General features: G+C 42.9%; 39 protein-coding genes and 2 riboswitches (2 of these 41 cut by a window edge). Of the genes, 28 read left to right on the top strand and 11 right to left on the bottom strand.

Annotation, left to right across the window (positions count from 1 at the left end; translation table 11 throughout):
- Positions 1-429, bottom strand: the start of a protein-coding gene (locus BMX50_RS05045) for an ABC transporter permease (protein ID WP_091208455.1). 1938 nt of this gene lie to the left of the window's left edge; the window shows 429 of its 2367 coding nt (coding positions 1-429); the start codon lies at positions 427-429; the stop codon falls past the left edge of the window.
- Positions 430-844: 415 nt separating this feature from the next.
- Between BMX50_RS05045 and BMX50_RS05040 the strand changes: the two genes are divergently transcribed.
- Entirely contained in the window at positions 845-1357 is a 513-nt protein-coding gene (locus BMX50_RS05040; protein ID WP_091208452.1) for a DUF892 family protein, read from the top strand.
- Between the two features lie 340 nt (positions 1358-1697).
- Here BMX50_RS05040 and BMX50_RS05035 read toward each other — a convergent pair whose 3' ends face one another.
- The 4 genes from BMX50_RS05035 to BMX50_RS05020 form a co-directional block, all read right to left on the bottom strand.
- Positions 1698-1940 (bottom strand): hypothetical protein, encoded by a 243-nt coding sequence (locus BMX50_RS05035; protein WP_091208449.1) that lies wholly within the window; start codon positions 1938-1940, stop codon positions 1698-1700.
- Between the two features lie 153 nt (positions 1941-2093).
- Positions 2094-3014, bottom strand: coding sequence for a ketopantoate reductase family protein (locus tag BMX50_RS05030; protein ID WP_091208447.1), 921 nt, complete (start codon positions 3012-3014; stop codon positions 2094-2096).
- Between the two features lie 202 nt (positions 3015-3216).
- Positions 3217-3969 (bottom strand): LytR/AlgR family response regulator transcription factor, encoded by a 753-nt coding sequence (locus BMX50_RS05025; RefSeq protein WP_091208444.1) that lies wholly within the window; start codon positions 3967-3969, stop codon positions 3217-3219.
- Entirely contained in the window at positions 3959-5023 is a 1065-nt protein-coding gene (locus tag BMX50_RS05020) for a sensor histidine kinase (protein WP_091208441.1), read from the bottom strand. The genes BMX50_RS05025 and BMX50_RS05020 overlap by 11 nt, the downstream gene beginning before the upstream one ends.
- A gap of 371 nt (positions 5024-5394) precedes the next feature.
- Between BMX50_RS05020 and BMX50_RS05015 the strand changes: the two genes are divergently transcribed.
- A complete protein-coding gene (locus tag BMX50_RS05015) occupies positions 5395-7953 on the top strand; it encodes a TonB-dependent receptor (RefSeq protein WP_167667813.1) in 2559 nt (852 codons plus the stop codon).
- Between the two features lie 185 nt (positions 7954-8138).
- Here the strand turns inward: BMX50_RS05015 and BMX50_RS05010 are convergent, their stop codons facing one another.
- The 4 genes from BMX50_RS05010 to BMX50_RS04995 are packed head-to-tail and all read right to left on the bottom strand — an operon-like array spanning position 8139 to position 13116.
- Complete coding sequence (locus tag BMX50_RS05010; RefSeq protein ID WP_091208436.1) at positions 8139-9440, bottom strand: cation:proton antiporter; 1302 nt, start codon at positions 9438-9440, stop codon at positions 8139-8141.
- Positions 9441-9450: 10 nt separating this feature from the next.
- Positions 9451-10269: a serine O-acetyltransferase gene (locus BMX50_RS05005; RefSeq protein ID WP_091208433.1), complete on the bottom strand. Its 819-nt coding sequence runs from the start codon at positions 10267-10269 to the stop codon at positions 9451-9453.
- A 17-nt stretch (positions 10270-10286) separates the two neighbouring features.
- Positions 10287-12212: a family 2A encapsulin nanocompartment cargo protein cysteine desulfurase gene (locus tag BMX50_RS05000; protein ID WP_091208431.1), complete on the bottom strand. Its 1926-nt coding sequence runs from the start codon at positions 12210-12212 to the stop codon at positions 10287-10289.
- On the bottom strand, positions 12196-13116 hold the full coding sequence (locus BMX50_RS04995; RefSeq protein ID WP_091208428.1) for a family 2A encapsulin nanocompartment shell protein: 921 nt from the start codon (positions 13114-13116) through the stop codon (positions 12196-12198). The genes BMX50_RS05000 and BMX50_RS04995 overlap by 17 nt, the downstream gene beginning before the upstream one ends.
- Positions 13117-13264: 148 nt before the next feature.
- Positions 13265-13375: riboswitch (SAM riboswitch) on the top strand.
- Between the two features lie 198 nt (positions 13376-13573).
- Here BMX50_RS04995 and BMX50_RS04990 point away from each other — a divergent pair.
- From BMX50_RS04990 to BMX50_RS04890, 21 genes are all read left to right on the top strand, one after another.
- Positions 13574-14020, top strand: a complete 447-nt coding sequence (locus tag BMX50_RS04990) for a protein-disulfide reductase DsbD domain-containing protein (RefSeq protein ID WP_091208426.1) — start codon at positions 13574-13576, stop codon at positions 14018-14020.
- A 529-nt stretch (positions 14021-14549) separates the two neighbouring features.
- Positions 14550-14661, top strand: a riboswitch (SAM riboswitch).
- Between the two features lie 223 nt (positions 14662-14884).
- The gene (locus tag BMX50_RS04985) at positions 14885-16204 is read left to right on the top strand and encodes a peroxiredoxin family protein (RefSeq protein WP_091208423.1); all 1320 of its coding nucleotides are present in this window, start codon (positions 14885-14887) and stop codon (positions 16202-16204) included.
- Between the two features lie 28 nt (positions 16205-16232).
- Positions 16233-17558: a peroxiredoxin family protein gene (locus BMX50_RS04980; RefSeq protein WP_091208657.1), complete on the top strand. Its 1326-nt coding sequence runs from the start codon at positions 16233-16235 to the stop codon at positions 17556-17558.
- 87 nt (positions 17559-17645) lie between these two features.
- Positions 17646-18314: a YceI family protein gene (locus tag BMX50_RS04975; RefSeq protein ID WP_091208420.1), complete on the top strand. Its 669-nt coding sequence runs from the start codon at positions 17646-17648 to the stop codon at positions 18312-18314.
- Between the two features lie 360 nt (positions 18315-18674).
- Entirely contained in the window at positions 18675-19637 is a 963-nt protein-coding gene (locus BMX50_RS04970; protein ID WP_091208417.1) for a cytochrome-c peroxidase, read from the top strand.
- Positions 19638-19743: 106 nt separating this feature from the next.
- Positions 19744-22512: a TonB-dependent receptor gene (locus BMX50_RS04965; protein WP_091208415.1), complete on the top strand. Its 2769-nt coding sequence runs from the start codon at positions 19744-19746 to the stop codon at positions 22510-22512.
- A gap of 10 nt (positions 22513-22522) precedes the next feature.
- The gene (locus BMX50_RS04960) at positions 22523-23365 is read left to right on the top strand and encodes a DUF4397 domain-containing protein (RefSeq protein WP_167667812.1); all 843 of its coding nucleotides are present in this window, start codon (positions 22523-22525) and stop codon (positions 23363-23365) included.
- A 94-nt stretch (positions 23366-23459) separates the two neighbouring features.
- Entirely contained in the window at positions 23460-24200 is a 741-nt protein-coding gene (locus BMX50_RS04955; RefSeq protein WP_091208408.1) for a superoxide dismutase, read from the top strand.
- Between the two features lies 1 nt (position 24201).
- Complete coding sequence (locus BMX50_RS04950; protein ID WP_091208405.1) at positions 24202-25554, top strand: hypothetical protein; 1353 nt, start codon at positions 24202-24204, stop codon at positions 25552-25554.
- Between the two features lie 215 nt (positions 25555-25769).
- Positions 25770-26345, top strand: coding sequence for a hypothetical protein (locus tag BMX50_RS04945; protein WP_143065090.1), 576 nt, complete (start codon positions 25770-25772; stop codon positions 26343-26345).
- A gap of 32 nt (positions 26346-26377) precedes the next feature.
- Positions 26378-26794 (top strand): hypothetical protein, encoded by a 417-nt coding sequence (locus BMX50_RS04940; protein ID WP_091208400.1) that lies wholly within the window; start codon positions 26378-26380, stop codon positions 26792-26794.
- Positions 26795-27145: 351 nt separating this feature from the next.
- On the top strand, positions 27146-29161 hold the full coding sequence (locus tag BMX50_RS04935) for an alpha-amylase family protein (RefSeq protein WP_091208397.1): 2016 nt from the start codon (positions 27146-27148) through the stop codon (positions 29159-29161).
- 83 nt (positions 29162-29244) lie between these two features.
- On the top strand, positions 29245-30363 hold the full coding sequence (locus tag BMX50_RS04930; protein WP_091208394.1) for a phosphotransferase enzyme family protein: 1119 nt from the start codon (positions 29245-29247) through the stop codon (positions 30361-30363).
- A 1-nt stretch (position 30364) separates the two neighbouring features.
- Positions 30365-31015, top strand: a complete 651-nt coding sequence (locus tag BMX50_RS04925; protein ID WP_091208392.1) for a carbohydrate-binding family 9-like protein — start codon at positions 30365-30367, stop codon at positions 31013-31015.
- Between the two features lie 298 nt (positions 31016-31313).
- Positions 31314-31901 (top strand): RNA polymerase sigma-70 factor, encoded by a 588-nt coding sequence (locus BMX50_RS04920; protein WP_091208389.1) that lies wholly within the window; start codon positions 31314-31316, stop codon positions 31899-31901.
- Positions 31902-32018: 117 nt separating this feature from the next.
- A complete protein-coding gene (locus tag BMX50_RS04915) occupies positions 32019-33194 on the top strand; it encodes a FecR family protein (protein WP_091208386.1) in 1176 nt (391 codons plus the stop codon).
- A 198-nt stretch (positions 33195-33392) separates the two neighbouring features.
- The gene (locus BMX50_RS04910; RefSeq protein WP_208864644.1) at positions 33393-36743 is read left to right on the top strand and encodes a TonB-dependent receptor; all 3351 of its coding nucleotides are present in this window, start codon (positions 33393-33395) and stop codon (positions 36741-36743) included.
- Positions 36744-36790: 47 nt separating this feature from the next.
- Positions 36791-38626 carry a RagB/SusD family nutrient uptake outer membrane protein gene (locus BMX50_RS04905; protein ID WP_091208654.1) on the top strand — a complete coding sequence of 612 codons (1836 nt, stop codon included), beginning with the start codon at positions 36791-36793 and terminating at the stop codon, positions 38624-38626.
- Positions 38627-38690: 64 nt separating this feature from the next.
- Positions 38691-40025, top strand: a complete 1335-nt coding sequence (locus BMX50_RS04900; RefSeq protein ID WP_208864643.1) for an IPT/TIG domain-containing protein — start codon at positions 38691-38693, stop codon at positions 40023-40025.
- A gap of 210 nt (positions 40026-40235) precedes the next feature.
- The gene (locus BMX50_RS04895) at positions 40236-41789 is read left to right on the top strand and encodes a DUF1565 domain-containing protein (protein ID WP_143065089.1); all 1554 of its coding nucleotides are present in this window, start codon (positions 40236-40238) and stop codon (positions 41787-41789) included.
- A gap of 54 nt (positions 41790-41843) precedes the next feature.
- Positions 41844-42878, top strand: a complete 1035-nt coding sequence (locus tag BMX50_RS04890) for a LacI family DNA-binding transcriptional regulator (protein WP_091208380.1) — start codon at positions 41844-41846, stop codon at positions 42876-42878.
- Positions 42879-42888: 10 nt separating this feature from the next.
- Here the strand turns inward: BMX50_RS04890 and BMX50_RS04885 are convergent, their stop codons facing one another.
- Together BMX50_RS04885 and BMX50_RS04880 are read right to left on the bottom strand one after the other, a co-directional pair.
- Positions 42889-44301 carry an alpha-L-fucosidase gene (locus BMX50_RS04885; protein WP_091208378.1) on the bottom strand — a complete coding sequence of 471 codons (1413 nt, stop codon included), beginning with the start codon at positions 44299-44301 and terminating at the stop codon, positions 42889-42891.
- A 144-nt stretch (positions 44302-44445) separates the two neighbouring features.
- Positions 44446-46578: an alpha-N-acetylglucosaminidase gene (locus BMX50_RS04880; protein WP_091208648.1), complete on the bottom strand. Its 2133-nt coding sequence runs from the start codon at positions 46576-46578 to the stop codon at positions 44446-44448.
- A 268-nt stretch (positions 46579-46846) separates the two neighbouring features.
- Between BMX50_RS04880 and BMX50_RS04875 the strand changes: the two genes are divergently transcribed.
- The 5 genes from BMX50_RS04875 to BMX50_RS04855 all read left to right on the top strand — a co-directional run.
- Positions 46847-49189: a beta-galactosidase gene (locus tag BMX50_RS04875; protein ID WP_167667811.1), complete on the top strand. Its 2343-nt coding sequence runs from the start codon at positions 46847-46849 to the stop codon at positions 49187-49189.
- Positions 49190-49502: 313 nt separating this feature from the next.
- Positions 49503-51905 carry a beta-galactosidase gene (locus BMX50_RS04870; protein WP_091208373.1) on the top strand — a complete coding sequence of 801 codons (2403 nt, stop codon included), beginning with the start codon at positions 49503-49505 and terminating at the stop codon, positions 51903-51905.
- Positions 51906-51934: 29 nt separating this feature from the next.
- Entirely contained in the window at positions 51935-54004 is a 2070-nt protein-coding gene (locus BMX50_RS04865; protein WP_143065088.1) for a penicillin acylase family protein, read from the top strand.
- 70 nt (positions 54005-54074) lie between these two features.
- Positions 54075-56648 (top strand): serine hydrolase domain-containing protein, encoded by a 2574-nt coding sequence (locus tag BMX50_RS04860; protein WP_091208368.1) that lies wholly within the window; start codon positions 54075-54077, stop codon positions 56646-56648.
- 64 nt (positions 56649-56712) lie between these two features.
- A protein-coding gene (locus BMX50_RS04855; protein ID WP_091208366.1) for a right-handed parallel beta-helix repeat-containing protein crosses the window boundary here: on the top strand, positions 56713-57671 show its 5' portion. Its footprint extends 1414 nt past the window's final position; the window shows 959 of its 2373 coding nt (coding positions 1-959); its start codon is at positions 56713-56715; its stop codon lies off the right edge, out of view.

The following is a 57671-nucleotide window of genomic DNA, read 5'->3' as shown; positions in this document are numbered from 1 at the left end:
ATTTACATCGTTCAAAGCGGTTTTCTTATCGCCGCTGATCAACGGAAAACTAAACATGGAAAGGAAATCCGGATCTGTAAAATCTCCCGAGGCTGTCAGGTGCTTATCGCCTATTGTAAATAAGAAACTGGCATCTGTAACCCTGGCTACTTTTTCCAGTTGAGGCAATTCTTCTTTCATTACCCGGCCCATTATTTTGGGCGTGGTTTCCCAGCTCCATAATTTCCCGTCAAATTTCGAACGGTTATAAACAGAATAAAGACGGTCACGCTTTTCATGGAACTGATCAAAGCTGAGCTCATTATGGATCCATAATAAGATCAGGGCGGCACTTGCCATGCCAATAGTTAGTCCCAGGATATTGATCAAAGAAAATGTTTTTTGGCGCAAAAGGTTACGCCACGTGATCTTTAAGTAGTTTTTGAGCATATGGTCAGGCTTTAATAGTTATAAGACGCCGTTATCCGGTAATAGGTTGCAGCTTTTTTAAAAAAAACAAACTTTAAGAGAGAACAGTCGTTGCTGTTTTTGACACTTCAATATTTTTGCCCTCCCGGGGCTCAAATCGGGTCGGTCATACACAGAAGGGCCGTTCTTAGCAAAAGCAAATGTCATTTATCCTTTTAAAATAATTGTTATTAATGTTATGAGATCGCAAATGCTTTATTTACAAATAATTATATTGTTGAATAGTTGCTTTTGATTAAAAAGAATGTTAAATTTATTTTAGTATTCTTAAACATTTTAGGAATGTTTGTTTGTTCATTTTAGCAGCCCGTCCGAAAGAATTCCCAATACATGAAGCTACTTGCAACTCAGGCTGTAATCAAAAAGACGAAATGTTATGGGGAATTTTTCAAAAAAGGAAGGCAAAAGTGATGAGTCGAGAGAGAGCACTGCAAAAGAGTTGTTTTTAAAGACCCTGGCAGACGTCTACTTCATTAAATCTTCCGCTGTTTCTTCTCTCGGTAGTATTGCTTCCAGGGTAGTCAATACAGATTGTAAATTACTTGTTTTACAATTGGGCACGGCCATGAACGGCCAGATATTGAGGTTGAAGCTCATTACCTCTCTTATTGCAAATAATGGCATTATTTTAGAACCGCGTTCACAACCTTATGATGAAATTGTAAATTACCTGAAGGCCAGTGACCAGGAAGGGGCGATGGCGAAGGACGCGATTATTTTATCGAGGTTCCTGGTTGTCAATAGTACCGAGATTTCGTCTTTTAAGCTATTAATTAAAGTGGCTCCGGTTTTAAAGACGAAAATGGTCAGGCATCACTTAAAGATTTGTCTGACAGAGGCGACGGTTGAAAAAACGATTTTAGAAACGAAATTATCGACATACATATGAATAGCTGATAGTTTCGTTTTTTCTATATCGTTTAATTCGTTGTATTTTGTCTCTCCGGTTCTCTCAAATATTTCTTTAGCGCTTTAATTAGTAACCACGTAACATAAATAAAAACAACCAATAAGGCAATCGCTACAAAAAAACAAAATATGGTCCAGATCAATCCTATGGTTTCTACCGACATGATGTAAATTGTTAAAATAGATTTGTAATAAAACAGTTAGGTAACTCAAATATAACTTTTACAATCGGAATTCAACAATACAAAATATTGCTTTCAAACGGGTTTGTGTTAGAGTAGGGGCTTTACCTATTGCTGAGCACAAAAGCAGTTTTCCCGCTAATTATTCCGGTGCCAATCGCCCCTTATGGTTTCAATCGATTTAATTTCATTTACGCCAACGCTGATTTGATCCGTGCCGGTCACAAAATTAAAATACAATACCCCGCTGATCTCATCATAGCTTCTGAATATTACCGTTGATATTACCATATTTATCTTAAGCCTGATAATACTGATATTCGGTAACAGCTGGCAGCTTCCCAGAAATTCTACAATTGAAGGTTGATTGGTGTGTTCCATTTGAATAGAAATTCATAATATAACACATTGCTGTTCAGTATGTTTTGAGCGGTGCTTAATTGTGGTTATTCAGAGGTTTTTATACCGGCAGATCTTCTCCACAGTCGCTGTATCGCCCTCTGGCAGTTTGAAAACGAACAACAGGCGGCGCTACTAACGGTTAAGGTCAGATTTTAGCTTAACCATTTCGCCCAGCAGTTTCGTCCGCTCAACCAAATGGGCTTTGCCAAATTGTTCTGCCACGCTCACGATAGCAAAATTCAGTGTGTCAATTTCCGTCTGTCGTTTACGGTTAATATCCTGCAGCGTAGAGATCAGCTGTCCGTCCGATGCTTTACTGATCGCCAGGAGGTTCGCTATCACCTCATCCACTTGCAGCAAAACACCTGCTTCGGCAGCGATCTGCACGCATTCACCAATCACTTCGCGGGCAAGAAGCAGCGCCTGCTTGTTCCGGTGAAATACACCGTTGTCGATGTTCAGGAGCGGGCAAACCGAATTAAAAACACTGTTGTTAATGGCTTTCTTCCAAATGACCGTTTGTATGTTTTCGTCGGCACGGAAACTGAAATGCGTAGTTGTCAAACGATCAACGATTTCTTGCAAAGACCCGACAGCTCCGCTGATACCGCCTATAGGGCATTCCGCAACCGGCTTAAAACTTACCCTGCCATCCGTATTCACCTGGCTGGTAACAAATAATACACAGCGGTAAACAGCCGGAAAGTCCTGATCGCTGAAAACCCTTTCAACCCCAAGTCCGTTTTGCAGGATCACCAGGGGCGAATTGCCAATTTTAGGTTTTAAGGTTGATGCAAGGGCTTCGTTACCAAATGATTTATTGGTTAACACTACAATGCCATCCAGCGCAGCGTACCGGCTCATGGTGGCTACTTCGATATCGGCTTCCAGAACGCTTTGATCTGCAAGCACTACTTCCATTTTTTCGTTGGTGCTGCTGCCGTCATCCACGCTGCCGCGTAACAACACCACGCTTTGGCCTTGTAATTTCAGGAATACTGCTAATGCTTTCCCAATTGCTCCGTTACCGATAATGAATATTGACCGTTCCATATTGAGTTATGAGGTAGTTATATTCTTCAAAATTAACGATTATACGTTATTAAGTTGTAGGCCGTTCATACTACCCTGATCAATGCAAGGCAGGCATCGGTTACTGTTTTAACTAAGAACAGGCAAAATACGAAGTAAAAAGATGGTTGAAAATATGGATAGATAAACTATTGGAAAATAACAATAATCTCAAAGCAAACAATCAATGCCAATCCTTCAAAAAGGCGGTAAACACATCTTTATATTGTTCCGTAACATGGATAGTAGTGTTATCTATCTGTACGGAGTTTTTGGTAATTGATTTAACAGCATCCTTTGATACTATAAATGACCGATGAATCCTGATAAACGCTGCTGATGGCAATTTTTCTTCCAGATTTTTCAAGCTGGTAAGCGTAAGCAGGGGCTTATCCTGGTTGGCAAGGAAAATCTTTACATAATCCTTCAAGCCTTCTATGTACAAAATATCTGTTATATTGACTTTTACCAACTGATAATCAACCTTAAGATAAATGTAACTTTTCTCTGCCTTTTCGGTAGGCGTTACAGGATTTAAAGCGTTGTTGCTACTCTGAAGCATAACAAAGTAGTCATAGGCTTTGGTGGCTGCTTTGGAGAAATCAACGAAGCTGAAGGGTTTCAGCAAATAATCCAGCGCGTCTACCTTAAAACCCTCCAGGGCATACTGATCGTATGCAGTAGTGAAAATTATTCGGAGGCTTTTCTTTTTCCCGGTTTGCTCAATTACCCTCGCCAATTCTACACCACTAAGATCAGCCATCCGGATATCTAAAAAGATAAGCTGAATTTCGGGCCGGTCATGAACTGCTTTCAGCGCCTCAATAGCATTGGTAAAAGTGCCGGTTAAAGTTAAGAAAGGTGTTTGTTGAATGTAAGATGTTACTAACCTTAACGCTACAGGTTCGTCATCAACAGCTATGCAGTTAATTTTCATTTAATTGGAAGGTTAAAACCACAGTAAACTCTTTAGTTGTTAAATTGCGGTTCACGTTTAGCGTATACTGCCCGGGGTATAGGAGATCGAGGCGCCTTTTTGTATTGGCAATACCTATGCCGTTGCTGTCTTCAAGGTAAGCCGCCTGCTCTTCAAATAACGAATTTTTGATTTCCAGCCTTAGTTTACCGGCCGCCTGGCTAATATCTATATAAATATAACTTGGGTGAACGGCGCTGATACCATGTTTAAAAGCATTTTCGATAAAAGGCAAAAAAAGCATGGGGGCAACTTCGCAGTTTCTTAAATTGGCTTGCTTTTCAAAAATTACCTGTACATCATCGCTCAACCTTAACTTCATGAGTTTAATGTAATCCTCGGCAAATTTAATCTCCTTGTCAAGATCGGTCAAATCGTTCTTCGTTTCGTAAATTACGTAGCGCATCATGTGCGACAGCGTATAAACGGCATCTTTTGAAGCAGAAGGGTTACTATCCGACAGGGCATAAATGGTATGTAAAATATTGAAAAAGAAATGCGGGTTGATCTGCGCCTTTAAAAAGGAAAGCTCTGAACTTATCTTTTCCTGCTCAGTTGCCTTTAAAGCATCCTGATCTGCCTTGATCTTTTTGGATACAGCGATAATGGTACTAACGCCCAGCACCACGAGGGCCGAAATGATGGTCCAGTAATTATAACTATGTCCGTCATCAGCCGATTTTTTACCCCAGCTTTTAAACAGTCTGCCTAATGCCGCCTTGCTTCCGGTTACCTCATCAAGCCAAAGGTTTAAATAAACAACAGCAAAAAGAGAGGCTATTAAAAGGAGAACAAACAAGATAGCTTTATTACGATATAATAATTTCGGTGTAAAAAACAGCAGGTTGGCGTAAAACAGCGCAGCCCAAACCAGGTGGATCAATACCTGCTTTACCCAAAATTCGCCTGGCAGTTTTACCGGCCATGATAGTGGGAACAGCATTAGCGCAAGCAAACTGATCACTATATATAAGTGAACCGAGAAAAAGATCTTCTTTAAGTCAGAAAGCGCCATAATTGGATTTTACTGTAAAAGTAGCAGAAAAATAGTGCGTTTTGTTTCTCAGGCAAAACGCACCTTACCGTATCAAATACAGTAATCAACTAAATCCCATCTCACCGGGATAATGCAAATGACAAAATATTTTATTTCATTTTTTAAGGTAATAGATGGCTTGCAGGATTTAATAGATAGAATGGCAGTTTTAATCTATGGCATGAAATAGCGCCGGGTAACCCGCAGTGTTATTCATTGTTTGCTCCGAAGAATACCTGATTTTGAAGCCATAGATTTTTGAAGCCGTTTGGTCTATTATTAACGCCAAACTGTCTATTAGGTAATTTGGGCTAAGTGGATTTATGTTGCTTTGTTCCAAAGCTCCCGATATGAAACCTAAAAACTACAAATCAAATTTTAAAAGTACTACCGTTATATGGTCGCTGTTACTGATGGCGTTTTTATTGACAGCATCAGGCGTAGTTGAGGCCCAGCAGCCGGCTGGGCCACCCTCTGGCATGGTTCAGGGTAATGGGCTTATTTCTGGCACCGTGATCGATTCGCTGACCAAAAAGCCCCTGGATTATTCGACTGTAAGCTTGTTTAAAGCCGGCGTAGCTGCCCCAATAAACGGTAATTTGACCGACGCAAAAGGTAATTTCAAAATTACGGGAATAGCACCCGGTACTTATCGCCTTCAGATTGCTTTTATAGGTTATACTACCAAAAATATTGAAGGGGTTGTGGTAACACCGGGTAAACCCGACCGTAACTTAGGGCAGTTAATTGTATCGCCGGGCGCTAAAATGCTTGCCGATGTGCAGGTTACCGGGCAACGCGCTTTGATTGAAAATAAAATTGACAAAGTGGTTTTTAACGCGGAGAAAGATGTAACCAGTGCAGGTGGTAACGCATCCGATATTTTGCGGAAAGTACCAATGGTTTCGGTTGATATGGATGGCAATGTTTCGTTGCGCGGAAACCAAAATGTACGGATCCTGATCAACGGCAAGCCTTCAGGCGCTTTGGTGACCAATGCTGCGGATGTGTTGAAATCTATGCCATCCGATCAGATTAAAAATATTGAGGTAATAACCGCTCCATCGGCTAAATATGACGCTGAAGGCTCTGCGGGTATCATCAATATCATTACAAAAAAGAAGGAAGTGGCCGGAGTAAGCGGTTCCATAAATGCGGGTGTGGGCACACGGCAGAACAACGAAAGCGGAAACATCAATTTTAACAAAAACAAACTGAGCGTTACTGCAAACCTGGGATATAATGTTGGATGGCCGCAAACTACTTATCAATCATTCAGTAGCCAGAATACCGAGCTTGGTACTTCGTCGTCCTCAAACGGGCAAAGTACTTCCAATCGCCATTTTACCAATGGCTCAGCTTCGGTTGGGTATGATTTTGATGATCAAAATACTTTTAACTCTACCTTTAGTTTGAGAGGGGGCGCATTTAAGAATAACGGAAGTTCGGTTAACAGTAATAATTCTGCATCCGAAGGAAATATCGATTACACTGCTTTAACCAGCAATGAATTTAAAGTATCCAATTTTGACTGGAACAATGACTTTACGCATAAGTTTAAAAAGGAGGGCGAAGAGCTGAGCTTTGCCTTTCAGTGGACACATGGTACATCTGATGTAAACTACCTGTCTGAATACTCTGCTTTTACTCAAAACCAGCGTGCGGTAAATAACGGTACCAATAACGAATACACCTATCAGCTTGATTATGTACTGCCAATAAGCAAAGTATTTAAGCTTGAAACAGGCGCGAAAAGTATTTTGAGAAGAATCTCCAGCGAATATGATTTCTTTAATCCCGATGCTTCCGGAGCATATGTATTTAATGCAGCAACATCCAATACTTATAGCTATGACCAGGACGTGTATTCGGGCTATGGTTTGCTTACTGTAAACCTAAAAAATGGTTTTACCGTTCAGGGAGGCGCCAGGCTGGAGAATACAAAAATTGACGGAAACTCGGGTAACACCAGCGTTGGCCTGTCGCCTTTTCATAATAGCTATACCAACTTTATCCCAAGTTTTGTGATCTCGAAAGCCTTAACGCCAACGCAAACACTGAAGCTTAGCTACAGTAAACGTATTCAACGGCCAAGTTTGCAGTACCTGAACCCATTCCTGAATACCAGTAATCCCCTTAATCAGAGCCAGGGTAATCCGGAATTATCGCCGGAAATTACCCAAACAGTCGAAATGACCTATTCTACCTTCATCAAAAGCAGTGTGATCAACGCCTCCGTTTATTATCGCAAAACGGATGATATAATTGAAAGCTATGTAAGCACAGTACCGTACACCACCATCGATAATAACGGCAACCCGGTTACCAGGGATGTTTCGCTCACCAACTATCTTAACGTTGGTAACAATAATTCGGTGGGTGTTACTTTCTTCGGATCAACAGAACTGTTTAGGATCCTGACCATAAGAGGAAACGTAAATGCGTTTACGTATAAGCCACAAGTTATAAGTAGCTTGCAGCAGGGAAGCCAGTCAACCTATGTACAATACAACGCCTTTATCAGCGGAACCGTAAAATTAAACAAAACACTTTCTGCCGAAACATTCCTGATACAGAATTCGGCAAGAAGAACCTTTCAGGGAACCAACCCCTCGTTTAATTTATGGGTTGTTGGCTTAAAGCAGGATGTATGGAAAAAGCGGGGTACTATTGGATTGAATATTACCCAGCCATTTAATGATTACAAAAATTTCACTTCAAATATTAACAGCGGTCCGCTTACTCAAACCAGCAGGTTTTCTGTGCCATTCAGATCTTTTGGAGTAAGCTTTGCCTACAATTTTGGCAAGATGAGTTTTGGCCCTCAGATGCCTAAAAAGAGACGCGGTGTAAACAATGACGATCTGAAACAAGGTGATAGCGGAAATGGGCAGGGCACCCAAAATTGATAATATACATAAACCGGCTGAAATCTTTTTTGCCCTTTTACTTTCAGAAGGATTTTGCAATTTGGCTCCCGCTCATACACAGCGTATGAGCGGGAACTGCTTTTTAATATTTACTTAGCAGGGCTTAACTTAACCGCCTCTAACCTTGGTAAAGGTATTTCATGTTTTCATCCTTTTATTTGAATTCACAGCAAATCTTGAACAGTTTTGGCGTGCATATGTTGCGCTACAGCTTCCTCATCTAATTGTATTTTCTGCTCCTTTAAAAAATAATGTTTCATGATTGGGCCTGATATGATCATGGTAGCCACGGTCATTACCACCAGGCCTTCAAACACTGGTCCGCTAATGATTTTGGCCTGTAAAGCCAGCAATCCTAAAACTATTTCCTGCGATCCTCTTGCATTCATACCAAAGGCAACGGCTATTGATTCATTTTTACTCATGCCACTCATCGCGCTACCAATCCCGGCACCAACCAACTTGGCCAAACAGGCTATGATCAGGATAATCACTACAACTTCGAGGTTGAAATTGGCAATGAAGTTTAGTCTTAAACCTACCGAGGCAAAAAACAGGGGCGCCAATACATTGATGGTAAACTGGTGTAACACGTGCTTATGTTTTTCACTAAAATATGGAGAATCATTAATGCCAATGCCCACCAGGAAAGCGCCGAATATTCCGCGCACGCCAAGTGCTTCGGTAACACAGGCACTAATAAGGCATAAGCAAACGGCCATAGTAAGTACCCGTCCGGGTTTTTCACCCTTGCCGGCTAAAGCCAATAGTTTGTGAATAAGCCAGCGCCCGCCCGTTAACATGAAAACTGCATAAAGTACAACTACACTTACAGCCCAAAAGGAGGCATCGCCTTTACCTACGTTCATCAGTTGGATAATTACAGAAAACAGGATCCAGCCCAGAAAATCATCTACCATGGCCGATGTCAATACGATATTGCCTATACGGGTGTTAAGGATATCCAGATCGAGCAATATTTTGGTTATTACCGACAAGGCTGTTATTGAAAGTGCGGTACCAAAAAATAAAGAAGTAACCAACTGGTTATTAAACCCGTTAGCAAAGTGACTTTGGTACAGAAACCATACTGATCCAAAGCCAATGGCGAAAGGGAATAAGATACCGGTAAGGCTGATACTGATGGCTTGCTTGCCGTTTTGCCTGATCTGTTTCAGATCTACTTCAAAACCCGCAATGAACATCAGTAAAATAATACCTATGTTGGCAATACCATCAAATGCCTGGAACGCATGGGGTGTTGATAGGAATACGTTGTTAAAAAGGCCCGGCGCCAACGCTCCGACAACTGTAGGCCCTACAATGATACCGGCAAATATCTCGCCTATGATGGCCGGCAGTTTATACCTTCGGCATAACTCACCCAATAATCTTGCCGGCACCAGGATGATGAGCAGGATAAGTAAAAAGTGTATTATCTCTGATGAACTAAGTTTAGAAACCATATTAAAAAAATTATTGAAGGTTTTCCTTTACCTCAATTCTTAATTGATGAGTATTGAAAACATGCGAAAACGGCTGAACACTTTTTGTTAAAAATACACTACCACCAATTACGCTATGATGGCCTATTACCGTTCGGCCACCTAAAATTGTACTACGGGCATAAATAACCACGTTATCTTCTACCGTAGGGTGCCGTTTAGTTTCTGAAAGCTCCTTACTTACCTGTGCAGCACCTAATGTTACACCCTGATAGATAGTGACGTACTTTCCTATAATACTTGTGGCACCAATTACAATCCCGGTGCCATGATCAATGCAAAAGGGTACATCGATTTCGGCTTTGGGATGTATATCTACACCGGTTTTGCCATGCGCATGCTCTGAAAGTATCCGTGGCAAAATGGGTATACCTAAACGGGTAAGCTGATGAGCTATGCGGTAAACAGCAATGGCATAAAAACCAGGGTATGAAACAATAACTTCATGCACGCTGGTGGCTGCAGGATCTTTCTCATAGATCATAGACGCATCCTTCCTGAGATTGCCATAGATCTCGTTCAGCGAATCATAAAAAGCAGCTACCGCGTTTTCGATGTCCAGGTCATTAGGGTCGAGATAGCTCAATAGGATATTTTCCAAATCTATCTGGTTCTTTTTCAGATGACCGCCGTATATGGATAGCTTATTGGCATGATTATTTGGAAACAAAAACTCAAACAGATCTGACAGCCAGCCAACGCATTGCCTGATCTTTGGTGTAGCTTCCCATTCGGCCTTATGGGTTTCATAAAGCAATTGTATAAAACTGTCAAGCTTATCGTCTTTCATGTGGTGGTTTGGGTGGTTTATCGTTTAAGGCTATGAAGCGTATTTACCAGCAGGTCAATTTCGGCACAGGTATTATAAAAGGCCAGCGAAGGCCTTACCGTGGCTTCAACACCAAACCTTCTGAGGATAGGCTGTGCACAATGATGCCCGGAACGTACCGCGATACCCTGCTGATTTAAAGCGTGACCAACTTCTTCGGTTTTGTAGCCATCCAGTACAAATGATAACACACTGGCCTTCTCGCGTGCGGTTCCAATCAGCCGGATGCCTTTTACTTCTTTAATCAGATGAGTGGCATATTCAAGCAGGTAATGCTCATATTGTGCAATAACCGGCATACCCAGGCGGGTTACATAATCAATGGCAGCACCAAGGCCAACTGCATCAGCAATATTACCTGTTCCGGCTTCAAACCTGCCGGGGGCATCATGGTATTGGGTATATTCAAATGTAACATCCTTGATCATGTTGCCGCCGCCTTGCCATGGTTGGGTTTGGTTTAACAGTTCTTCTTTACCATAAAGAACGCCTATACCCGTAGGCCCGAATACTTTGTGCCCGGAAAATACAAACCAATCGGCATTTAAAGCCTGTACATCAACCGGCATATGCGATACCGATTGTGCGCCGTCAACCAATACTTTAGCCCCTGTCAGATGTGCCAGATGAACAATTTGCGTAGCTGGTGTAACCGTGCCTAAAGCGTTTGATACCTGTGTAAATGAAACCAGTTTGGTTTTAGGGCCAAGCAGTTTCACATATTCATCAAGTATGATCTGTCCGTCGTCATCAACCGGGATAACTTTTATTTTTAAGCCCTTTTTGACTGCAAGCTGCTGCCACGGAACAATATTGGCGTGGTGTTCAAGCTGACTCACAACAATCTCATCATCTGCAACCAGATTTTGATCGCCCCAGGTTTTGGCTACAAGGTTGATGGCTTCGGTGGCACCGCGCACAAAAATGATCTCGTTAATGGATCCGGCATTCAGAAAGTTCTGCACTTTTTTGCGTGCCCCTTCATACGCGTCCGTAGCCCTTGCGGCCAGTTCGTGTGCGGCGCGGTGAATGTTTGAATTTTCGTGCTCGTAAAAATAGGTGATGCGGTCAATTACCTGTTTAGGTTTTTGGGTTGTAGCCGCGTTATCGAGCCATACAAGCTGTTTCCCGTTCACCCGTTCCTGTAATATCGGGAAGTCCCGCCTTACAAGGTTTACATCAAATGGCGGACTGATAATCCCGCTGATGCCAACCTGTTTAACCTTTTCCTGATCTGATTTTACTGCCGGCAACCTATGGTTGTCTGATAAAAAATAGAAAGGGGTTTCGGTTGCTACCGGCGCGCCGGTAAATGGTGAAGCATTTGAAGGCCCCGATGTATTAATGTTACTTAATATCTTCTTCAAGTCCGCTTCAAAGCCCTGATCCTGTTGATAAGGCAGGTGAAGCAGGTGCTCGGGCGCAGGTGAAAGCTGCTCAACCTCGAAGTTTTGCTTTAAGGCCACATCAGGTATCAGGTTGGTTTTTACCAGGTATGAATCATAGCCTATAGCAGGCTTTGACGGAACCTGGCCCCCAAATGCATTAACGGGGCTATGTTGAACCGGGGCTGAAGTATTAGGATGGGCGTTCAAATTAGGATCTGCAAAACTGGTTTGCGGATCCTTAAGATCAATAGCATTGTTCTGGTTCACAGCGGATGGCGATATACCTCCGCCACCAATGGTGCTTGACGGAACTGAAGCGGAAGGTGCTCTGGCACCTTCTGGTGCATTAAATGAACCTGCGTCAGTAATGTTGCCGGTTGGCTGAAGTGTTTCAATGGTTTGTTGAACCTGTAATTGGCTCAACAAACCACCGGGTCCGGCTTTAAAAAATTGGTTAGCCAGTTGTTCCAATTCCTGCAGGTTGGGCAGGTAATCCGGATTAATATTTGTACTCATAATAATTGCCTAAATCAACATCCTCTAAAACAGCTATGGCATCATCAACCAAAACAGCTAATGAGCAATAAAGCGATACCAGGTAAGAGGCAATAGCTTTATTATTAATGCCCATAAACCGTACCGACAAACCTAGCGACTGCTCGCCCGGCAACCCCGGTTGAAATAAACCAACCACACCCTGACGGCTTTCGCCTGTGCGTAAAAGGATGATTTTTGATTTGTTATTCACTATTGGCAATTTATCTGATGGGATGAGCGGGATGCCTCTCCAGGTAATAAATTGTGAACCAAATAAAGAAACAGTTGGCGGCGGCACACCACGGCGGGTACATTCACGACCGAAAGCGGCTATAGCCAAAGGGTGCAGCAGGAAAAATCCAGGCTCTTTCCAAACTTTAGTGATCAATTCATCCAGATCGTCGGGAGTAGGAGGGCCAACTCTCGTTTTTATTTTTTGTGATGGAGCTACGCTACTCAATAAACCGTATTCGGGATTGTTGATGAGCTCGCTTTCCTGGCGCTCTTTAACAATTTCGATAGTAAGGCGTAATTGCTCGCTGATTTGGTTATAGGGTTTGCTGTATAAATCAGATACCCTTGTGTGTACATCTAATACTGTGTTTACAGCGCTCAGGTTATACTCCCTTGGGTTTTCTTCATAATCAACATAGGTAGAAGGCAGCTCGCGCTCATCGCGGTTGGAGCAATCTACTTCTACATTGTTAGCATCAACAACTTTGTTTAAACGATAAACGCCTGATTCAACAGGGATCCAGTTTAATAAATGTGTTAACCAGCGGGGGGTGATGGTTGACAACTGCGGAACGGTACGGGTGGCTACTGCCAACTGCCTGGCGGCTACATCGCCAAGGGCTGTTTGTTTTGGTTTTTGATCGGGCATTTTAAGAGTAAATGAAATAAGTGCTTAAAGATTGATTTGGTGGTGCTTTTCAATTGTTAACACCTGCTCTGCAATGATAAAAAATAAATTATATAAAATCTATAGGAATTATAGATTTTATTGTATGTTTGCATTATCAGTTCTTTAATACTTATCCAGAAAAGACGGAGGGAAAGGCCCCATGAAGTCTTGGCAACCTGTACAATACTATATGTAAAAGGTGCTAATTCCTGCTCCTGTAAAGGGAGAAAGATAAGATGCTACAGGTTTTACAAATATCTCCACAGCTCTTTTCCTGGTAAGTTTATCTGAACTCAAAAACAAAAAGAAAAGAGATGAAAAACCTTTTACCTATGATAACCTGCAAAACCCAGGCACCTGTTTATTATGCCGGTATGTGTTGTTGTCGTTAATTACTTATTACGCGATTAAACAAACCATATCATCAGCATATCAAATGAAAAAACTAATACTTACTGCTTTCACTTCTATAATAGCTACTGTAACTTACTCACAGATCCTGGCACCGGTAAAATGGTCATATGGGGCAAAAAAAATTGATAAAGAACAAGCTGTTGTTTTTATAAAAGCTTCTATTGATAAAGGCTGGCATATTTATTCGCAGCATGTTGCAGACGGCGGTCCGGTGAAAACTTCGTTCAGGTTTAATAAAAGTGATGACTATTCGCTCAACGGCAATACATCAGAACCCAAGGCCGTAAATAAATATGAAAAAGCATTCGGTATGAATGTGCAGTACTTTGAGCAATCGGTTATATTTCAACAAAAAGTAAAACTTAAAAACGGGCAGACGTCAGTTAACGGTACCCTGAATTATATGGTATGCAATGACAAGCAGTGTTTACCGCCCAAGGATGTTGAATTCAGCATTCCGGTAAAATAGTATGAAACCGAAAGTCGCAAATCAGAAGTCATATTTTCTCTTTTTACACTTAGAACTTATGACTTTAGACGAGAATTTATCGATTACAAAAATAAAATAGTTTAACAGTTCATTAGCCACCAAATTGAACTGTTAAGTAGGGGAAAGCCGGCTGACAAGCCCGCCTGCTTTCAACTTGTTTTACATAAACAATACCATGAAACCAAAATTAAATTTTATCACTAAAGCCCGCGTACAGAATGGTGGCATCCTTTTCTGTTGTTACCAGCATTGCTAATTAGCGCAGTTCATCCCGGAAATTGATCCGGCATTAAGATCAACATCCTGGCTGTACTAAGTGCGTTGCTTTGCTATGGTGGTAAAACAGGCGTGTGCTGTACAGACCAGGATGTTGGTTGTTTACAAGATAAGAAATTAATAAAACACAAATAATTAAAAAAATATTCTATTAAATCTATAGATTTTATTGTATTTATCATATTTGTTACTATCTTTACAGCATTCTAATTAACCCCACCATTAATTAGTTGATTTATAAAGAATAAGGGAGAGGAAGTCTCGATGATCTTATAGCAACTTTTCATTGTTTGAAATAAGTGCTAAACTTTTTCCGATAGCAATATGCCGGCGGAATATAAATTAACTAAAAACCATGAACACATTAAAGTATCCGCATTTTTACGCGCAACCGGCAGCCATTAAACGATGTTGTTGTTTGGTTCAGTACGCCTTCTGGTTTTAAAAAGCCGGTTCCCTGAAATTTTATTGTCTTTTATTATTGGCCTTAACCGGGTCGGGCAGGATTTCTTGTGCCAAATTTTTAGCACGCTATGTATCAATTAACAACAATTAAAACTTATACAAATGAAAATTACAAACTACTTATCCAAAGCTAAACTGCTTTCAGTTAGTTTTTTACTTGGTGGCGTTGCTGTTGCCTCTGCTCATGATGGCCCTAAGCCCAGGTTTATAAAAGAAGGTAAATGGCGTGGCGAATTTACCGTAAGCGAATCAAAAGTGCCGTTCAATTTCGAATTGAAAGGTAAGGATGCCGAGCATGCTACATTTACCCTCATCAACGGCTCCCGCCGCGATGATTTTCATGTTAAATCCATTGGCCGGGACTCTGTATACATCAAAATGAATACCTATGATGCGGCGTTGGTAGCCAAAGTAGAGGATGATGGTTCTTTAACAGGTGAATACCGCAGCCTGGTGCCCGGTTTCAGGGGGAATTCATTGCCATTTAAAGCAGAGTATGGTAAAACTTACCGCTTTGTTGAGCCAGGCAAAGATGTAGCTCCAACTGCCGATTTGAGTGGTAAATGGGAGATCAAAACATATAGTAAAGAAGCTGTCCCCGCATCTATCGCCTTGTTAAAACAAAAAGGTAACAAGCTTACCGGTGTGGTAATGACTGTGGTGGGCGATACCCGCGAATTGGAAGGCACCGTGCAGGGTGATGAGTTTGCATTGAGCGGTTTTACCGGTCCGAGCCCTTTCATTATCAAAGGAAAGATCAATGCCGATGGTTCTCTGAGCGGCGAACAGGGCTTCGGCATCTACAAAAACCTCAAGTTTGATGCAACGAAAAAAGCCGATGTTGAACTGCCTGACCCTTATAAGCTTACTTTCCTGAAAGAAGGCTACAAAAAGCTTGATTTTTCATTCCCCGGTATTGATGGTAAGCAAGTATCGCTGAGTGATAACAAGTATAAGGGTAAAGTAGTGATCGTAGAGATTATTGGTACCTGGTGCCCAAACTGTACGGATCAAACCGTGTTCCTGTCGCCCTGGTTTAACAAAAATCATAATCGTGGGGTAGAAGCCATTGCCCTGGGCTTTGAACAAAAAGACAGCCTGGAGTATGCTAAATATACTTTAGGTAAGCTTCGCGACAAATATGCTATCAACTATGATATTGCTTTTGGTGGCTTAGCCGATAAAAAACTGGTATCGCAAAAACTACCTGCTTTGAATAAATTCATCGCCTTCCCTACAACCATCATCATAGACAGAAAAGGTGACGTAAGGGAAATCTATACAGGCTATACCGGCACCGTAACCGGTAAATACCATGAAGATTACGAAAAGAAATTCAACAAACTATTGGATGAGCTTATAGCCGAGCCTGCCCCTGAAACGGCGGCTGTTGTTGATCAGCCTGCTCATCAAGGTAAATAAAACTATTAACTATCTTATAATTTATCAAATGAAAACACTCAATTTAATTACATCGTTCAAATGCCTGACTGCAGGCTTGCTGCTGGCCGGTACTGTACATGCTGCAGATAAAAATCCGCCGGTAAAATTCATCAAAGAAGGTGTGTGGCGTGGGGTATTCACCGTGGCCGAAACCAAAGTCCCCTTTAATTTTGAATTGAAAGGTAAAGATGCGGAACATGCCACTTTTACACTGATCAATGGTACGCGCCGCGATAATTTCCATGTAAAGCAGGTAGGCAAAGATTCGGTATTTATTAAAATGAATACCTATGATGCAGCCCTGGTTGCCAAAGTGGAAGATGACGGAACCCTGAGCGGTGAATACCGTAGCCTGGTACCGGGATTTAGAGGTAACTCGCTGCCATTCACCGCTGAATACGGTAAAAGCTACCGCTTTGTTGAACCTGGTAAGGATATTGCACCTGCCGCTAATTTAACCGGTAAATGGGAACTGAAAGTTTACTCAAAAGAGCAGGTGCCTAACAAAATAGCCATCCTGAAGCAAACCGGTAATAAACTTACAGGTGTTATTATGCAGGTAACCGGCGACAGCCGCGAACTGGAAGGCACCGTTCAAGGCGACGAATTTGAGTTGAGTGGCTTTACGGGCCCAAGCCCTAAAATTTACAAAGGCAAGATCAATCCGGATGGTACGTTAAGCGGCGAAATTGGCCAGGGGATTTATGACAATACCAAGTTCGATGCTGTAAAGGATGATAAGGCAGAACTGCCTGATCCGTACAAGCTTACATTTTTAAAAGAAGGTTATAAAAAGCTTGATTTTACTTTTCCTGACCTGAATGGCCAACCTGTTTCCTTAAGTGATGCCAAGTACAAAGGCAAGGTTACCATTATTGAAATTGTGGGTACCTGGTGCCCTAACTGTACCGATCAAACTGTATTTCTTTCGCCTTGGTTCAACAAAAATCATAACCGTGGCGTTGAGGCGATAGCTATAGGCTTTGAACAAAAAGATAGCCTGAAGTACGCGCAATACACCCTGGGCAAGCTTAAGGAGAAGTACGATATCAAGTATGATATTTTATTTGGCGGTTTGGCCGATAAAAAGCTTGTATCACAAAAGCTACCCGCGCTTAACAAATTCATTGCGTTCCCAACCACCATTATCATCGATAGAAAAGGTGACGTAAGGGAGATCTACACTGGTTACACTGGCACAGTTACCGGAAAATACTACCAGGACTACGAAAAGAAGTTTAACAAACTACTTGATGAGTTGATAGCCGAACCGGCACCTGCAACCGAAGCTAACGCTGTTGAAAGCAATAACGAAACTTTAAAAGGAAAATAAAACAATAAACTAAACTAAACACCTGACCCGGTAAAGGGTAAAAGCTTTGCCGGGTTTATTAACGCAACTTAAATAAGATAACCCACCATGACAAAATTTTCAGGCGCTGTATTGTTTACAGCATTTATATCATTAACAGCATTTACCTCATCAACCATAAAAACCGTTAAGCTTACTAAAGGCAAATCAGATATTGTTAAAACAGCTGATGCCAAAAAGAAATTTAAGATTGCATCTTTTAAGGTTGATAATGAAGGCAGCAAGCTTACCTGGGCCGCTAAAAAAGCTACTGGTGATCACAATGGTGAAGTCAAGATCAGTAACGGCAACTTTTCGGTTGAAAATAACGCACTTAAAGGCGGCAGCTTTGACATCGATTTAAATACCATTACCGATGCAGACCTGACCGATCAGGCACAAAATGAAAAGTTAGTGAGCACATTAAAAAGCGAAACTTTCTTTAATACCGAAAAATTCCCCAAAGCTAACCTGGTGATCAGCTCAGCTACCAAAACCGGCGGTAACCAGTATGATGTTAAAGGTAAACTAACCATAAAAGGGATCACTAATGATGTAAGCTTCCCGGCTACGGTTGCAGTTAACGGCAAAAAACTAACCGCCAGTGCTAAAATTACCGTCGACCGTACTAAGTACGATATCAAATTCCGTTCAAAAAACTTTTTTGAAAACCTGGGCGATAAGGTGATCTACGATGATTTTGACCTGAATGTTAATCTTACAGCTAATGCGCAGTAGTCTTTAGAAGCTGTTTAAAAACATGTATAAAAGTCGTCATTGCGAGGCACGAAGCAATCCCCAAGAGGCAGAGGGACTATGCAAATCCGCCCTGTATAGTCGGGGATTGCTTCGTGCCTCGCAATGACGTGGGAGAGATATAGCAGTTTTATTTAATTGTTTTTAAGCAGCTTCTTAGCAAAATAGGATACCACTTTAGAATTTATTATGCTTAATCACCCTATACAGGGTGAAGGGCTATCTCTTTGACTAATAAAAGCATTTAAAAACTCATGTAAAGTTGGAATAGGTTCGGAGCCGGGGTATTGAATGCCCCGGCAAAGGCCTAAATTTTAAGTGGTGGTTTAAATGTGTACAGATATGAAAAAAAGAAAAATACTTCTGGTTTTGGCAGCGGGCACTGTCTTGATTAGCGCTATGAGTTTTGTAGGCTCTAAGGATGATGTTCAAACCAAAGAACAGCTTGGCGAAAAACTATTTTTCGACCCGATACTATCGGGCGATAATACCATTAGTTGTTCATCTTGCCATAAGCCGGAATTTGCTTTTGCCGATAGCGCCGTTTTCAGCAGGGGTATAAAAGGCAATCTTACAGCCCGTAATTCGCCGGGATTGACCAATCTTTCCGGCAGGCCGCACCTGTTTTGGGATGGTCGTGCCGCGTCGCTCGAAGAGCAGGCTTTAGGGCCTATCACATCGGCTACAGAAATGGGGCTTCCGATTGAGGATGCCGTAAAAAAATTAAACAACAATAAATATTACGCCGATGCTTTTCAAAAAATATTTAAATCAGCACCCTCCAAAGATAATTTGTTGAAAGCCATCGCTTCATTTGAGCGCACACTTGAAACATCAAACAGCCCTTATGACAGGTATGTTAATGGCGATGACCATGCTATATCTGAATCTGCGGCACGCGGGAGGCTATTGTTTATAGGCAAAGCCGCATGTAACAATTGCCATTCGGGCGAGGATTTTACTGCCGACAGGTTTAAAAGTATTGGCTTGTATAACGCAAAAGATTTGAATGATCCGGGTCGTTCGGCCATTACCAAAAATAAAACTGAGGATGGTGAATTTAAAATTCCAGGGTTGCGCAATGTGGCGGTTACAGCGCCTTATATGCATAACGGTAAGTTCAAGACATTGAAAAGCGTGGTTGAATATTACAACAATCCATCGCTTGTGGTTAAAGACGGCATCAACCGCGATCTGGCGCTTGATAAACCGCTTAACCTCACCAATACTGAAATTGATGATATCGTTGAGTTTTTAAAATCCCTTACCGACGACCGTTTCAAGCAAAAGCTGGCCTCAAATTAAAATCATCCCCAACAAATAATTAAATAATCATAACCGGGTAAACATTTGCCAGCAGGATAGTTTTTGCCCTGCCGTAGCCACTGCTTTGCCTTTGAACTATTGTAAAATGAAGAAAATTGTACTCTTGCTTATGCTCTTTACCCTTGTTTGGGGGCATAACTCATATGCACAAAAACGAACGGTAACCGGGGTTGTAACCTCTGCCGATGATAAAGCCCCTTTGCCGGGTGTTTCCGTAACTGTTAAAGGATTGAATGAAGGCGCCGTAACCAAAGCCGATGGTAGCTTTAGCATCGTGATCCGTAATGGTAAATACCTGGTGTTTTCATTTGTAGGTTTTGAAAGTCAGGAAGTGGAAATTGATGGGATCAGGCAATTTCAGATCAGCCTGAAACCATCCAAAAATAACGCGCTGAATGAGGTACAGATCGTTGGTTCGCGCAACGCTAACCGCACCAAGCTTAACTCGCCGGTTGCTGTGGACGTGATAGATGTAAAACCGCTATTAGAATCGGCCCCGCAGGTGAGTGTAACCCAGATATTGCAATATATTTCGCCCTCATTTCATTCTGTTAACGGAAGTAATGCAGGCGATGCCGGTTCGGCACTTAGCCTTGCCCAGTTGCGCGGTTTAGGCCCCGACCAGGTTTTGGTATTGGTTAACGGTAAACGCAGGCATAAAAGCGCTAACGTAAATTATGGCGGCTTGGGTAACGGCTCAACCGGGTATGACCTTAATGCTATACCGACAGGCGCGATAGAGCGGATAGAAATATTGAGGGACGGCGCCGCTGCGCAATATGGTTCAGACGCTATTGCGGGTGTAATCAATATTGTGCTAAAGAAAAAGACAGATGATTTTGCGATAAATACATCCGGAAGCGTGCGCAGGCGAGGGGATGGTGCCGTTACCCGTACAAGTGCCAATTACGGTGTTGGTTTAGGTAATAACGGCGGTTATGTAAACGTAACTACCGAATATGCTACCCAGGCCATTTCATTACCGGCCGGCAGAAAGGACGCAGGCCTGTATAACGGCCCAATTTACGGAGGCGGCGCTAACACCCGCGGTTACGACGCTATATACACCAAAGAAATTGACGATGCTATTTTAGCAAGCCGGGGCATCGACCGTCATTTTTTTGATCAGCGAGCCAGCGGCTCCAATGCCGGGCAAGATGCTTTGCTGTTTTTCAATGCAGGATTACCTTTAAAAAACTCGGCAGAGTTGTATGCCTTTGGCGGTATCAGCAGCCGTAACTCACAATTTACAGCTACTTACCGTTTACCCGGCTGGACATCACGTAACAACAACTTTATTTATCCCGATGGCTTTTTGCCTGCTATGGAGAATAATATAGTTGATGAATCTATAGCTGTGGGTATTAAAGGTAAAGTTGGCGATTGGAATGTAGATTTCTCAAATGTATACGGTAAAAATATATTCGGTAACCGGGTTGATAATTCATTGAATGCCAGTCTTGGTTTAAAAAGCCCTACAAGTTTTGACGCCGGCAGCTATAATGCCAGCCAAAACACAACTGCGCTTGACTTTACCCGCTATTTTGATAAAATATTGAAGGGATTGAACGTAGCCTTCGGTGCCCAGCACCGGGTGGAGGGCTTCCAGATTATCGCAGGTGAAGAGGCATCCTATTCCAAAGCAGATCAGCGTACCATTGTTGATATTGATACCACTACGGGCGGCATACCTTATTTATCAAATGCAGGCGTAACATCCCTGAACGGTCTTTCGGCGGGCTCGCAAATTCATTTAGGTTTCAGGCCGGAAAATGCAGTTAATGTGAGTCGCTCCGTAACCGCCGGTTATGCCGATGTGGAATTGAACGTTACCAAAGAGTGGCTCGTTTCTGGCGCAGGCCGTGCCGAATACTTTTCGGACTTCGGCAACGTGTTTACCTGGAAAGCTGCTACGCGTTATAGCTTTGCCAGGTGGTTAAGTGTCAGGGGATCGGCAAATACCGGTTTCCGGGCACCAGATCTGGCGCAATCTTATTACACTTCCGTATCTACAACCTTTCAGCAGGGCAGGGGAGTTGACATCCTGACGGCATCCAACCAGAGCGCTGCGGCAAGGGCATTGGGAATCCCTAAGTTATCGCCCGAAAAATCAAAAGGATATACCCTAGGTTTAACCTCTGCACCGGGCAGCAATGTGGAGTTAACCGTTGATGCATACCTGATCAATATTGATAACAGGGTAGGCAATACCGGTAACTTTACATCAACAGATACCAACCTGCCTGCTGATGTTAAAACTTTGTTTCAGCAAACCGGGGCGGCCCAGGCCAATTTTTTTTACAACGAATTCAGCACCCGGACAAAGGGTATTGAGTTTACAGGCAGCTACAAGTTGTTATTGGATAGAGGGAATATCAACTTCCTGTTTGGCGGCAACTTCGAAAAAAATGAGGTGACCAAGGTGAACACACCTAAAGGTCTCGAAAAATATAAGAATGTGATCCTGAGCCCGGGCGAAAGGGCAAGGGTAACTACCAACATTCCGGCCCAAAAAGTAAACCTGCAGGGTATTTACAGTTTGGACAGGTTTACCTTCCTGGCCCGCACGGTGTATTTTGGGAAAGTAACCACAGCATCTCAGCTAAGCGCAGCCGATCCGCTTAACCCGGTTTACTTTTATCAAAACCTTAAACCTATTTGGGTAACTGATTTATCGGTTGGTTATAAGTTTACCAGCCGCATCCAGGGCACTGCAGGCGTTAACAACGTGTTTAATGTAGTGGGTGATTATACTGACCCATCTATAGCCGGCCTGCGCAACCCCACTGTTGTAGGCATCCAAAATGGTAGCGCAGGTATCCAGCCGTTTATCAAATTATCAGCCCATTTATAATAGCTCAATCATGAAAAGTATTTTTAAATCAACATATAAGCAAGCCTTAAAAAGGAGATACCTGTCAAATTCAGGAAAGCTATGGGTGCTTGCCGGGATAACCATCCTCTTTGCTGCATCCTGCAAAAAGACCGACTATTTAAATATCAACGCTGCCGACAGGCCATCACTCGCAGCCCACATCAGCTTCGTAAATGCGCGCCCGGTAAATACAGGGATCCAGTTTTGGGTGTACACGACACAGGTAACCAAAACAGCCCTGGCCATTAACACTAAAAGCGACTACATTGACACTCAGTTTGGGGATGTGCAGATCAATTTTACTGAAGGAACCAATACATCTTACAAAGCATCCAGACAGTTTGGTAATAGCGCCACTTTTACATCTACCGGCGGGCCTAACGGACCTATAGCTAACTACTACCATACAGTTTTCGCAGTAAAAAATACCAAGGCTACGGCCGATTCATTAATTCTTTTTTATGACGACCTAAGCGCTCCGGCTGCCGGCAAGGCGAAGGTACGCTTTGTAAACCTGGCACCAGGCGCACCTAATGTTGACTTTGGCATTGCCGGGCAAACAGCGCTTTTTACCAATACAGCTTATGGCAGGGCGGGAGGTTCGGTATTGTCAGGAACCGGTTTAAGCGCGTGGTCATTAGGGCCTTTTGTTACCGTGGATGCAGGTACAGTTAATTTTTCGATAACGCAAAGCTCAGATCAGTCGGCGGTTAATATTACCGGTGATAAGCTTAAAGGCGTTACGCTTACAGCGGGGAAAATTTATACCATTTATATTAATGGTACGCCTGGTTCATCGGCCATAGGGGCAACTATTCTTACTCATAATTAATTAAAGATAAAGCACAGCATGGTGGAATAAGTTGTGCAGGAGGCTGTCCCGGTTGATGAACCGGGCAGCTTCATTATTAACACTAATAAATAAGATGAAAACTAACAGCAGAAGACAATTTATAGAAAATACACTAAAGGCAACCGCAGCAGTTGCACTAACCGGCCCATTGTTGTTGAAAACAGACCAGGCTTTGGCAGCTTACCAAAAAAATGAAGAATCTGTTCAAACAGGTGATGTTTTAAAATTTATCCAGGTGCCCTTGGGCTTTGATTATAAAGCTTTGGAACCCCATATTGACGGATTAACCAACGAGATCCACTATACCAGGCATCATGCGGCGTATATCAAAAACGTAAATGATGCTATCGTAGCTGAAAAGCTCACTTTTAGCACCGAAAAGGAGTTTTTTGATCACGCGTCACAGCTCTCGTCCAAGGCCCGCAATAACGGTGGAGGCGCCTGGAACCATAATTTTTTCTGGGAAAGTTTAACACCAAATTCGTCGGCGCCTGATGGTAAGATTAAAGACGCCATTGTGGGTGCTTTTGGATCATTTGATCAATTTAAAGATCAGTTTACGCAAGCCGCACTTAGCCGCTTTGGTTCGGGCTGGGTATGGCTCGTTAATCAGAATGGTAAACTTGTGATTACATCAACGGCCAATCAGGACAATCCGCTTTTTGATAACGCTGCTGTAAAAGGTACGCCGCTGCTGGCTTTGGATGTTTGGGAACATGCCTACTATCTTAAATATCAAAACAGGCGAAACGAGTATGTTGCAGGCTGGTGGAATGTAGTTAACTGGAACGCGGTAAATAAACGACTATCCTGATATGGCGAATACCGTTGATTTTACAGTCCCGAACCCGGGGCTTTTGCACAGGATATTGCTGCGGTCGGGTATTATATATGCTGCTGTAACCGTAATTCCATTTGTTCCCGCTTTTTATCAGCAGGATTTCGATGCCGGTTTTTCGGTTAAAGGACATCCTTACCGTTGGCTCGATGTGGTCAGCCAGAATAATCCATGGTTTTTTAGCAGCCAGGGTGGTAAAAACTATGGAGGATGGTTGATTACTTTACTGGTTTGCCTGATTATAGGCGGGGGATGGGCGTTTATAGAAAAGCAAATTAATAACGATCGGAATGCATTAACGCAAAACGACCGGGATGACCGGCTTTATAATTGGTTTTTCATATTGGTGAGGTACCAGATTGCGTTGCGCATGTCGTGGTTTGCCATCGCCAAGGTATTCCCGGTGCAAATGCCGTTCCCTACCCTGAGCCAGTTAAATACCAGTTTAGGCGATTTTGCCCCGGGTAAACTTTATTGGCTCACCACCGGTGTTTCTCCTTTTTTTGAAGTATTTGCAGGGGTATTTGAACTCATAGCAACGGTTTTAATTTTGTTCAGGCGTACTGCCACTTTAGGTGCGCTAATGATGATAGCTATTTTATTGTCTATCTGGTTTGTAAACATTGGCTATGATGCCGGGGTAGAACTGGCCAGCCTGCACCTGCTTTTCCTTTCTGCCGCACTTTTAGTAAAAGATGCTGATCAGTTTTATAACATTTTGATCAGACACCGGCAGGCTGTTATCAGCTATATTCAACCTTCTGAATTAACCAAACAGTGGAAAAGAGCTGGCCGAATTGTGTTGAAAGCCGCGTTTATCTTTCTATTCCTGTTTTACCGCGGCTATCATTACGAACAGTTATATGCCGCAGGCAAAACTTTTAAATTGCCTTTGGATGATGGAATTAAAAGTTTTACGGGCTTTTATAACGTAACTGAATTTAGGTTAAATAACAAGGTTTTGCCATATGCTCCGGATGATACCGTTCGTTGGCAAAATATGGCATTTGAAAAGTTCAATACCATCAGTATTGGTACTGCAAAGCCATTCAAGCTAAGAACCGATAATAAGATCAGGACAACAGAGTATTATGGTAATATTGGCCGGTTATATTATGGATATGAAGCGGATACTGTTAAGCATATTCTTACTTTGAAAAACCGGGCGGATACAACAGATGCACTTAATCTAAACTATACAGCGCCGTCGGCAGGTAAGTTTATACTTAAAGGCCTAAGCCCTCAAAAAGATTCGCTTTATATTGTACTTAACAAGGTTGAAAAGCAATACCCTCTCGCAATAAAAAGAAACGCCAATATAACTGATTAATGTTGGAGAACTTTTCGTTTAAAAATGATGCTGTAATTAAAGATCGCTTGTGTTTTGCGCAATAGCGATCTTTATTGCTTTAACCGGATCTATAGCTGAAACCTGAATAGAAACTTATTCATTTAAATACACTATAAAATCTATAGATTTTATAGTGTATTTATTATATTAGCAACAAATAGTTTGTAGAGTAAATAAAGCAATTAATAAACTATATGATGTGTAAACCGGTAGGGAAATATCCAGGCTTTGAAAAGATTGAGATTGTTGCGGAGTTGGAAAAACCTGCACAAAGAACACTAACCTTTAAGGATACGGCTGGAAACAATGCGCGTTTCAGGAAATTTACTTCCCCGGCTTTACCTGCTTCAAGTTTAGTGCTGACCAGGAAACTATCTGAAAACTTACTGGTTATTAGTTTTTACAGCAAGGCATGGCTTACCTACGGCTTAGAATATTTAAGGGAGGTTAATCAACTTCAATACGTTTTTGGTGCCATGGGAGCACAATTGATAGTGCTTGAGCCAAACTCATTGCAAGTAGAGTCTGCTTTGAATATCAGCGATTATGGTATGAATTTACATTTTTATTTTAATCCGGTAGATCTCGTTTCAAATGGGTTGAAAATCTTTCCAAAAGATTTTTGTGATCCGGATATCAATTTCGGCGAAAGAAGTAAGATCGCCAGGCTGGCCTGCAATATTATTGATGGTTTTTATAAAGTAGCATTTGCACACGTGGGTATTCTGAATAACTCCCGTATACTACATCCTGTATTGCAATACGCCTGAACATAACGGCATTGTTTTCTAAAAATCAAGAAATGAAAAAAATTAAACTTTTAGCAATACTGTTGTTCCTAAGTACGGTTTTATGGGGGCAAGAGAAGCCATTGACCATAGAAAACTACTATAAGATTAAATGGGGGCATGCCGAAGAATTTATCGCACTGTGGCAAAAGAATCACTACCCACTGCTAAAAAAATTACAGGAAAAAGGCGACGTGCTGAGCATTAAAGCAGAAGCACCGATATTGCATAGTGGTGAAGATACCCGCTGGGATTTTAAGGTAACGATTACTTTTAAGACAGAGCACCTTGCACTGGATTACAGCATTGTTGATCCGTACAAAAAGCAGCTTTTTCCCGATCAGGATAGCTATACAAAAGCCGAACAGCATAGGTTTGAATTGATCATAGCTCATTGGGATGTACCCGTTGAAACAATTCCCTTGCACTAAATCCTAAAATTAAAAAACGTTATATAATTTTCTTGTTTCAGGCTTATTTGCTGACCATACTGCGGTTAATGGCCAATCGTTTATTGCCAAAGTCTCTTGGTGTGGAACTCAATCTCTCCTTTAGACACTGTATATAAGAGAGATGAAACGATCTGAAGCGGCCTCAGGACAGATGGCTACCCGAAAAATTATGCAAACGATTGTTTCAGCCCGAATGATTATTTAAACTGATAAATAGGGTGTATTTAAAAGGCAGGGTAATGCCGGCGTTTTTTCAAATGCAGGTTGCCTTTTACTTTTGTTTAGGCACACACGAATATCGCTTGCCGTTTTCCTTTTAATCTGTCCTCTATGTTAAAAAAACTATTGTTCATATTTTGCCTCATTTTCGCTGGTGTTGTAAGGGCTCAAAATGTTTCCCTCAAGGGGATAGAAACTAACAAAGCACTTGCTATTGCAGATAACAACACTTTTGTTTTACAGAACAATTGTTTACATGTGAAATTCGTAGCTGAAAAAAGACGACTTTCCGCAAGCAGATTTACTTTTCGTAATAAACAGATCGAATTAAAAGGAACACCGATGTTTGAACTGGAGTTAAAGGATGATATCATACTTAACTCTGCCGATTTTGAATTGAAAGGCCCTCTAAAAATTGTTAATATAAAAGGCAATAACAAGAGTGTTAAGCTTGCCGAAAGGGAAAACGGAAAAGAAATTTCGGCCGAATTACTGAATGCAAAATATGGTATTAGCATGAAGTGGGCTGCTATTTTAAAAGATAACTCCAATTACATCAGGCAGGTTTTTACGTTTAACAGTATTACAGATTCTTTAAGGATCCGGAAATTGCAACTCATTAAGCTATCCGAAAAAAACGGAGTAGCAGCCTCGGGAATTGTTGATGGATCGCCAATTGTATCAAAAAACTTCTATTTTGCTGTCGAGAGCCCTATCAGTAAGTACGAGGCAAAAAATGGTTGGGTAAGTAGTTATATTGAAGGGCAGGAGCCAACCCCTGAGCTGACTGTATCCTCTGTTTGGGGGGGAGCTCCCGAAAATCAGTTGCGCAGAGCATTTCTCTATTACCTGGAACGTGAAAGGGCTGTGCCATACAGACAAATGCTGCATTACAATTCCTGGTACGATTTATCCTGGAATGATAGAAAACTCAATGATACCAGTTGCCTTGACCGAATTCAAACCTTTGCAGATAGTCTGACCATAAAGCGGCACGTTGCTTTAAATGCTTTTTTGTTTGATGATGGCTGGGATGATAATCAAACCTTATGGCAAATAAACAAAGCCAATTTTCCATCGGGTTTCGATAACATTAAGAGGCTGGCCAATAGATATAACGCGTCATTAGGCGTTTGGATGTCGCCATGGGGTGGGTATGAACAGGCCAAAGAGCAAAGGCTTCAATATGGCCGGAAACAAAACCCTCCGTTTGAAACAAATTCGCACGGTTTTTCCCTATCCGGTACTATTTATTCAAATCGGTTTAAAAATGTTGCGGCCAACTTTGTTAGCCGGTACGGTGTAACAATGTTTAAGTTTGACGGCGTAGGTGCAGGGGATAAATTAACCGGCGCAGGGGCTGGTTATCAAACGGATATGGAATCGCTGTTGAAACTGGTGTCAACCTTGCGCGGAGTAAAACCTGATCTTTATTTTAGCCTGACCATGGGTACCTGGCCATCTCCTTTCTGGCTAAAATATGGTGATGCTTTGTGGAGAAATGGTTGGGATACCAACACCGCCGGACAGGGCGACAACCGGCAGCAATGGCTCAATTACCGCGATGGCGAAGTATATAATAATATTGTACAGCGTGCGTCCCTCTATCCTTTAAGCTCATTAATGTATCATGGCATTTGTATTGCCGATAATGGCGCGCCTGCCAAATTTGAAATGAATGATAAAGACATTTCTGACGAAATCTGGTCGTTTTTCGGATCCGGAACAAGCTTGCAGGAGCTTTACATTAATCCTCATAAATTAAACACTGCCAATTGGAACTGCCTGGCTGCAGCCATAAAATGGGCACGGGAAAACGCTGATATTATGCCCGATACGCATTGGGTAGGGGGAGATCCATCAAAAGGGGATATTTATGGCTTCGCTTCATGGTCGCCTAAAAAAGCTATTCTTACTTTAAGAAACCCTTCAAATACAGCAAAGAAATTTGTTGTTGATACACGTAATATTTTTGAATTGCCTTTAAACAGCAAAGCAGGTTACCGGTTTTACGATGCAAAATCCGGGGGTAAACAACCAACTGCTCCCGTATTTACCGGCGATGTTTATACTGTTACGTTGCAGCCTTTTGAAGTGATGGTGTTTAACGCCAAACCTACACTTTAACATTTCGCCGGATAGAGTACCCGTCAATAAGTATCCTCCGTTGGATAACGTCCAACGAAAATATTTTTATCTAACAACAATATATGTCATATAGCATATCGGAAATAGCCACCCATTTTTCTATTCGGGGAGAAATTGAAGCAATTGTACCATTCGGTTCAGGCCATATCAATGATACGTTCCATATTAAGGTAACCGATCCGGATTTGCCGGGTTATTTACTTCAGCGCGTTAATCATTATGTGTTTGAAAACGTGCCTGCGTTGATGAATAATGTACAGTTAGTAACAGATCATCTTAAAAAGAAACTGGATGAAACTCCCGGTTCCAATCCGGAAAATGAAGTGCTTACCATAGTAAAGACAAAAGGTAACCAGCTCTTTTTTCGTGATGCAGATAGTAATTATTGGCGGATGTTCCTGTTTTTAAAAGATACCAAAAGCTATGACCATGTGCTCACGGAGAAGCAAGCCTGCGAAGGGGGCAAGGCTTTTGGCAAATTTCAATTACTGCTAGCCGATCTGGATGCTACTTTACTTGCTGAAACTATTCCCGGTTTTCATAATATTGCCATGCGGCTCGGAAAGTTGAATAAGGCGGTACTGGCCGATAGTAAAGACCGTGTTAAAGAGGTTTTGCCCGAGCTTAGGTTCATAACCGAAAGAGTTGAAAAGATGACTTCCATTTTGAACTTGGGCGAAGAAGGAAAGTTGCCTTTGCGCATCATCCATAATGATACCAAATTCAATAACATTTTGCTTGATAAGCATGACCATGCGCAATGTGTAATTGATCTTGACACCGTTATGCCGGGCTATGTGGCCTATGATTTTGGCGACGCGATCCGAACTATCATAAACACAGCATCTGAAGACGAGCCCGATCTTTCAAAAATTAACCTAAACATGCCGTTGTTTAAAGCCTATGCGGAAGGCTATTTTAAAAGTGCACATGCCTTTTTAACTGATATTGAAGTTGAAACACTGCTAATCGGCGTTTTATTGATTCCATATATGCAGGGCGTACGTTTCCTTACAGATTATATAGAAGGCGACGTATATTATAAAACACACTTTGCCGGGCATAATTTGCAGCGTACCAGGGCACAATTTCAATTACTTAGAATGCTGGAGGAGCAGTATGCGATTCTCGATCAGGTAATTCGCGAAATTTCAGTAACATACAAAGCATCATCCAAATAAAATGAAAGAACTGACGGTACCATTTTTAGACAGTGTAAATCACGTAAGCCCAATAGCGCACGTTTCGTTTTTATTAGATAATTATGAGAAGAACCATATTGGCTTAATGCCATGGCCGGGCAATGGTTATAAACCAGATGTGCATTTTGCCATAGCTTTCGGTAACGATGGACTTTTTATAAAGTATTATGTAAGCGAAACTTCCATAAGGGCGGCATATACGAAGCCAAACCAACCGGTGCATAAAGATAGCTGTGTAGAGTTCTTTGTATCTTTTGGAGATGAGAAAAGCTATTACAGCTTCGATTTTAACTGTGCAGGAACCTGTATGCTAAGTTTTGGCGCTGATAGAACAAACCGGAAACTATTACCGGAGGCTATTATTCGAACAATAAGGCATCAAACTAATTTCAAACTGGTTGATGATATCCGGCAAGGTAGTATAGGCTGGGAACTTACACTGATGATCCCGCTGGTGGCATTTTGTAACCACTCTATTGCATCTTTAAACGGTAAACAATGCCGGGTTAATTTCTACAAATGTGGTGACGATTTGCCCGATCCTCATTTTTTGGTATGGAACAATATTAAATCGGCCGAGGCTAATTTTCATTTACCCGAATTTTTCGGAAAAATGATATTTGAAAATTAAACCAAAATGGGGGCGGAGTAATTGAATTTAAAGGCTTAACCGAATTTTATTTGCGTTCATTTTCATTTAACAGTTTTTTTAGCTTTATTTACTATCGTAAATTACTCGAAATTACAATATTCGGGGCTTTAACCAAAATATCGTTTGAATAGTACAAACGGTATCGATTGCAGACATCCATGAGGGCTATAATAAAATTAAGTATCCATGTGGTAATGTTCTGCCATTTGGATAATGACGAATAAGAGATTTTGAGATAAAACACCCTCGTTGATTTGGCAAATTGTTATAATGCGGAATGAATAGCCCGGAAGTTCAGTTATTTTCTGACGACAGACTTATTGGATTGATCCAGGAGAATGATCTCGCGGCGTTCGAACACATCTATAATAAATATTGGTCAAAACTTTACCTTTCGGCATACAACATACTCCGTGATCGCCAGGTATCCGAAGACATAACCCAGGAAGTATTGGTAAACCTTTGGATAAAAAGAACAACGCTCCAGGTAGTCTCTCTAAACGCTTATTTATATACCGCCGTTCGTTATCAGGTGTTCAATGTGCTACGCTCGGGCAAAGTAAAAGCTGGTTTGTTTAATAATTTGGAAGAACTCTTTAGCAATAACGGCGGTGAAGAGATTTTATCTGAAAAAGAAATTAACCGCTTACTGGAGCAAGGCATTGCCGAATTGCCTGATAAATGCAGGCAGATATTTATCATGAGCCGAAAAGAACATTTATCCACTAAAGAAATTGCCGAACGCCTTGGCATCTCTCCCAAAACTGTCGAAAATCAATTAACCATAGCTCTTAACCGCCTGCGTAAAACATTAGGCGATTTTGTTTGCATGGCGCTGATCATGTTTTGCGGCCGATGGTTTTGATCTTTCTTTTCAGTTTTTTTCATTCCTACGTTCCCTGGTTCATCTCCTCAAAAAAATATTAAAAATTTCTTTGGGGGTGCTGCATGTATTAAGGTACATACATACAACAACAAACCTATGGACAAAGAATTACTACTCAGTTTAATAAATAAATATCTCTCGAACCAGGCCACTGCCGGGGAAGAAAAGCTTTTGATGGACTATTACGATATCCTTCAGAAAAACGAACTGAAATGGGACGAATCTTTAATGGGCGATGAAAGTATCGTTAAAGCAGAACTTTATGGCAAAGTATTACAAGAAATAAAAACGCGCGAATCCGAAGTTAAAAGGCCTGTGTTTATGAGTGGGCGTTGGCTTATAGCCGCCTCCGTTGCGCTATTCCTTACACTATCAACTTTACTGGTTATATATTTAAAGCATAATATCGCCTCGTTATCAACTGGTAACCAGCAGGCAGCCGCTAAGCACCTTATCGCCCCCGGCGGCAATAAGGCTATCTTAACTTTATCTAACGGATCAAAAATTACACTCGATGATCTTGGCACAGGGCAGCTGGCAAAACAATCAGGCGTAACCATTACTAAAACCGGGAATGGGAAATTAGTTTATACTATTACCAATGACGCATCTAATGCAACCAAAGGTAACGAACAAGCCTATAATACAATTGAAACACCCAAAGGCGGCCAATACCAGGTTAATTTACCGGATGGTTCAAAAGTTTGGTTGAACGCGGAATCTTCACTTCGTTATCCAACCAATTTCAGCGGTGCTGTACGCCGGGTTGAACTAAACGGGGAGGCCTATTTTGAAGTTGCGAAAAATCCGGCCAAACCGTTTAAAGTTGTGAGCAATTCGCAGGAGGTTGAAGTTTTAGGAACGCATTTTAATATCAGTTCCTATCCCGACGATGCCTCGGTAAAAACCACTTTATTGGAAGGTTCTGTTAAGGTACTATCCACCAAATTGAATCAATCAAAACTGCTTAAGCCCGGCGAGCAATCTAATATCACAGATAATTCGATCCATGTTCAGGAAGTGGATACAGACGATGTAGTGGCCTGGAAAAACGGCTATTTCATGTTTGTTGACGAGGATTTGAAAAGCATCATGAGCAAACTGGCCCGCTGGTATAATATTGATGTGGAATACACGGGCAATGTAGATAACTTGAAATTTGGAGGCATGGTGTCGCGTTCAAAGGATCTGGCCCAGGCACTCAAAATTATAGAGAAAACAGGTAGCGTAAAAATTAAGATCGAGGGAAGGAGGGTTATTATTATGCCGTGATATTTTACCCGCATTATGGTAACCTTAAAAGTAAGCCGGAAGTGGTGGAACACTCCCGACTAAAAAAGTTAGGGCTTACCATGAAACTAAATTCGTAGTCCAATTTACACCTTAAACCCAAACTTGTTCAAATGTATGAAATGTTATGAAATAACATTATATGGGGTCCCCTGTATAAAAAATAAAGCTTTGTTGATTATGAAACTATCCATCATTTTATTGGTGGCAACCATACTTCAGGCAAGTGCTTCAGGTTACGCGCAAAAGATCACGTTATCAGAAAAAAATGCTCCGTTAGAGAAAGTCCTGAAAAAAATAGGCGAACAAAGCGGATATGATTTCTTCTATAATTCAAAGGTGATCAAAGATGCTAATCCGGTAAGCATCAATGTTCTGAATACCGAACTGGAAGACGTATTAAAATTAACGTTTAAAGGGCAGCCGTTTATTTACAATATTGACGACAAAACGATCATCATCAAACCCAGGCCTTTTGATGCGGAGCCTCAACCAATACCTGTTATAAAAGTATCAGGCGTTGTAACCGACTCAAAAGGTGTTACCTTACCCGGCGCCAGTGTACGGATAAAAGGCTCGGATAAGGGTGTGATAACCGATAGTGAAGGTCGGTTTACCATTGAAGCCAATGATAAAAGTGTTCTGGTTATATCATTTGCCGGTTTTGTATCTAAAGAGGTTACAGTTACCGGGGCAACATCATACCTTACTGTTCAGTTACTTGACGATACCAAGGGCATAAACGAAGTAGTGGTTGTAGGTTATGGCAAGCAAAAAAAGGTATCGATAACCGGTGCTGTTACCACAGTGAACGTGGCCGATATAACAACCCCAAACCGCTCCTTATCCAATGCGCTGGCAGGTAAGGTTGCCGGGGTTATATCCATGCAACGAAGCGGTGAGCCGGGTTATGATAATGCCTCGTTCACGATCAGGGGCATCGGTACATTTACAGGTAATGCAAATCCGCTTATTATTATAGATGGCGTACAGCGTGATGATGTGAATAGCACCTATGGAGGAGCTTATAATAACATCGACCCGGAGGATATTCAAAGTATATCTTTATTGAAAGATGCATCATCAACGGCTGTATACGGCGCTAAGGGTGCAAACGGTGTTTTGATCATCACCACAAAAAGAGGCGTGGCCGGAAAGCCCAAGATCTCCTTAAAAACAGAAGCCACCATGTCGGGGCTAACAAAAACGCCTAAAATGCTCGATGCCGTATCTTGGATGAGGCTACATAACGAGGCAACAAGCAATGACGGAACCACAGCCGCCTATTCTGAAGAAACTATCCAAAAAACAGCAAGTGGTTTAGATCCATACCTTTATCCTAACGTAAACTGGATAAAATCAGTTTATAAAGATTGGGCACCAGGCTATAACACTAACCTTAATGTAAGCGGTGGTGCACCATCTGTACGGTACTATGTTTCTGCTTCTTTTTATGACCAGGAGGGGAGTTATAAGGTTACCAAACAGAACGGCTACAATCCCAATCTTAATTTCAAAAGATATGATTTCAGATCGAACCTTGATATCGATCTGAGCAAATCTACTTTATTAACAATGAACCTGGATGCCTTGCTGGTAAGCAGCCGTTATCCGGGTTTATCTGCCGGGAATATCTGGTACGAATCATATTTAACACCACCTAATGCCTTTCCAATACGATACCCGGGTGGCCAGTGGGCTGGTCCGTTTAATAACGGCGGCTCCAACCCGGTAAACGATATTCAAAACTCTGGCTATCACAATGAATTTCGTCCTACTGTTCAGTCGGTGTTTTCCATTAACCAGAAACTGGATGCCATCACCAATGGATTAAGCGCTATGGCAAGGTTTTCATTTGATTCGTACAGTGAAAATGATAACCGCAGGACCGGTGTCAATGACCTTTACCTGGCTACCTCAAGAGATGCCGACGGCAATTTGGTACTGAGCCAATCAAGGTACGGGAACCAGTTTTTAGGTTATTCGCAATCATCATCTGCCGAAAAAACGATGTACCTCGAAACAAATATCAACTATGATCAATCATTCGGGAAGCACCATTTTGGAGGCCTGTTTTTGTATAATATGCGCTCGAGGGTACAGAGCTCGGCTGGCGATGTTGTTAGCTCCATTCCCTACAATAACCAGGGTTTCGCAGGAAGGGCTACTTATGCCTATGCCGATAGGTATTTATTTGAGGTTAACGCTGGCTACACAGGCTCGGAAAACTTTGAAGCAGGCAAAAAGTTTGGCTTTTTTCCTTCAGTTTCGGGCGGCTGGGTAATTTCAAGGGAGCCTTTTTTTAAAAACCTTACCAGTACATTTAACCTGCTTAAAGTAAGAGGATCGCATGGTATTGTAGGTAATGACCAGATCGGTTCTAATTATGGTATAACAAGATTCCCCTATATCGGTCAATACGGTGCAGGTGGTTCGGTAGGTTTAGGCCTTAACGGAGTTGTATTCAACGGTATAACCGAAAGCGTAATAGGGGTGGAGAACCTTACCTGGGAAAAAGCAACCAAAGACAACATCGGTTTAGAAATAGGTTTGTTTAATAAGTTAAACATCACTATCGACGCTTATAAGGAGCGCAGGACTAATATCCTGGTTAAGCGTAGCTCGCTATCGGGTATTTTGGGCGTTAGTGGCGCTGTATTTGCCAATCTCGGCGAAATGAATAACCGGGGTATCGAAGGCAATGTTGAATACAACGATAATTTTGGCAAAGTATCCCTTCGCCTTTACGGTAACTTAACTTATAATAATAATAAAATTATACAGCAGGACGAGCCTAAACAACTATACTCGTATCAACAATCTACCGGTCGCAAATATGGCGACAACCTGATGTATATTGCCGAAGGCCTATTTACATCGCAGGAAGATGTTGATAAAAGCCCTTCACAATTTGGCGCGGTATTAAGGCCTGGCGACATCAAGTACAAAGATGTAAACGGCGATGGTGTGATAAACAGTTTTGACAGGGTATATACCGGTAAATCAGATGTGCCAACCATATTATACGGTGCCGGGTTTACAGTTGGCTATCATAATTTTGATCTTTCACTTTTCTTCCAGGGAGTATCTAACGTGGTGATCATGGCTAACGGGTCGGCCATAATCGGGTCGGGTGCAACCGGCGCGGGTATTGTGCCATTTACCGGTATGGGCACTTATCCATCGGGCATGCTCGCCAATCTTGAAAACAGGTGGACGGTTGAAAATCCAAGCCAAAACGTAGATTATCCTCGTTTGGGTATTTCCAATCAAAACAGTAATAACTACCAGCCAAGCACATGGTGGAGTAAAGACGCATCATTTGTACGCTTAAAGCAGGCCACACTGGGATATACCCTTAAACCAATGTTTATTACCAAAGCCGGGATCAATTCTGTTTACCTGTATTTAACGGGGCAAAACCTGTTAACCTTCTCCAAATTCAAACTTTGGGACCCTGAACTTGGCTCAAACGGGGCTGGTTATCCGCCGGTAAGGTTATTTGCTTTGGGATTAAGGGCCTCGTTTTAGTGATAACGGAATTAAAAAGATTTCAAAAAGTATTTAAAGCCTTTGCGATGAAAAAAAATATACTAATTATGGCTATTGGGTTATGCTGCCTGAGTGCCGTTTTATCTTCGTGTAATTACCTCAATAAAAAGCCCGATAACCTGTTAACGTCCGATTTAATTTGGGGTACCAGGGCAAATGCCGAAGCGTACCTGTATAATATATATGGTTATATCAAACAAACGGATGGCGGCGATTATAGTGCCATGGGGGCCAGTGACGAATCGTCGGTGTCTATCCCCGGTACCAATGTAAGGCAAATGGTTGCAGGTAACTGGAGTTCGGTAAACGCTTATTTTGATTACTGGGATAACTATTATACAGGCATCAGGTCGTCTTTTATTTTTGAAGATAATATTGATAAAGTTCCTGACAGCCAGTTAGGTGCAACGTTGAAGAGTCAATATAAATCCGAAGTTCGTTTTTTACGCGGATGGTTTTACTGGCAATTAATGAAGCAGTATGGCCCGGTTGTAAAGCTTACAGGGGCATTAAGTTTAAATGACGACTTTAATAAATATCCAAGAGCGTCTTTTGATGATTGCAAAGCCTACATAAATCAGTTGATGGACCAGGCGGCTACGGGCCTGCCCGATCAATGGGCGTCATCAAGTAACTATGGCCGTCCTACAAAAGGCGCCTGTTTGGCCGTAAAAGCGCAGCTTGCGTTACTGGCTGCGAGCCCGTTATGGAATGGCAATCCCGCACTGTCATCATTAAAAAATCAGGATGGTACTGCTTTGGCCCCCGCAACTTACGATGCTAATAAATGGAAAGAAGCCGCCGACGCGGCCAAAGCGGTGATTGACCTTAACGCTTACAAGCTGTTTACCAATCTTGACAACGGCGGAACCCAATTTGACCCTTATCTATCTGTACGCGACCTTTTCCTTACCAACTGGAATACAGAGATCATATTTTCAAGAAACTCATGGAGTTACTGGGGATATACCAAATGCGTATCGCCGGGCCCCGGCGGGTACAGTATTTACAATGCCACTCAGAATGTGGTGGATGCTTTTGCTATGAACAATGGCCGCACCATTGATGACCCACAATCGGGCTATGTGGCAAGTAATTTTGCGCAAAGCGACGGTAATAACTATTGGGAGCATAAGAAAGGGCAATGGAACATGTATGCCAATCGCGAGCCTCGTTTCTATGCATACATCCTGTATAATGGTCGCCCGGTATTACCGGCACCTACAATTGATGATAAAAATTATTATTCATCGGCCGCCAATATTGATGGCACAGGAAGGGTGGAGTTTTATTACAATGGCAAATCGGGACCGAAGGCAACCGGCGCAAGCAACAATATCACCGGATATAATGTATTGAAAAATGTGAGCCCTGCTGATAATATCAGGCAGGATCAGGCTACTTACCGTCCTTTTATCCTCATCAGGTATGCCGAAATACTGTTGGATTATGTGGAGGCCTTGAATGAATATGATCCGGGCAACCCCAATATTGTTACTTATCTCAATTTGGTTAGATCGAGGGCCGGTTTACCAGGTATTCAATCTGTTTACCCTGCCGCCGTTGGAAACAAAGACTTGATGCGGAAATACATTTTGAGAGAAAGACAGGTGGAGCTCTGCTTTGAAAGCGACAGATACTTTACCCTGGTAAGAATGTTATTATTAGGTACCGACGAAAACCAAACTATTTACGGCCTGAATGTGAATACTGACGATCAGGGCCAGGGATTTTTATTCGCGGGTTTTTATAATAAAACACTTTTTCAGAAAAGGGTATGGAACAACAAAATGTACCTATTCCCGATTTCGCAATATCAGTTAGACCGCGATAGGGCATTGGTGCAAAACCCGGGTTGGTAATGCACATGCTGAAACAGTATTAAAGATTTATGGAAACGCAGATAATTAACAAGTAATTATTCCAATGAAAATATTCATAAAAATAATGTCGGGAGGTATGAGCATATACTTCCTGACCGGGGCAATTTTTATCATGACAACCATTGCAGGTTGTAAAAAAGATAAAGTCCCAACGCATGATGCTAATGCCCCCATCAGTATCAGTTCGTTTATCCCGGCGCAGGGCGGAGGTGGCACCGAGGTATTGATCAACGGCACAAATTTTTCGACAGACACCTCACAAATTTCTGTTACGCTTAATGGGCTGAAACTTAAAATTATTGGTGCCAATACCTCTCAAATGATAGTAGTAGTACCTAAAAAAGCCGGATCCGGGCCAATCATGGTGACCATAGGAAAAGGTTCTGCCTCAAGTACAAGCAATTTTACTTACCAATATACCAGGACTGTTAGTACACTTGCTGGATCTGGTAAAGCTGGTTTCGCCAACGGGAAGGGCACCGATGCCATGTTTAACCTAAGCGGCCAAAGCTGGTATAGGAGTATGGGTATTGCTGTTGATGATAACCTTAACGTATACGTTGCCGATCCCGGGAACCATTGTATCAGAAAAATTGACAGCGCCGGAAATGTGACCACCCTGGCCGGCAATCCCAATGCAGCAGGGTATGGCGACGGAAAAGGTACTGCCGCCACCTTTAATTTACCCTATTCGGTAGCTACAGATGCGCAGGGCAATGTTTATTCTGTAGATCCAATAAACTGGGATATCCGGAAAATTACACCCGATGGTACTGCCACCACATGGGCCTGGGCTAACCAGGAACCCTGGAGTATAGCTGTAGATAAAAAGTCAGGATATGTTTATTACGGAAGCTGCTCCAACCCCGGTAACATTTACCAGGTATCGGCCCAGTTTACAGCAACGCAGGTTGTAGGCGGCTTGTATTATCCGGCAGGCATCGCTTTTGATAAAAACGGTAATTTATATGTATCCGTTAATGGCGACCAGGTGGTTAAAAAGTTCACAGCAGGCACATGGCAGGGCAGCATTGTTGCCGGGCAAACAGGCAGCATAGGATATGTTAACGGTACAAGTTCCGTAGCAAGGTTTGCTTATCCGTGGGGGCTCGCGGTTGATAATAACGATAATATATACGTAGCAGGTAATGGTACAGTATCCGGCAATACAGATAACCCGGATCAAAGTATCCGCTACATCCAGGCCGGCAATTTTGATGTAAGTACCTTTGCCGGAAGCGGCTCGGCCGGTTATTCTGATGCGATAGGTGGCTCCGCGTTATTTAGCGCGCCAACTGGGGTAGCCGTTGATAAAAACGGAACGGTGTATGTATTGGATAAAAATAACAACATGATAAGGAAGATAGTTTCGGAGTAAAGAGAAGCTTCTTAAGAAGTGTCGCCAAATTGCGTTAAGCAACATTAATTATCAGCTAATCCTTAAAAGCAGTTTTAGTTTACCGCGAGCGACGCGAATGATAGTTTATTGTTTGGTTAGTTTATATAGTGCCTCGTAGCAGATATGTTTCTGCTACGGGCCTATTACCAGGCTGCTGACATGTTCCTTTCAAATTTTTAATTAATTGTAATGAAATTTTATATCACTCTTTGGTTTTTATGTTGCATGACCATAAATACGATGGCTTCTTGTAAAAAGAATGCCGATGGGCATAATAAACCATTATTGGTTAGCCCCCATTCTTACTATGTGGCTGTTGACGGATCTGACAATAATAAAGGCTCCATCAATGCACCGTTTCAAACCATAAATGCTGCTTTAAGCCACGCCATACCAGGCGACAGCATAATGGTTAGGGGAGGCAGGTATTATGATAAGGTAGTATTCCCTAAACCGGGAATAAAAAATAAAACAATTACTTTAAAAGCATATCCTGGAGAGAAACCTGTGCTTGACGGTAGCAAAACAATAGTTACAGGCTGGACAGCGTTGGTTACGTTACGCAATGTAGCTTACATTACACTGGATGGTTTTGAGATCTGTAATTTGATCAGTTCGGCACATGGCGTTGATCCGGAGGGTATTGCTATCGACAGTAACTCGCATGATATCACCATTAAAAATTGCGATATCCATAACATAAAAAATAATGCTTCACTGGCTGATTGGCGAAGCGCTCATGCCATCCTGGTAATAGGAAACGCGGCCACGCCAATTACCAATCTTGTTATTACCGGCTGCTTGGTACATGACACGCATACAGGCACAAGTGAAAATGTAACGTTGGCCGGTAATGTAGATGGTTTCATCTTCAGCCATAATAAAGTTTACGACACGGAAAACATCGGGGTAATTGTAGCCGGCGGCGATAATCTTAATCCTAAAGGAGCGGTTGCCACCAACTATGCCCGTAACGGTGTAATAAGCGATAACGAATTTCACGATAACACCATGACCAAAACTCCCGAAACATGGGGGGCCGACAGGTATGGCGCCATTTCTATTTATGTATGTGGTGGCGCCAACACTATCATCGAAAGAAACATAGTATATAACAGCGATAGGGGAATAGGCCTGGTAAGTGAAAGTAACATATATGCCACCAAAACTACCATTGTACGAAACAACTTTGTATATAACTGTTATCGCACGGGCATATACATGGGCGATTATTTAAACTATACAACCGGTGGTACTAAAGATTGTTATGTTGTTAATAATACCCTGTATCAAAACGACCGTGTTGTAGGTGCCTTTGGCGAGATAGAAGGGGAGATAAGGCTTACCGAACATTGCGATAATAACGTGATCAAAAACAATATTGTATTTGCCCGGCCGGTTGATGTATTTGTTCATAAGTATACCACAACAGGCAGCAACAACATTATTGACAACAATTTATATTATACCACGGGCACACCGCAGTGGATCTGGAACAGCACCAACGGTGCGCCGCTTACCTTCTTCGATGCCTGGAAAACAACAAGCAATAACGACGCTAATTCAACCAACGGTATCAACCCTCTTTTGCTGAGCACGGCACATCCCGATTTACGCATACAACCGTCTTCGCCTGCAAAAAATTCGGGAGTGGTTATTTCGGCTGATATAAACGGTAAAACGGATATTGATGGAAAGGCGCGTATTGTTAATAATCAAATAAGTAAAGGCGCCTTTCAATAAGACACTCATTAATATCAAAATAAATAATATTCATTGTTTTAAACCCAAAGCAAAATGGAAAAGATTCCTACGATCAAAGACATAGCCAAACGCTTGAAGATAAGTGCATCAACAGTGTCCCGGGCATTGCATGGACATCCGAGCATCGGTCTGGTGACCACCATGCGGGTTAACAAGGTAGCAAGCGAATTAAATTATTTACCTAATAAAGCTGCCGTATCCTTTAAACAGCGAAAAACATTTACTATTGGTGTCATCCTTCCCGATTTTTCTGAAGCTTTTTTTGCTTCAGCCTTAAGCGGAATTGAAGATTATGCCAGCAAAAAAAACTACAATGTTTTTGTGGGACAATCGTTAGAAAGTCCCGAAAAGGAGAGCAGTATCTTGGAAACGATGACAAATCATCGTTTAGATGGTATCATCATCTCTCTAAGTAAAAACACCAAAAACTTTGAGGTATTTGAACAACTGAGAAAGTATAAGATCCCCGTTGTATTTTTTGATCGGATTCCTGGTATTGAGGATATTCATTATTCTGCCTGTAATCTCCAGCCGGGAATGCTGCAGGCTGTTGATTATTTAATAGAGAAGGGGCACCGTAATATTGGCTTAATTAATGGGCCGACTCAATTGGAAGCCAGTAAAGAGCGCCTCGATAGCTATAAAACAGCACTTGATAAGTATGGAATAAAGATAAACGATGACCTGATTGTTTCGTCAGATCTGTCATCAATACAAAATCAATACGCTATGAGAAGGTTGTTATCGCTACCCCAAAAACCAACAGCTGTTATTGCCTTTAACGATTACGTAGCCCGCGACGCGATGGCTGTAGTTAAAAATAACAACCTGATTGTTAATCACGATATCAGCTTCATCAGTTTCGCAAACCTGCCAATCTGGAGCTTTATGGATAGTTTACCGCTGGCCTCTATCGAACAATTCCCGAAAGAGCAGGGGATAAAAGCGGCCGAGATTCTTTTTGAACTGATAGACAGCCAGGTTGAAGAAACAACATCAGCACCCGTTTATCACCGGGCGCTGTTTGATGCCAGCATGGTATCTTACCGGGTAAATTCTGTGGCTTAACGATAGTTTCTTAATATTTCAATACAAAAGCACTACTATACTTTAAAGTGGTGCTCTTTTGTAACTCCTTGGGTATTTGGATGCTTAATAGCCCGTTTTTGTAATTCCATTTTAGTTTTTGAACACTGCCCAGCAAACTAACTTTTTTAATTGTTTCGATGTTGTTTACCGGGAAAGTAATATTGGCAGGGAAGTTTACTGTTTCTTTTTCAGATAACCAGAATGCATATAACGATTTTGTAGTTTTTGATTTAGTAAAATAGATATTGCCTGCTGAGTAAGGAGCTACAGGTTCTGAACCATAAATGCCCTCTCCGTTAATTTTTATCCAATCGGCAATATCCTGTAATCGCCGATAGGCAACGGGGTTCCAGTCGCCATCAGGCCCCGGCGCAATATTGAGCAGTAGATTGCCTCCCCGCGATACTATTTTTATAAGGGTTTGAACTAATTGCAGGCTGGGTTTAAATTCATCATTAGGTACATAGCTCCAATATTTACCAATGGTCATACAGGTTTCCCAGGGGTAGGGCAGTGGCTTATCGGGTACCTCTTGTTCGGGGGTGGTATAGTTTTCAAACTCACCGGTAACCGTGCGATCAACCATGATAAGGCCAGGCTGATGATCGCGGCTCATTTTTGCTATTTTAGCCATATCAAGGTCCTGGTTATAATGTTGTGGATCGTTATCGTTTTCATCTAAAGGCCTTACCCAGCCCCCATCCAGCCATAAAATATCAATCTTGCCATACCCGGTCATCAATTCTTCAATCTGGTTATAGGTAAAATCTTTAAATTTTTGCCAGCGTTCGGGGTAACGTTGCGGGCTGTAATTAACGTTGTGATCTTTAGGCGGATAATAGGGCCACCAATAGTTTTGATTGTGCCAATCGGGTTTGGAAAAATATGCCCCAACCATAAAATTTCCATTACGAAAAGCATTGAATATTTCTTTAGTTACATTGCTTCGTATATTTTTTGAAAAGGGAGTTTTAGGATCTGTAATTTTATAATCGGTTTGTTTGGTATCAAACATGCTAAAGCCATCATGATGCTTGGTTGTAAATACTACATAATTCATTCCGGCGGCTTTAGCTGCCCTCACCCATTTTTCAGGGTTGAAGTTAATTGGGTTAAAGGTAGTTTGCAGGTTTTCGTAGGCTTTTTTGTAAGTAAAATAATCATCACTGTATGGGCCGGTTCGTTTAACCTCATCATCAGGACAAATTGTCCAGCTTTCAGCAACTCCCCATTGGCTGTACGTACCCCAATGCATAAATAAACCAAATTTTCGGTCTTGCCATTGGGCAAGCTTTTGCCTCACCAGTGAATCTTTGGGTACCCGGTAAGTGTGCTCGTTTTGCGCAAATAAAACCTGGCTATATAAAAGGAGACAAATACCAGGCAGGAGTTTTCGTAACATGATAATGTAAATTATTGATGATGAATAGGCTTCGTTAAAAAAAAATCGATTGCAGATGTTGGGTATCCAGCAAAATTTAGCATGAGGTTATCCCCGGATATTTTATCCGTTTGAATAATTTCTGGTTAAGCTGGTAAGATCATTTTACATGGCTAAAATTTCGTTAACCACTTCCTGCAAAGCACGTTGGGGCTTTTCTGTGATCAGCTTTTGGTTTTCATCAACCCATTTATGCTCCCAGGTAAAGAAATCGGGTTCAGGATTATTTTGGCCTTGCAGATTTCCCCTTAGGTAGTTAAAGTAAATTTCCCACCGTGGCAGGTAATAATTATCTATCAGGCCTGCCCATTCTTTATAGGCGTACTCATGCAGGTTATCCTCGTTACGATTGTTTTCGCCCCAATAAGTTAACTGCATCAAAAGGTTTTTTAGGTTATTGGTCTTTTCTTCGGCTGTATTGCCGTTGTTTACGGCTTGTTTAATATAAGTGTTAAGCCTGAAGTACTTGTCAGTATTCAATAGCTCATCTGTTAACCTGATCATGTTCAGGAACTTTGCGCTTTTTTCATTGAAAGCCTGCAAATCTTTATTGTTATAAGCGGCTACCAGGTCATTAAAAACAAGCGTTCCTTTATTGGCCAGTACCTGCCTAACCATATTGATCAGGTCGATTCTGTAAGTAGCCGATTTAGCGAACGCCGGTGAAGCTTTGGCAAACTCTTTTACGGCTTTTTCAAATTGCACAGTATCATAGTCGCGGGTTAGCGTGCCCCAGCTTGATATCGATTTAACTTTCAGTGCAGGCCGTGCGCAGAATATAGATTCACCAGCACCCTCCTGGTAACCCGGGCGACTGAAATAAACAGTTTGTAAAAAGCCTTGCCATGCATTGCTGGTATATTCATTTGGCTTGCCATAACGGTAAGCCGCGTAATCGTTGATCCATTTCCTGACATCTACATGTTGTTTACGCCAGCCTAATTCAAGCATCAAATCATAATCGGGAGGGTTATTGTTAATCCCTTCGGGCATGATACCAACTCCTTTAAGGTATTCGCTATACTCACTGTTGCGGGCGCTGTCTATTTCGTCGGCAAAACGTTGCAGTTTTCCATAAAGGCCGGGGCGCTCGCCAAAGTTATTTACGCTGCACCATATAAAAGGACTTCCATTATAAGCTTTACGTTTCTTCCAATTGTTCGTGAACTCGCCAAAAAGTTCCTGTACCAATATCTTTGATTTATCCAGGCCCTCAAGCATAGCCTGTTTGGGGTTATCCTGCCAGCCCTGCAGTACCCATGTAGATCCCGGGTAATATTTTTGCATAGATGCCTGTATGGAGGCTCCTGCTTTTTTCAGGTCAACGCCGTCTGTTTTACCTCCTTCATGAAAGGGATCGCCTGCAAAAAAACGGATGTTTTTACCATATAGCGCCTGCATTTCGCTATAATAAATACCTGCTATGCGGCTAAATTCCGGATCGGTAGGGTCAAGGATATCCGGTCTTTTGAAGGCTCCCCAGGTTAGCTGATCAATGATATGGGATTTGCTTTTACTTTTCAGCGAACTAGGAACCATACCATAAAATCCCTGTAGTACCGGCTCTATACCTAACTCACGCATCCGCTTCATCATTTTTTGCTGAATAAGCTTTCGGTTGTTGATTTGGCTTTGAGGCATAGGGCCACCCCAACCTTGAATATTGCCCATCAACCACCAGGCAGTGTAGGCCGGGCCAACTATAAAATCATTAATTTCTTTTTCGCTGTAACCTATCTTTCTCAGTGTGTTTTGCCATACGGTTTCCATACCTTCAACAGTAAGCATGGTATTAACCCCATTCAGCGCCATCCAATCAAGCTCGCGTTCCCAATCGGCCCAGCTATAAAAACTCATGGTGTAATTGTAAGTACAATAATTTAAAGCGTAGCGGTATATAGCCGCGGCCTCTATGGTTGTTTTTTTGTCAACAACCGGAATAGGTGATACTGGTGCCAGATTATCGCCCATGTGCGACATGGAACGGTGGCAGTAATATTTTAAATACCAGTTTACACCAACTGCAGCGGCATTACTGCCCGAAGCTGAGATAACCAGCTTGTTATTTACGGTTTGCAATTCAAATACGTCGGACCCTGTGCTTTTTAGGGGGGCGAAAGTAATATGATCGCTCAACCAGGGGGCACGCCTTTTTACCAATGCCTTCACCGGATCAAACTGTTGGGCAAAAAGCTGTAATGGGAGTAATAAAACAAGCAGGTAAGTTAATTTCCGCATAAAAATTTCTTGATTTTTCTGTTTAATATTTCCGAAGCTAATTAAAAATTGATGGAAAGATAGCTTACCGCACATTGCATTGATGCTTGAAAAATTACGCAAACGGTTGCGCTACCCGTAACAACCGTTTGCGTAATTTTTAGCTATTTTTTGGGGATCATTATTTCTTTACAATTGTAGCTCAAAGCAGGCGGAATCCATGTTTTTAGTGGTTCCCCGCTCATTAAAACCATCCAAAAAACGGTTAATACAGTTAAAACTTACATTAATGAAAATCACTATTACCAGGCTGTTTCTTTTCATAATCGTACTAAGCTCTAACCTGGCTTTTGGTCAGCAGCAGATACAGAATGCACCTTTTGAAATCGGTACAGAATCGTTCATGTTAAACGGGAAGCCATTTGTTATCCGTTGTGGCGAAATGCATTTTGCCCGCATCCCGCGAGCTTACTGGAGACACCGTCTAAAAATGGCAAAGGCTGCGGGTTTAAATACCGTTTGTGCTTACCTGTTTTGGAATTTTCACGAAACCTTGCCTGGGAAATTTACCTGGGAAGGGCAGGCCGATGCCGCTGAATTTTGTAAAATAGCCCAGCAGGAAGGATTATATGTGTTGCTTCGCCCCGGGCCATATGCATGTGCAGAATGGGAATTTGGCGGCTTGCCCTGGTGGTTACTGAAAAAGAAGGATATTAAATTACGAACACAGGATCTGTATTATATGGAACGTTCCCGCCAATATTTAAAGGAAGTTGGCCGTGTTTTAGCTCCGCTGCAAATAACGAATGGTGGCCCCATTATCATGACGCAGGTTGAAAATGAATATGGCAGCTATGGAGCAGACAAAGAATACATGTTAAAGATCCGCGATTATTTAAAAGAAGCGGGCTTTGTTGTACCGCTGTTTAGCTGCGACGGCACGGTTCAATTGAAGAATGATGTACAGCAGGATATTTTTGCCGTAGTTAACTTTGGTAACAACCCCGAAGCCGCTTTCAAAACTTTACGCGATGTGCAGCCCACCGGGCCTTTAATGTGCGGCGAGTACTATCCCGGCTGGTTTGATAGCTGGGGTGCGCCCCACCATACCGGTTCAAATGATCATCTTATCAGGGAATTGGGCTGGATGCTTGATCATAAGGCCTCCTTCAGCATATACATGATCCATGGCGGCACCTCCTTCGGTTTATGGGCAGGCGCCAATTGCCAGCCTTACACTCCCGAAACGTCAAGTTATGATTACGATGCGCCAATAAGTGAAAACGGAACTGCTACAGCCAAATTCGATGAACTGCGTAACACGCTGAAAAAATACCTCCAACCGGGAGAGGTATTAACAGACGTACCAGCGCCGATCCCTGTACAAAAAATTGCCCCTTTCAATCTTCAGGCAGTTGCACCTATAATGCCGCAATTAAACAAACCGGTGTATAACGATACCACGCTGTACATGGAAGATCTGAACCAAGGTTACGGCATGATGCTTTATGAAACAAATTTGCCTGCCGGTGCAAAAAGAAAGCTGGATTTTACTGAAGTGCATGATTATGCAGAAATATTCATAGATAATCAACTTATTGGCATATTAAACCGAATGAAGAATGATCATATTCTTGAAATTCCCAAACTGTATAAACCAGCTAAACTTAGGGTTTTTGTTGAGGCGATGGGGCGGGTTAACTACGGCTATTATCTGCACGACAGGAAAGGTTTACAGGGAGAGGTTTATGACATAACCAACGCTAATAAGTTTATGTTAAAAGGCTGGAAACATTATTCAATCCCGTTGGGAGAGGGTAATCCGGCGTTTAAATACAAGACCATTAGTACGGTTACTAAACTTAATGAGCCTGCATTTTATAAAGGGTACTTTAATGCCAAAAATAAGGCTGATTTTTATCTGGATATGCGTTGGTTTAAAAAAGGGGTAGCCTGGATAAACGGGCATTGCCTTGGCCGTTACTGGAATATCGGGCCAACCCAAACTATGTATGTGCCTGGCGTATGGTTAAATAAAGGGAAAAATGAGGTGGTTGTGTTGGATCTGCACCGCCCCATAGCCGCACGATTGCAAGGCCTCAGTAAACCTATTCTGGATAGCCTTACAACAAACGAAACCATTAGCAGCAATCATCGCAAACCCGGTCAAAAGTTTATGAATAACCAAAGCAGCCTGATATATGCAGGAGCAATGGAAAATACCGGTAAATGGCAAACGTTTACATTCGCGCCAAAAAACGGGCGCTACCTTGCGCTGGAAGCGCTGAACAATTTTACAGGCGATCAATTTGCCGCATTAGCAGAGGTTGAATTACTGGATGAGCATGGCGAACAATTACCCCGTAGCTCCTGGAAAGTGGTTTACGCTGATAGTGAAGAACTAAAAGGTAACGATGGCAAATCCGAAAATCTGTTCGATTTGCAGTATACCAGCATCTGGCACAGCCAGTGGAAGGACCTTGCGCCTAAATATCCCCATCAGGTAGTTATTGACCTGGGAGGTAAAGCAACTATCAGCGGTATCAAAATGCTGCCCCGGCAAGATATGGAAACCGGGCGAATCAAAGAATTTCGGGTTTACTTGGCAGATAAGTTATTTACGGGTTTGTAAGTATTGTATTTTTACATTGCAAGGTATCACACATTTCCGGCAAAAGGAACGTTCCCGGAGTCGGGTGCCTGATTGTGCCCAATACTATAAAGCTACCTAAACAGCCGTTTAACATATTGCAGGTTTGAATTAGAAAGGTTTATGTAACACACGAGCTATTCAGTAATTCTGGGAGCCATCCCAAAATTGCATTTTTAATCGGGCTCCAATAGACTGTGTGGGTTGCCGTCCGCCCCATCTAAGCTTAGCATTGTACGTCCTTAATGAACCCATTTTAAGTGCGCCAATAAACCAAATAACAATAAGCATATAGATGAAAATACGGTTACTATTTAATATCCTGTGGCTAACGCCGTGTGCATTGTGCTTGCCGGGCATAACGCAAGCGCAGTCAGTTGGCAAAAAAACAAATGAGTCATTTACCGTTAATGTAAGCCAAAAAGGGTTACAAGTCAACGAAAACGCGCTTCCTGCATGGGGCGGTAAAAATAAAAATGGCGATGTGGTGAGCGCCAATAACTATTACTTCGAGCTTAATGGCAAACCGCTTGCAATAGTAGCAGGCGAGATGGAGCCGCAGCGTTACCCGGTAGAGGAGTGGGAAGATGCCATCGTGAAAATGAAAGCAGGTGGCCTCAATACCGTTTCATCATACGTATTCTGGACACTGATCGAACCCGAGCCGGGCAAGTTCGATTTCACTGGCCGGAACAATATTAAGCTGTTTGCTGAGCTATGTAAAAAGCACGGTATGTATCTTTTTTTACGTCCAGGGCCATTTAATAACTCGGAGATTTTGCTGGGGGGATTGCCGCCATGGCATTACGGCATGGTGCATAACGAGCGCAGCAACGAGCCGGGCTATCTGAAATATGTAGAACGCTACTACAAGCAGCTGGCGGCTAACCTGAAAGGGTATTTCTGGAACGACGGCGGCAATATCCTTGCAGTTCAAACCGAAAATGAACTATCGCACGCACCAATTAACTGGAATACTTTATTTGAAGAGGGTGTAGATGGTGGCTATCCCGGTCCGCAGGGGGCAGGTTATACCGAGCACTTTGAGCATTTGTATACTATCGCCAAAGATGCCGGCATGAACAGCCCCATCTTCACCATGACTGCCTGGGGCAATACCGGGCCTATACCAAGCGACCATTTTGTGCCCACTTACGGCGGCTATATGTACCTGGGCGCGCCGGACAGCACCAATAATGAGCTAACGATATTTAACCAGGAGAAATCGCCTTTTACGGGTAAGGTGCCGGTGGGTTTCTGTGAAGTTGGCACAGGTTCCCCGGCGCGGGGTTCATTCCGTCCGGATGTACCGCCGGCATCTTGTTTGTGCACGGCCATGACGTTGTTTGGCGGGCAGGAAACGATGTTTTTGGGCTACTATATGTTTCATGGCGGTATTAATCCTATGCACCCGGTTTACGGTTTCCTGCCCAAGTGGCGTGATCTGGCCTACATGTCATATGATTTTGACGCGCCGGTAAGCGAATTTGGTCTGCTCCGGAAAAGTTATTTCACGTTAAGGCCATTCAATCAGTTTTTGAATAATTTTTCAGAAAGTCTTTCAAAGGCCCAAGTGGTTGAATTTGATCAACGGGTAAAAAATGTACAATCAGATTCACTGCGTGTTATAGCCAAGGCAGATCATGACCAGGGATATATTTTTGCAGCTAACTATGGTAACGTTAAGGCACTTTCGGATAGGGATGATATTCATTTCCAGGTGCATACGTCGGCCGGTGTTATCCGCATCCCGCAGGTTGCCAAACTGAATATCCACTCAGGCGATTTTGCCATTATCCCTTTCAATTATGCCCTGCACCAGGACGTAGCGCTGGTATCGGCAACAGCATGGCCATTCAGCCATCTTACCGAAAATAATGAGGACTGGTATTTTTGCCACAGCCTGTCTGCGTCCGACGGCGAGTTTGTGCTTGCTGGAAAAAATATCAAATCCGTTTCCTGCAACAATGGCTCGAAAGTAAAAGAAGGCGTTTGGGTATTAAAAGGCGACAGGGATGGCCAATTACGTATTCAAACCAAAGATGGGCGTGTTATCCACCTCGTGCTGCTTACTGAAGAACAGGCGCGCCATAGCAGCGAGGTTGTGATCAACGGGCAAAAGAGATTGTTGTTAAGTGATCGTGCAGCGGTTGAGGATAGCGTATCGAATACCCTGTTGCTTACCTCGTCGGGCGTGAATAGATTCCAGATGAAAGTGGTGCCGGCCATCAACAGCTTAAATATCAATAGCCAGCAGGTTACAGGGAAAAAGGATGGAATATTTTCGGTCTTTAATTTCCAGGTGCCTGAAAGGAAGATCCGCATGGAAGTGGATTCGATTAACACCGAGAAAACATCCGTCAAGATCTCCCCGGATCAGTTTGATGGCCTGGATAATATCGAACTTAAGGTAGATTATTTAGGCGATATATGCCGGCTATTTGATATAGGGCAGGGGATGCTCAAAGACGATAATTTTTATAATGGCCATCCCTGGGATATCACTCTAAAACGATATAAAACCATGCTTGCCGGTGATGGATTGCTGTTTAGGGTCGGCCCGCAATTGCTGGGCGTGGAGCAAGGAAAGGGATCAAACGGTATTCTGTTCGATCTAAAAACCAAGTTGGGTGGAAATCCTCCGTCACTTAAAAGTTTAACAGCCATTCCTGTATACAAAATAAAAATAACGTGGTAAGTTCGAATCGCAAAATAGCTTCAAACAAAATGAGATTTAAAACTAAATATCTTTTAACCCTTCTGCTGGTCGCGGTTTTATTGCCGGGGATATCTTATAGTCAGTCGGCAAAGATCACGTGGGATGTGTGGGGAGTGCCACACATTACGGCAAACAATGAGGGCGACCTGTTTTTTGCACAGGGCTGGGCCGAAATGCAGTCGCATGCTAACCTGGTATTAAAAATGTATGGCAGGGCGCGGGGAAAAGCTGCGGCTTACTGGGGGCCGGCTTTTGTACCGTCGGATCAGCTTGTGCACCGGTTTAATTTCCCGGCTATCGCTGTGAAATTCAGCAAAAGTCAGGATCCGGAACTGAAGCTGATGATCCGTTCATTTACCGATGGAATGAATGCCTATGTAAAAGCCCATCCCGAAGCGGTTGCCGACGAGAATAAAGCGGTTTTGCCCGTAACCTCCGACGATGTTAACCTGCAAGGTCTTTATGTATTTGTTACGCGTTTTACAGCCGGCCTGGATTTGGGATTAGTGGCCAATTGGAAGGAGGCCGGCTCAAACGCAATTGCTATAGCGCCCAAACGATCTGCATCCGGCAATGCAATGCTCGTGCAAAATCCGCATTTGCCCTGGGCCGATGAGTTTACTTTTTTTGAAAGCGAACTCACGCTGAAAGGCACCCCAATATACGGTGCTGAGTTGGTGGGGATACCTGGCATCTCCATTGGTTTTAATGAAGACCTCGGTTGGACGCATACCAACAATACGCTCGATAATGCTGACTCATTTGTGCTTACGCTTACCGATGGTGGTTACCTGCTCGATGGCAAAAACGTTCCGTTTAAGGAACGCCCGGATACGATTTGGGTAAAACAGGCCGATGGCAAGCTTAGTCCGCAATATTCAAAGTGCTACAGTTCGGTGCAAGGCCCGGTACTTAAAATGGGCGACAAAAAAGCTATCGCTCTAAAAGCTGCCGGGATGGACAGCCCTAATACAATCCTGGAATGGTGGAAAATGGCCAACAGTCATGATTTTAACCACTTTGAGGCTGCTTTGAAAACACTGCAAATCCCATTTTGGAATGTGCTTTATGCCGATAAAAAGGGCAATATCTTTTACCTGTTTAACGGTCAGGTGCCCCGCCGGCCGTTCGGTAATTTTAGCGACTGGCAACTGATGGTTAAGGGAGACTCGTCAAAATATATCTGGAAGAGCTATCTAAGTTACGATGAGCTGCCTAAGCTTAAAAACCCTGCTTCGGGATGGCTACAAAACAGCAATGACCCACCATGGACGGTTACCCTGCCGCGTGAGCTGGATAAGAATCGATACCCTGCCTATATTGCACCAGATGTGATGCCTTTACGGTCGCAGCGGGCTGTGAATATGCTGATGGCCGATAGCAGTATCACTTTCGATCATTTGGTAGATTATAAGCTGTCGACCCATGTGGAGCTGGCCGACCGGTTGCTGGATGACCTGCTTGCGGCCATCGATACAACATCGTCGCCTATATTGTGGGAAGCCAAACAGGTGTTGGCTAAGTGGGATAGAAAATCCGACGGCGACAGCAGGGGCATGACACTGTTCTATGCCTGGGCAATGCAAACTAACATTGATTATACAACACCCTGGGATCGCAATAACCCAAATACTACACCCTCTGGATTGAATAATATCCAGGAATCGGTAAAATCGCTGGAACGCGTATCAGCACAAATAAAATCCGCCTTCGGAAGTTTATCAGTACCCTGGGGGGACTATCTGCGCGTTAGGGCAAATGGTGTCGATCTGCCTGCGAATGGCGCGAGAGAATGGCTGGGGGTATTCAGGGTGGCATCCGGCAATCCCGGCAGTAAAACCGAAACCGTAAACACAGGCGATTCATGGGTAGGGGTGATAGAGTTTGGCAAAACTGTGCGTGCAAAAGTGCTTATGAGCTATGGAAATTCCTCGCAGAAACAATCGGTTCATAACGGCGATCAGTTAAAGTTCTTCTCAGAAAAGAAGCTGCGCGACGCCTGGTTTTATCCGCAAGACCTGGCCGGACATATTGAATATACAGAGGTTAAAAAGGGAGATACATTTATCAAAGAATAAAGAAACGGGCTTTAAAGCCCGGCAAAGAGTAAGCTGATTTAATCTGTAAACAATCCAATAGTAGTTCATCATGATGAAGTACCTGCATTTGCTATGCCTTTTCTTAACACCTTTGGCCATGGCTGCCCAGACGCCTTCGAGAGATAGTTTGGGTGGCATGAGCTATCTGAGCAACCAAAAGATCAGGGTTGGTGTCGACCTGAACCTGGGCGGGTCCATCACTTATGTGGCCGACGCACGCAAGCTGGAAAATGTAGTAAACAATAAGGACTGGGGCAGACAGGTGCAGCTATCGTTTTATAGCGGGCCTGTTCCTTTTGAGCCGAATGGCAAAAAAGCTAATCCGCATTGGATTGATATCGGCTGGAATCCTATTCAGTCGGGAGACGTGGCGGGTAACCGGTCTAAGATCCTTGCTCATGACAACGACGGCAAAACTATCTACGTAAAATGTATCCCCATGCACTGGCCGCTCGATAATGTGCCCGGCGAATGTTATTTCGAGTCGTGGGTAACACTTGATGGCAACGCGGTTAAAGTACATGCGCGCCTTGTTAATTCTCGGCCGGATAAAACCCAGTATCCTGCCAGGGAGCAGGAGTTACCCGCCGTTTATACCAATGCGCCGTATCACAGGCTTATTACTTACCGGGGCGATAAGCCTTTTACCAATGATACGCTGTCGAATGTCAAAAACCTCAACCATTCCGGCGACCCGGATATCCAGTTTCAGGCCACGGAAAATTGGGCGGCCAACGTGGATGAAAATAACTATGGGCTCGGTATCTGGAGCCCGGGGACACAGCGTTTTGCCTGTGGATTTTTTGGAGACACTTTCAAAGGAGATAGTAAGTCGGACGCTACAGGCTATATCGCCCCAAATCAAACCGAAGTAATAGACCATAACATGGTTTACGATTTTGATTACACGCTGATCCTTGGTACAGTGTCCAATATCCGGGATTACGTGTACCACCATGCAAAAAAGCCGGGACAGCCGGCGTTCGTGTTTAAAAACACTCGCCGGCACTGGTTTTACGAAAACACTACAGACGCTGGCTGGCCCATCAAGTCAGAACTCGCCGTAAAACTCAAGCCGAAAGCTGCGCTTATTAGTCCGGATATTTACTGGAAGGCTAAAGATGCTGATGAGTTGACCATCGTGGCCGCCTGCAATAGTCCCGCGGACTCAGCGAGAGTTTACTGGCGGCAACTGAATAACAAAGTATTTAATGATAGTTGCAGCATTGCGTTTAAAATAATTCCGGATGCCAGGTATCATACTTATCATATCCGGTTACGAAACTCAGCATTTTACAGCGGAACGCTGGCTGGGTTAAAGATTGCGCTAAATACTGCTGCAGATTCAAAGAGTGGAGGCATGGTGCATATAAGGTCGATTGCGTTAAGGGCAGCCACGAATAAAAATGTATCGGGGGCCTTAAACACTGCCAAACTAAAGCAGCAAGTGCATGCGCATCTGGTAAAGCGTTTTAAGGACAAAAAGATTGCCGGTGCGGCTGTGCTGGTAGCGCAGAACGGGAAAATAGTTTTAAAAGATATTATCGGGTACGCCGATATAGAACAAAGACGTACGCTTGATTACAACGATGTTTTCAGACTGGCATCAATGTCAAAGCCCTTAACTGCAGCAGCCATACTGCTGCTGGTTGATCAAAAGAAAATCAGCTTGTATGATCCTGTTTATAAGTATATCCCTGAATTCAAAAATTTAAAGGTGGCTGTGCCGGTTGATGAGCATGATGTTAAAAATTACCAGCCAGATCCGGCAGCTCCTTTTGGCGTGCTTTCTGCAAGTTCAAACTACCGCTTGGTGCCGGCGAGCAGGCCTGTTACCATTCATGATTTGTTAACCCATAGTTCAGGAATGGGTGAGGGCGTCATAGGGTATACAGAGATCAATAAATTGCCAATTGAACCCGGCTCAACATTGGTCTCATACATTCCGAAATTGTCCCGTCTGCCGCTCGATTTCCAACCCGGTACCCGCACTGGATACAGCGCGATAACCGGGTTCGACATCTGCGGGCGTATTATTGAAATCGTGTCGGGCCACCCTTTGGATAGGTTTATGCGTGAGCGGATATTAATGCCGCTTGGTATGAAAAACACAGGGTTCGTTAAAAATCTGAATGGTCTGAAGAAGATTGTCACCCTCTGCAAAACTACCGACAGCGGAATGGTGAAGGAAAAAGATCAATATCCTTTTGCAATTGGCACAACTTATCTATGCGGATCGGCTGGCGTAGTGGGTACGATAGGCGATTACTTTCATTTTGCTCAGATGCTGGCGAACGGCGGCGTTTACAACGGGCGACGAATCTTAAGCCCGCGCATCGTCAATCAAATGACGTCCCCGCAGTTACCTGGCGATTTAGGCGGATTTCCGACCGGGGCAAACTGGGGTTTGAGTGTGCGTGTCATTACGGGCGACCGGTCCGCAAATCAGCCTTTAGCGAAAAAAAGCTTTGGCTGGAGCGGCGCATTTGGTACCCACTTTTGGGTTGATCCGGTAAACCATGTGGTGGCTTTGTATTTTACCAATATCGCAAACGCTGGTGGTTCAGAAGCGGAAACTGCCCGCGAGCTTGAGCGGGATGTTAGTGATGCTTTGAAGCAGTAGAATGGTGGCCCAATAATTCTATCGGACGGCAACGTCCAAACCCTCCTTTAAAACCAATTAAACAATGAAAAATACACCTAAAACTATCAGCTTCCGGCTACTATCCTTTTTGATGGCGGCCATTTTGGCAATCATCAGTGTGGATTGCTTTGCAGCGACTTACTATGTCAGCAGTTCTGGTGGCAGCGATTCCAATAGCGGCACATCCACAACCAAGCCCTGGAAAACTTTGTCGAAGCTTAACTCGGTAACTTACCATGCGGGCGATAAGATCTACCTGAAAAGTGGCGACACCTGGTCGGAAAGTGCGGTGTTTGCGTCAAAATTCACCGGGACAGCCGCAAACCCCATCACTTTTTCATCTTATGGAACCGGCAATCGCCCTAAAATTACCAGCACAACGGCTGGCATTATCCTGCAAATTACCAATGCCGATTACCTGAACGTGAGCAATCTCGATATAGGTTCGGGAGTGGGGTATGGGCTGGTATTCAGCATTGATGATAGTCACGTGCACGGCAATATCCAGGTGACTAATGTTAATGTGCATAATATGCCTAACGCCGGGATCTTTTTTAATACCACAGCGTACTCAAACGTTACTGTTAACTCTTGTAGTGGCGATAGCGCGGAGATGATGCTGGCTTTTTCGGGAGGGAAAAACGTAACCATTAAAAACTCCACGGCAACTAATTGTATTTACGGCGGCTATTCCATTATCGGCATCAATGGTGGCCTGATGGACAATTGTTCGGCCTTAAACTGCGGAACGGGGAACTATGCCAATGGTGCCTGCGGTATTTTCCTGGGTATCGACAGCAATTTTGTAGTGAGGAATTGCGAGGTGGGCTACCAAAAACGCCAAGGTACTAATCCGGATGGAGAAGCCGTAGATTTTGAGCGGAGCAATTACAACGTGCGACTGGTGAAATGTAATTTTCACAATAACGACGGCTGTGGCATCATGTTCTTTGATAACGAAAACAACCTCGTTAATTCGCAGTGCAAAGTGGATAGCTGTAC

The sequence above is a fragment of the Mucilaginibacter gossypiicola genome (assembly GCF_900110105.1).
Lineage (GTDB): Bacteria > Bacteroidota > Bacteroidia > Sphingobacteriales > Sphingobacteriaceae > Mucilaginibacter > Mucilaginibacter gossypiicola.
The sequence above is the reverse complement of the archived record's forward strand: the minus strand, read 5'-3'. Positions and strand labels throughout refer to the sequence as shown.

Coding starts and splice junctions, on each gene's coding strand:
- BMX50_RS05025 (WP_091208444.1), bottom strand. CDS start 3,969: ATGAAAATTAACTGCATAGCTGTTGATGACGAACCTGTAGCGTTAAGG.
- BMX50_RS04930 (WP_091208394.1), top strand. CDS start 29,245: ATGTCATATAGCATATCGGAAATAGCCACCCATTTTTCTATTCGGGGA.
- BMX50_RS04890 (WP_091208380.1), top strand. CDS start 41,844: ATGGAAAAGATTCCTACGATCAAAGACATAGCCAAACGCTTGAAGATA.
- BMX50_RS05020 (WP_091208441.1), bottom strand. CDS start 5,023: ATGGCGCTTTCTGACTTAAAGAAGATCTTTTTCTCGGTTCACTTATAT.
- BMX50_RS04960 (WP_167667812.1), top strand. CDS start 22,523: ATGAAAAGTATTTTTAAATCAACATATAAGCAAGCCTTAAAAAGGAGA.
- BMX50_RS04925 (WP_091208392.1), top strand. CDS start 30,365: ATGAAAGAACTGACGGTACCATTTTTAGACAGTGTAAATCACGTAAGC.
- BMX50_RS04895 (WP_143065089.1), top strand. CDS start 40,236: ATGAAATTTTATATCACTCTTTGGTTTTTATGTTGCATGACCATAAAT.
- BMX50_RS04975 (WP_091208420.1), top strand. CDS start 17,646: ATGACAAAATTTTCAGGCGCTGTATTGTTTACAGCATTTATATCATTA.
- BMX50_RS04865 (WP_143065088.1), top strand. CDS start 51,935: ATGAGATTTAAAACTAAATATCTTTTAACCCTTCTGCTGGTCGCGGTT.
- BMX50_RS04905 (WP_091208654.1), top strand. CDS start 36,791: ATGAAAAAAAATATACTAATTATGGCTATTGGGTTATGCTGCCTGAGT.
- BMX50_RS04900 (WP_208864643.1), top strand. CDS start 38,691: ATGAAAATATTCATAAAAATAATGTCGGGAGGTATGAGCATATACTTC.
- BMX50_RS04995 (WP_091208428.1), bottom strand. CDS start 13,116: ATGCCCGATCAAAAACCAAAACAAACAGCCCTTGGCGATGTAGCCGCC.
- BMX50_RS05030 (WP_091208447.1), bottom strand. CDS start 3,014: ATGGAACGGTCAATATTCATTATCGGTAACGGAGCAATTGGGAAAGCA.
- BMX50_RS05040 (WP_091208452.1), top strand. CDS start 845: ATGGGGAATTTTTCAAAAAAGGAAGGCAAAAGTGATGAGTCGAGAGAG.
- BMX50_RS04885 (WP_091208378.1), bottom strand. CDS start 44,301: ATGTTACGAAAACTCCTGCCTGGTATTTGTCTCCTTTTATATAGCCAG.
- BMX50_RS04870 (WP_091208373.1), top strand. CDS start 49,503: ATGAAAATACGGTTACTATTTAATATCCTGTGGCTAACGCCGTGTGCA.
- BMX50_RS04935 (WP_091208397.1), top strand. CDS start 27,146: ATGTTAAAAAAACTATTGTTCATATTTTGCCTCATTTTCGCTGGTGTT.
- BMX50_RS04990 (WP_091208426.1), top strand. CDS start 13,574: ATGAAAAAACTAATACTTACTGCTTTCACTTCTATAATAGCTACTGTA.
- BMX50_RS04965 (WP_091208415.1), top strand. CDS start 19,744: ATGAAGAAAATTGTACTCTTGCTTATGCTCTTTACCCTTGTTTGGGGG.
- BMX50_RS04945 (WP_143065090.1), top strand. CDS start 25,770: ATGATGTGTAAACCGGTAGGGAAATATCCAGGCTTTGAAAAGATTGAG.
- BMX50_RS04950 (WP_091208405.1), top strand. CDS start 24,202: ATGGCGAATACCGTTGATTTTACAGTCCCGAACCCGGGGCTTTTGCAC.
- BMX50_RS04955 (WP_091208408.1), top strand. CDS start 23,460: ATGAAAACTAACAGCAGAAGACAATTTATAGAAAATACACTAAAGGCA.
- BMX50_RS04940 (WP_091208400.1), top strand. CDS start 26,378: ATGAAAAAAATTAAACTTTTAGCAATACTGTTGTTCCTAAGTACGGTT.
- BMX50_RS04915 (WP_091208386.1), top strand. CDS start 32,019: ATGGACAAAGAATTACTACTCAGTTTAATAAATAAATATCTCTCGAAC.
- BMX50_RS05035 (WP_091208449.1), bottom strand. CDS start 1,940: ATGGAACACACCAATCAACCTTCAATTGTAGAATTTCTGGGAAGCTGC.
- BMX50_RS04980 (WP_091208657.1), top strand. CDS start 16,233: ATGAAAACACTCAATTTAATTACATCGTTCAAATGCCTGACTGCAGGC.
- BMX50_RS04985 (WP_091208423.1), top strand. CDS start 14,885: ATGAAAATTACAAACTACTTATCCAAAGCTAAACTGCTTTCAGTTAGT.
- BMX50_RS05015 (WP_167667813.1), top strand. CDS start 5,395: ATGAAACCTAAAAACTACAAATCAAATTTTAAAAGTACTACCGTTATA.
- BMX50_RS04970 (WP_091208417.1), top strand. CDS start 18,675: ATGAAAAAAAGAAAAATACTTCTGGTTTTGGCAGCGGGCACTGTCTTG.
- BMX50_RS04920 (WP_091208389.1), top strand. CDS start 31,314: ATGAATAGCCCGGAAGTTCAGTTATTTTCTGACGACAGACTTATTGGA.
- BMX50_RS05010 (WP_091208436.1), bottom strand. CDS start 9,440: ATGGTTTCTAAACTTAGTTCATCAGAGATAATACACTTTTTACTTATC.
- BMX50_RS04910 (WP_208864644.1), top strand. CDS start 33,393: ATGAAACTATCCATCATTTTATTGGTGGCAACCATACTTCAGGCAAGT.
- BMX50_RS04875 (WP_167667811.1), top strand. CDS start 46,847: ATGAAAATCACTATTACCAGGCTGTTTCTTTTCATAATCGTACTAAGC.
- BMX50_RS05005 (WP_091208433.1), bottom strand. CDS start 10,269: ATGAAAGACGATAAGCTTGACAGTTTTATACAATTGCTTTATGAAACC.
- BMX50_RS04880 (WP_091208648.1), bottom strand. CDS start 46,578: ATGCGGAAATTAACTTACCTGCTTGTTTTATTACTCCCATTACAGCTT.
- BMX50_RS05000 (WP_091208431.1), bottom strand. CDS start 12,212: ATGAGTACAAATATTAATCCGGATTACCTGCCCAACCTGCAGGAATTG.
- BMX50_RS04860 (WP_091208368.1), top strand. CDS start 54,075: ATGATGAAGTACCTGCATTTGCTATGCCTTTTCTTAACACCTTTGGCC.